The sequence below is a fragment of the Flavobacterium lotistagni genome (assembly GCF_011392125.1).
GTDB lineage: Bacteria > Bacteroidota > Bacteroidia > Flavobacteriales > Flavobacteriaceae > Flavobacterium > Flavobacterium lotistagni.
The window spans coordinates 115,344-173,014 of sequence record NZ_JAAJBU010000003.1 but is presented as its reverse complement, the minus strand read 5'-3'; the positions used below and the strand labels follow the sequence as shown (position 1 = coordinate 173,014).

General features: G+C 43.8%; 49 protein-coding genes and 1 tRNA gene (2 of these 50 cut by a window edge). 30 read left to right on the top strand and 20 right to left on the bottom strand.

Features of this window, described 5'->3' with window-relative positions; genetic code table 11:
- Both G4D82_RS05525 and G4D82_RS05520 read left to right on the top strand, forming a co-directional pair.
- On the top strand, positions 1–613 hold the 3' portion of the coding sequence (locus G4D82_RS05525; RefSeq protein ID WP_166335383.1) for a DUF4271 domain-containing protein. 53 nt of this gene lie to the left of the window's left edge; only the last 613 of its 666 coding nucleotides appear in the window; its start codon lies beyond the left edge, outside the window; its stop codon occupies positions 611–613.
- 19 nt (positions 614–632) lie between these two features.
- Complete coding sequence (locus G4D82_RS05520) at positions 633–1,382, top strand: uroporphyrinogen-III synthase (RefSeq protein WP_166335613.1); 750 nt, start codon at positions 633–635, stop codon at positions 1,380–1,382.
- Between the two features lie 96 nt (positions 1,383–1,478).
- On the opposite strand, the gene G4D82_RS05515 is transcribed toward G4D82_RS05520, so the two are convergent.
- The 7 genes from G4D82_RS05515 to G4D82_RS05485 all read right to left on the bottom strand — a co-directional run bounded on the left by G4D82_RS05515 (position 1,479) and on the right by G4D82_RS05485 (position 12,994).
- Positions 1,479–2,393, bottom strand: coding sequence for a TolB-like translocation protein (locus G4D82_RS05515; protein ID WP_166335381.1), 915 nt, complete (start codon positions 2,391–2,393; stop codon positions 1,479–1,481).
- A 138-nt stretch (positions 2,394–2,531) separates the two neighbouring features.
- The gene (locus tag G4D82_RS05510; RefSeq protein WP_166335379.1) at positions 2,532–4,133 is read right to left on the bottom strand and encodes a T9SS type A sorting domain-containing protein; all 1,602 of its coding nucleotides are present in this window, start codon (positions 4,131–4,133) and stop codon (positions 2,532–2,534) included.
- 22 nt (positions 4,134–4,155) lie between these two features.
- Positions 4,156–6,609: an RCC1 domain-containing protein gene (locus G4D82_RS05505; protein WP_166335377.1), complete on the bottom strand. Its 2,454-nt coding sequence runs from the start codon at positions 6,607–6,609 to the stop codon at positions 4,156–4,158.
- A gap of 4 nt (positions 6,610–6,613) precedes the next feature.
- Positions 6,614–9,136: an RCC1 domain-containing protein gene (locus G4D82_RS05500; protein ID WP_166335374.1), complete on the bottom strand. Its 2,523-nt coding sequence runs from the start codon at positions 9,134–9,136 to the stop codon at positions 6,614–6,616.
- Positions 9,137–9,439: 303 nt separating this feature from the next.
- Positions 9,440–10,189: a LytR/AlgR family response regulator transcription factor gene (locus tag G4D82_RS05495; RefSeq protein ID WP_166335372.1), complete on the bottom strand. Its 750-nt coding sequence runs from the start codon at positions 10,187–10,189 to the stop codon at positions 9,440–9,442.
- Positions 10,190–10,194: 5 nt separating this feature from the next.
- Positions 10,195–12,159, bottom strand: coding sequence for a histidine kinase (locus G4D82_RS05490; protein ID WP_166335369.1), 1,965 nt, complete (start codon positions 12,157–12,159; stop codon positions 10,195–10,197).
- Between the two features lie 115 nt (positions 12,160–12,274).
- Positions 12,275–12,994 (bottom strand): hypothetical protein, encoded by a 720-nt coding sequence (locus G4D82_RS05485; protein ID WP_166335367.1) that lies wholly within the window; start codon positions 12,992–12,994, stop codon positions 12,275–12,277.
- Positions 12,995–13,197: 203 nt separating this feature from the next.
- On the opposite strand from G4D82_RS05485, the gene G4D82_RS05480 reads away from it, so the two are divergent.
- The 4 genes from G4D82_RS05480 (at position 13,198) to G4D82_RS05465 (ending at position 17,211) form a co-directional block, all read left to right on the top strand.
- A complete protein-coding gene (locus G4D82_RS05480; RefSeq protein ID WP_166335365.1) occupies positions 13,198–15,429 on the top strand; it encodes a TonB-dependent receptor family protein in 2,232 nt (743 codons plus the stop codon).
- Positions 15,430–15,693: 264 nt separating this feature from the next.
- The gene (locus tag G4D82_RS05475; RefSeq protein ID WP_166335363.1) at positions 15,694–16,194 is read left to right on the top strand and encodes a helix-turn-helix domain-containing protein; all 501 of its coding nucleotides are present in this window, start codon (positions 15,694–15,696) and stop codon (positions 16,192–16,194) included.
- 49 nt (positions 16,195–16,243) lie between these two features.
- Complete coding sequence (locus G4D82_RS05470; protein WP_166335361.1) at positions 16,244–17,014, top strand: DpnI domain-containing protein; 771 nt, start codon at positions 16,244–16,246, stop codon at positions 17,012–17,014.
- Entirely contained in the window at positions 17,011–17,211 is a 201-nt protein-coding gene (locus G4D82_RS05465; RefSeq protein WP_166335359.1) for a hypothetical protein, read from the top strand. Before G4D82_RS05470 ends, G4D82_RS05465 begins: the two co-directional genes overlap by 4 nt.
- Before the next feature lie 2 nt (positions 17,212–17,213).
- Here G4D82_RS05465 and G4D82_RS05460 read toward each other — a convergent pair whose 3' ends face one another.
- The 5 genes from G4D82_RS05460 to G4D82_RS05440 all read right to left on the bottom strand — a co-directional run bounded on the left by G4D82_RS05460 (position 17,214) and on the right by G4D82_RS05440 (position 21,364).
- Positions 17,214–17,693: a DNA N-6-adenine-methyltransferase gene (locus tag G4D82_RS05460; protein WP_166335357.1), complete on the bottom strand. Its 480-nt coding sequence runs from the start codon at positions 17,691–17,693 to the stop codon at positions 17,214–17,216.
- Positions 17,694–18,231: 538 nt separating this feature from the next.
- A tRNA-Ser gene (locus tag G4D82_RS05455) sits at positions 18,232–18,318 on the bottom strand.
- A gap of 61 nt (positions 18,319–18,379) precedes the next feature.
- On the bottom strand, positions 18,380–19,405 hold the full coding sequence (locus tag G4D82_RS05450) for an asparaginase (protein WP_166335354.1): 1,026 nt from the start codon (positions 19,403–19,405) through the stop codon (positions 18,380–18,382).
- Positions 19,395–20,531 (bottom strand): 1-acyl-sn-glycerol-3-phosphate acyltransferase, encoded by a 1,137-nt coding sequence (locus G4D82_RS05445; RefSeq protein WP_166335352.1) that lies wholly within the window; start codon positions 20,529–20,531, stop codon positions 19,395–19,397. Before G4D82_RS05445 ends, G4D82_RS05450 begins: the two co-directional genes overlap by 11 nt.
- Before the next feature lie 65 nt (positions 20,532–20,596).
- The gene (locus tag G4D82_RS05440; RefSeq protein WP_166335350.1) at positions 20,597–21,364 is read right to left on the bottom strand and encodes a TatD family hydrolase; all 768 of its coding nucleotides are present in this window, start codon (positions 21,362–21,364) and stop codon (positions 20,597–20,599) included.
- A 195-nt stretch (positions 21,365–21,559) separates the two neighbouring features.
- Here G4D82_RS05440 and G4D82_RS05435 point away from each other — a divergent pair, with 195 nt between their 5' ends.
- From G4D82_RS05435 to G4D82_RS05420, 4 genes are all read left to right on the top strand, one after another.
- Positions 21,560–21,997 (top strand): retropepsin-like aspartic protease, encoded by a 438-nt coding sequence (locus G4D82_RS05435; protein WP_166335348.1) that lies wholly within the window; start codon positions 21,560–21,562, stop codon positions 21,995–21,997.
- 91 nt (positions 21,998–22,088) lie between these two features.
- Positions 22,089–24,683 carry a DUF7619 domain-containing protein gene (locus tag G4D82_RS05430; protein WP_166335346.1) on the top strand — a complete coding sequence of 865 codons (2,595 nt, stop codon included), beginning with the start codon at positions 22,089–22,091 and terminating at the stop codon, positions 24,681–24,683.
- 3 nt (positions 24,684–24,686) lie between these two features.
- Positions 24,687–27,530 (top strand): T9SS type A sorting domain-containing protein, encoded by a 2,844-nt coding sequence (locus tag G4D82_RS05425; RefSeq protein ID WP_166335344.1) that lies wholly within the window; start codon positions 24,687–24,689, stop codon positions 27,528–27,530.
- Between the two features lie 204 nt (positions 27,531–27,734).
- Complete coding sequence (locus G4D82_RS05420; protein ID WP_166335342.1) at positions 27,735–28,688, top strand: DUF4476 domain-containing protein; 954 nt, start codon at positions 27,735–27,737, stop codon at positions 28,686–28,688.
- A 65-nt stretch (positions 28,689–28,753) separates the two neighbouring features.
- Here the strand turns inward: G4D82_RS05420 and G4D82_RS05415 are convergent, their stop codons facing one another.
- The 3 genes from G4D82_RS05415 to G4D82_RS05405 form a co-directional block, all read right to left on the bottom strand.
- A complete protein-coding gene (locus G4D82_RS05415) occupies positions 28,754–29,962 on the bottom strand; it encodes a TCR/Tet family MFS transporter (RefSeq protein WP_166335340.1) in 1,209 nt (402 codons plus the stop codon).
- Positions 29,963–30,238: 276 nt separating this feature from the next.
- The gene (odhB, locus tag G4D82_RS05410) at positions 30,239–31,477 is read right to left on the bottom strand and encodes a 2-oxoglutarate dehydrogenase complex dihydrolipoyllysine-residue succinyltransferase (RefSeq protein WP_166335611.1); all 1,239 of its coding nucleotides are present in this window, start codon (positions 31,475–31,477) and stop codon (positions 30,239–30,241) included.
- Between the two features lie 144 nt (positions 31,478–31,621).
- Positions 31,622–34,393 (bottom strand): 2-oxoglutarate dehydrogenase E1 component, encoded by a 2,772-nt coding sequence (locus G4D82_RS05405; protein WP_166335338.1) that lies wholly within the window; start codon positions 34,391–34,393, stop codon positions 31,622–31,624.
- 108 nt (positions 34,394–34,501) lie between these two features.
- Between G4D82_RS05405 and G4D82_RS05400 the strand changes: the two genes are divergently transcribed.
- Positions 34,502–35,050, top strand: a complete 549-nt coding sequence (locus G4D82_RS05400) for a hypothetical protein (protein ID WP_235924308.1) — start codon at positions 34,502–34,504, stop codon at positions 35,048–35,050.
- Here G4D82_RS05400 and G4D82_RS05395 read toward each other — a convergent pair.
- From G4D82_RS05395 to G4D82_RS05385, 3 genes are read right to left on the bottom strand one after another with little or no spacing between them, the layout of a single operon-like run.
- Positions 35,034–35,387, bottom strand: coding sequence for a hypothetical protein (locus G4D82_RS05395; RefSeq protein ID WP_166335336.1), 354 nt, complete (start codon positions 35,385–35,387; stop codon positions 35,034–35,036). The two genes, G4D82_RS05400 and G4D82_RS05395, sit on opposite strands and share 17 nt — an antisense overlap.
- Positions 35,387–36,115, bottom strand: coding sequence for a hypothetical protein (locus G4D82_RS05390; RefSeq protein WP_166335334.1), 729 nt, complete (start codon positions 36,113–36,115; stop codon positions 35,387–35,389). The genes G4D82_RS05395 and G4D82_RS05390 overlap by 1 nt, the downstream gene beginning before the upstream one ends.
- A gap of 12 nt (positions 36,116–36,127) precedes the next feature.
- Positions 36,128–37,102 carry a polyprenyl synthetase family protein gene (locus tag G4D82_RS05385; RefSeq protein WP_166335332.1) on the bottom strand — a complete coding sequence of 325 codons (975 nt, stop codon included), beginning with the start codon at positions 37,100–37,102 and terminating at the stop codon, positions 36,128–36,130.
- A gap of 146 nt (positions 37,103–37,248) precedes the next feature.
- On the opposite strand from G4D82_RS05385, the gene G4D82_RS05380 reads away from it, so the two are divergent.
- From G4D82_RS05380 to G4D82_RS05365, 4 genes are all read left to right on the top strand, one after another.
- Positions 37,249–37,857 (top strand): TetR/AcrR family transcriptional regulator, encoded by a 609-nt coding sequence (locus tag G4D82_RS05380; RefSeq protein WP_166335329.1) that lies wholly within the window; start codon positions 37,249–37,251, stop codon positions 37,855–37,857.
- Positions 37,854–39,206, top strand: a complete 1,353-nt coding sequence (locus tag G4D82_RS05375) for a TolC family protein (RefSeq protein WP_166335327.1) — start codon at positions 37,854–37,856, stop codon at positions 39,204–39,206. The genes G4D82_RS05380 and G4D82_RS05375 overlap by 4 nt, the downstream gene beginning before the upstream one ends.
- Positions 39,207–39,216: 10 nt before the next feature.
- Positions 39,217–40,353, top strand: coding sequence for an efflux RND transporter periplasmic adaptor subunit (locus G4D82_RS05370; RefSeq protein WP_166335325.1), 1,137 nt, complete (start codon positions 39,217–39,219; stop codon positions 40,351–40,353).
- A 72-nt stretch (positions 40,354–40,425) separates the two neighbouring features.
- Positions 40,426–43,896, top strand: a complete 3,471-nt coding sequence (locus G4D82_RS05365) for an efflux RND transporter permease subunit (RefSeq protein ID WP_166335323.1) — start codon at positions 40,426–40,428, stop codon at positions 43,894–43,896.
- Between the two features lie 176 nt (positions 43,897–44,072).
- Here the strand turns inward: G4D82_RS05365 and G4D82_RS05360 are convergent, their stop codons facing one another.
- Both G4D82_RS05360 and G4D82_RS05355 read right to left on the bottom strand, forming a co-directional pair.
- Positions 44,073–44,390, bottom strand: coding sequence for a toxin-antitoxin system YwqK family antitoxin (locus G4D82_RS05360; RefSeq protein WP_166335321.1), 318 nt, complete (start codon positions 44,388–44,390; stop codon positions 44,073–44,075).
- A gap of 213 nt (positions 44,391–44,603) precedes the next feature.
- Complete coding sequence (locus tag G4D82_RS05355; RefSeq protein ID WP_166335319.1) at positions 44,604–45,158, bottom strand: hypothetical protein; 555 nt, start codon at positions 45,156–45,158, stop codon at positions 44,604–44,606.
- 281 nt (positions 45,159–45,439) lie between these two features.
- On the opposite strand from G4D82_RS05355, the gene aspS reads away from it, so the two are divergent.
- The 15 genes from aspS to nuoL form a co-directional block, all read left to right on the top strand.
- Complete coding sequence (aspS, locus tag G4D82_RS05350; RefSeq protein ID WP_166335317.1) at positions 45,440–47,191, top strand: aspartate--tRNA ligase; 1,752 nt, start codon at positions 45,440–45,442, stop codon at positions 47,189–47,191.
- Between the two features lie 206 nt (positions 47,192–47,397).
- Positions 47,398–47,595 carry a cold-shock protein gene (locus G4D82_RS05345; protein ID WP_166335314.1) on the top strand — a complete coding sequence of 66 codons (198 nt, stop codon included), beginning with the start codon at positions 47,398–47,400 and terminating at the stop codon, positions 47,593–47,595.
- Between the two features lie 215 nt (positions 47,596–47,810).
- Positions 47,811–48,176: an NADH-quinone oxidoreductase subunit A gene (locus G4D82_RS05340; RefSeq protein ID WP_166335312.1), complete on the top strand. Its 366-nt coding sequence runs from the start codon at positions 47,811–47,813 to the stop codon at positions 48,174–48,176.
- A 77-nt stretch (positions 48,177–48,253) separates the two neighbouring features.
- A complete protein-coding gene (locus G4D82_RS05335; protein ID WP_166335310.1) occupies positions 48,254–48,802 on the top strand; it encodes an NADH-quinone oxidoreductase subunit B in 549 nt (182 codons plus the stop codon).
- A gap of 4 nt (positions 48,803–48,806) precedes the next feature.
- Positions 48,807–49,331: an NADH-quinone oxidoreductase subunit C gene (locus tag G4D82_RS05330; RefSeq protein WP_166335308.1), complete on the top strand. Its 525-nt coding sequence runs from the start codon at positions 48,807–48,809 to the stop codon at positions 49,329–49,331.
- Between the two features lie 16 nt (positions 49,332–49,347).
- Positions 49,348–50,583, top strand: coding sequence for an NADH-quinone oxidoreductase subunit D (locus tag G4D82_RS05325; RefSeq protein ID WP_166335306.1), 1,236 nt, complete (start codon positions 49,348–49,350; stop codon positions 50,581–50,583).
- Positions 50,584–50,595: 12 nt separating this feature from the next.
- The gene (locus G4D82_RS05320) at positions 50,596–51,126 is read left to right on the top strand and encodes a complex I 24 kDa subunit family protein (RefSeq protein WP_166335304.1); all 531 of its coding nucleotides are present in this window, start codon (positions 50,596–50,598) and stop codon (positions 51,124–51,126) included.
- Between the two features lies 1 nt (position 51,127).
- Positions 51,128–52,495 carry an NADH-quinone oxidoreductase subunit NuoF gene (nuoF, locus tag G4D82_RS05315; RefSeq protein WP_166335301.1) on the top strand — a complete coding sequence of 456 codons (1,368 nt, stop codon included), beginning with the start codon at positions 51,128–51,130 and terminating at the stop codon, positions 52,493–52,495.
- Positions 52,496–52,574: 79 nt separating this feature from the next.
- On the top strand, positions 52,575–53,624 hold the full coding sequence (locus tag G4D82_RS05310) for a 2Fe-2S iron-sulfur cluster-binding protein (protein ID WP_166335299.1): 1,050 nt from the start codon (positions 52,575–52,577) through the stop codon (positions 53,622–53,624).
- Positions 53,617–54,669, top strand: a complete 1,053-nt coding sequence (gene nuoH / locus G4D82_RS05305) for an NADH-quinone oxidoreductase subunit NuoH (protein WP_166335296.1) — start codon at positions 53,617–53,619, stop codon at positions 54,667–54,669. The genes G4D82_RS05310 and nuoH overlap by 8 nt, the downstream gene beginning before the upstream one ends.
- A 62-nt stretch (positions 54,670–54,731) precedes the next feature.
- Positions 54,732–55,253: an ORF6N domain-containing protein gene (locus G4D82_RS05300; protein WP_166335294.1), complete on the top strand. Its 522-nt coding sequence runs from the start codon at positions 54,732–54,734 to the stop codon at positions 55,251–55,253.
- 115 nt (positions 55,254–55,368) lie between these two features.
- Positions 55,369–55,914, top strand: coding sequence for an NADH-quinone oxidoreductase subunit NuoI (nuoI, locus tag G4D82_RS05295; RefSeq protein WP_166335291.1), 546 nt, complete (start codon positions 55,369–55,371; stop codon positions 55,912–55,914).
- Positions 55,914–56,426: an NADH-quinone oxidoreductase subunit J family protein gene (locus tag G4D82_RS05290; protein ID WP_207788128.1), complete on the top strand. Its 513-nt coding sequence runs from the start codon at positions 55,914–55,916 to the stop codon at positions 56,424–56,426. Before nuoI ends, G4D82_RS05290 begins: the two co-directional genes overlap by 1 nt.
- 1 nt (position 56,427) lies before the next feature.
- Positions 56,428–56,748, top strand: coding sequence for an NADH-quinone oxidoreductase subunit NuoK (gene nuoK, locus G4D82_RS05285; protein ID WP_166335288.1), 321 nt, complete (start codon positions 56,428–56,430; stop codon positions 56,746–56,748).
- A 6-nt stretch (positions 56,749–56,754) separates the two neighbouring features.
- Positions 56,755–57,671 carry the start of an NADH-quinone oxidoreductase subunit L gene (nuoL, locus tag G4D82_RS05280; RefSeq protein ID WP_166335286.1) on the top strand. Its footprint extends 964 nt past the window's final position, so 917 of the gene's 1,881 nt are visible here — the first part of the coding sequence; it begins with the start codon at positions 56,755–56,757; the stop codon falls past the right edge of the window.

Below are 57,671 nucleotides of genomic sequence, written 5' to 3'. Positions count from 1 at the left end.
GATTCTCTTTGTGCTGATGTTCGCTACGGTCGCCATGGTAAAAACTGTTTTCGAAGGGCGTTTCCGCGATTTCATGAAACTGATTGTTTCAGACAAATACATCAAAATGTACCGCGACTCGATGTATTTGATGAGCGGGTTCACGATTTTTTTGTTTGTCGTGCAGCTTATCGCCCTTTCGTTTTTTGTACAGTTGGTGCTGCACCATTTTTTTCATACTTCCAAAACTGATGGGATTTTGTTCATCCGTATTTCGACTTTTGTAACCGTGTTTGTACTCGGGAAATTCCTGATTGAGAAGATTATCGCCACGGCTTTCAACATCGAAGAATTTGCCGATCAATTCAACCTACAGAAAGTAAGCTACCGCACCTATGCCGGACTGTTGCTATTGCCCATTGATACGGTGCTGTTTTACAATTCAGACTTGCCAAATTTCTTTATATACGCGATAATCATTGTGTTATTGCTAACAAATGTGTTAACATATATCATATCTTTAAAGAATTACCAAAACTTATTCCTGGGAAAGTTGTTTTATTTTATTTTATATCTTTGCGCACTTGAAATAGCGCCCTATTATTTCATTGGTTATTGGTTTACTAAAAGTTAGCATACAACATATGTCACATTTGAAAGTGAAAACGATCTTAGTGTCGCAGCCGGAACCCAAAGTTGAGAATTCTCCGTACTTTGAGTTGCAGCAAAAGCATAAGGTAAAAGTGGATTTCAGGCCTTTCATCCACGTTGAGGGCGTCAATGCAAAAGATGTTCGCCAACAGAAAATAGACCTGAACAACTATACCGCCATCATCCTAACCAGTAAGAATTCTGTTGATCACTTTTTCCGCGTAGCTGAAGAAATGCGCTACAAAGTGCCGGAAGGCCTCAAGTATTTTTGCCAATCGGAAGCCATTGCTTTTTACTTGCAAAAGTATGTCGTGTATAGAAAACGCAAGATATATGTCGGGCAGAAAGATTTCGCCGATTTGTCTCCGCTGATTAAAAAATACAAAGACGAGAAATTTCTATTACCTGCTTCAGACCAACTCAACGCCGACGCGCCGCAAACCCTGAACAACCTCAAGGTAAATTGGACACAAGCCACATTTTACAAAACCGTAATGAGCGATTTGTCTGATTTGGCCGATGTATATTACGATGTTTTGGCGTTTTTCAGCCCAACGGGTATCAAATCTCTGTTTAAGAATTTCCCCGATTTCAAGCAAAACAACACTCGTATTGCGGTTTTTGGAAGCACCACGCAAAAAGAGGCACTTGAACACGGATTGCGTATCGACATCTTAGCGCCAACTCCGGAAACACCCTCAATGACCATGGCGCTAGAGAAGTATATTGCTGAAGCGAACAAAGGAAAATAAATTATTACCTCATATCAAGTAGCCTCCGTTTGTGAGGCTATTTTTTTGATGTAGTTTTTCAAGTCTCACCGACAAACATCAGACTACTACTTAAAGTCATTCGATACGTTGGCGCGTCATCACTTGATAAACACCATTGACTTTTTTGTGATAATACATGACTTTGCCGTCTAAGGTCAAGCTCGGTGCTTCGATAAAATTGGTATCAGAAAATAAAATTCTAGGGGCAGCAAAAGCTTCACCAACGTTACTTCTTTCGGCCAAGCAAATTTCGAAAACAATAGCTTCGGGAGCGCTGCCTTTCAAATATCGCGTGAAATACAACTCTAGCCCATCACTGCTAATGCATGGCGCATAATTGATATAATTCGCATCATTAATTTTCTCGAGTAAGGTTTCAGAATTGGGCAATCGATTGAATTCAGAAGCCGAGACTCTCTGTGCCACGCCAATTTCAGTTTCACAAGGCCCAAAGCAATTGCCGGAATCAAAATGCGCATTGTTGAAATACAGCAACTGACCATCTGCGCTGATACCGTGATCCATGACGAGCCAACCCAAGGTATTCTTGTTGAAATTGCCCCGCACCCGTTCGATATCGGTGACGGTTCCTGCCTTGAAATGACCGTGAAAAAGATTGTTCAATTCGTCCGGATAATTTCGCGTCGAAGTCCAGTAGAAATCACCGCTAGCACTTAAATCAGGCACGGCATCTAATTGTGGCGGACTCGTTTGATTGGTTCCTATAAGCTCGCCCGCGAAAACAAAAGTATCATCGCTTGTTTTAGTGGCATAAAACAATTTGGTGTTTACCCCGTCATTGAGGTTATTAAAAAACAAATACTGTCCGTCGGGCGCAATAAAAGGCTCCATGGCGTGATCTGGATAATTCGCAATGACCACGGGCAGCTCAGGACCAAAAGACACTTTTGCATTGGTATTGCTGTCTTTGGAACAACTGCATAGAAAAAACATTACTGCGGTGCTTTTCAACAAGCTACTATTTTGCATCTGAAACCAGGTTTTCTCAAAACTTTCTCGGGTTGAATATAAAGGAAATATGCTTTCGATTAGAACACAAATCTTCTTTCAAAGAAAAAATCCCCAAGAAATATTCCTGAGGATTCTTTAAAATCAATTTTCAATACTTTATTTTTTGACCACTTTCGCGAACGAAACATCACCCGAAATAGGTTTGACTCTCAGCAAATAAAGCCCTTGAGGTAAATCTGAAACGTCGATGGCTTGTTGAAAATCAGTGGAGACAGTTTTGACCATCGCTCCTTTCAAATCATAAATATCAATGGCTTGAATGGCTTCCGGGTGGCTGATTTTGAAACTATCGGTAACCGGATTCGGGTAAACAACCACATCATTTCCGACCAATTCAAAAGTATTGTTAGCCAAACCAGACAAGGTATTGAGGTAGACTTTCCAATATTTTTGGCCACCGTTTAAAAACACATCGCTGATTTGCTCTGTAGACTGGTTTTCGGTATCGACAAAATCCGGAGTGCGGTCGCCGTTCATATCAATAACTACATGGTCATCATAAGACAATCGAAATTCATAAAAATCACTAACTGCCGGAATATTCCATTGCGTAGCCGTTGGGCTGAAACCTGAACCGGTATTGAGATACGCTTTCCAATATTTCTGGCTTCCGCTGAGAAACACATCGCTGGAGAATTCGGTCGCTTGGTTTTCCGTATCGATAAAATCTGGTTTCTTATCACCATTGAGGTCGATCACCACGTGGTCATCATACGACAATCGGAATTCATAAAAATCGCTCACTACAGGAATATTCCATTGCGTAGCTGTAGGATTGAAACCTGAACCGGTGTTGAGATACACTTTCCAGTATTTTTGGCCGCCGTTTAAAAACACATCGCTAGTTTGTTCGGTCGATTGGTTTTCGGTGTCGACAAAATCAGGTAAATCATCTCCATTGATATCGATCACCACATGATAGTCATACGACAATCGAAATTCATAAAAATCACTCACCGCCGGAATGTTCCATTGCGTGGCCGTTGGGCTAAAACCTGAACCGGTATTCAAATACACTTTCCAATATTTCTGGCTGCCGTTTACAAACACATCGCTGGTCGATTCGGTTGCTTGATTCTCGGTATCGACAAAATCGGGTTTGCCATCGCCATTCATATCAATCACCACATGTTCGTCATACGACAAACGGAACTCATAAAAATCGCTCACCGCAGGAATGTTCCATTGCGTAGCTGTTGGGCTGAAACCAGAACCGGTGTTGAGGTAGACTTTCCAGTATTTTTGACCGCCGTTTAAAAACACATCACTGACTTGTTCTGTGGCTTGGTTCTCGGTATCGACAAAATCAGGCAGATTGTCGCCGTTCATATCAATCACCATATGTTCGTTATATGACAAACGAAATTCGTAAAAATCACTCACCGCCGGAATGTTCCATTGCGTAGCCGTGGTGCTGAAACTTCCACCGACATTTAAGTATACTTTCCAGTATTTTTGGCTGCCGCTCACAAACACATCACTGACCGATTCGGTGGCTTGGTTTTCAGTATCAACCAAATCTGGTTTGCCATCGCCGTTCATGTCAATCACCACATGATCATCATACGACAAACGAAATTCATAGTAATCGGTCACGGCCGGGATATTCCATTGGGTAGCCGTTGGTGCAAAGCCTTGCGCATTTATCAAAAGATTTCCCATCCATAAAGTCGCAAGTGCTAATATTGTTTTTTTCATTCTTATCGTTATAAATCGTTGACTATTGTTTGATTACTTTTAAACCTTGGGTTTCACCACGCTTAGTGCTGACCTTTACAATGTATGTTCCGGCAGATAAATGCGAAACTTCAATCGCTGCTTGCTTGTCATTGATTTCTTTCACCAAAACCTGTTGCCCAAGTAAATTATAGATGGCAACCGACATGATTTCTTGGTTCAAAGCAATATTCAGAACACCGGATACTGGATTCGGGTATAGCTTCGCTTGGTTATCTTGTGCGAATTCAAAACTATCGTTACCCAAAACACTTGAGTAACAATCGACGTTGCCCAAAACATATTGAGTTGAAGTAGCACCGTTGCCCACTTCACCGTGAATGTTCGATCCCCAGCCCCAAAGTGATTGTTCGGTTTTAAGCCCCATGGTTCCATTGTAACCGGCTGCGACACTTTTCCAAGTGGTTAAAGTGCCCGCCTGCACCGGTGTGGTCGAGTCATTGCTACCTCCGGTACCGAGTTGCCCGTAATGGTTGTAGCCCCAACCCCAGAGTGTTCCATCGGTCTTAACCGCCGAAGTATGCGAATTTCCGGCGCTTGCCGTTTGCCAGTTAGTGGCCGTGCCGACTTGTCTCGGGGTATTCTGATCGGTGTAAGATCCAATGCCCAATTGCCCATAGGTATTGTAACCCCATGTCCAAAGGGTGCCGTCAGTTTTTTTAGCAACACTGTGATTATGACCTGCAGAGATGACCTGCCAGTTGGTGGCTGTACCTACTTGAACCGGAAAGTCTTGATTGGCCCCGGTTCCATCACCCAATTGACCATAAATGTTTCGCCCCCATGCCCAAAGCGTTCCGTCGGTTTTGATGGCCAAAGTGTGATAGTTACCCGCCTCGACGGTTTTCCAGTTGGTCGCAGTTCCGATTTGTAATGGCGTGGTTTCGCTAAAGTACGTCCCATTGCCCAATTGGTTGTAGTTATTTCGGCCCCAGCCCCATAGGGTTCCGTCGGTTTTGATGGCAAATGTAAAATCAGCACCAGCCGCCACACTGGCCCAGTTAGAGGCTGTTCCTATTTGTACCGGTATATTTCGGTTGGTGGTGGTACCATCACCCAATTGTCCGTAATTGTTATAGCCCCAAGTCCAGAGTGTTCCGTTGGCTTTGATGGCCACCACATGCGAAGCTCCTGCTGCAGCGCTTTGCCAAGCCGAAGTGCCAATCTGTATCGGTAAATTTGAAAACTCTTGAGCTGATCCAATACCTAACTGACCGTTAAAGTTATATCCCCAGGCCCAAAGCGAGCCATCGGTTTTTTTGCCAATCGTAAAATAATCGCCTTCTGAAACTGACTGCCAACACATGGCCGGAATAAAAATGCTGGCCGGACACAAAACAGAAATTAAAGTGTTTGAACTGTTGAAGGTATTGTTCCCGAATTGAAGATCGCTGTTGTCTCCGGCTACCCAAAGTTTGCCATCAGATTTTTTAAGAAATGTCACAAATGAACCAGCGCCTGCACCCTGCCAATCGGTGGCTGTACCAAGTTGGGTGGGCGTTGTTAAATCGGTTGTATTTCCGGTTCCTAATTGTCCTTCGTCATTTCGGCCCCAAGTAAAAAGCGTTCCGTTGGTTTTTGTAGCGATTGAATGCTCGCTGCCAGCAGCTAAATATTGCCAGTTGGTAGCGGTGCCAATTTGTGTTGGGGTTAATACATTGTTGGTGTTTCCGTTGCCTAATTGTCCGTTTAGGTTATATCCCCAAGTCCAAAGCGTGCCGTTGCTTTTTTTGGCAAGCACGTGACCGCCTCCAGCTACTATCGTGGTCCAATTGGTGGCCGTCCCTATTTGAACCGGGGTGTTTCGGTTGGTGGTAGTCCCGTCGCCCAACTGTCCGTTCAAATTGTATCCCCAAGCCCACAGAGTTCCGTTGGTTTTAATAGCAATTGTAAAACCATCGCCTGCCGCTATGCTTTGCCAATTGCTGGCTGTCCCGATTTGAACCGGTGCGTTGCGTTCTGTAGTCGTTCCATCGCCTAATTCACCGCTGCTGTTGTCGCCCCAGGCCCAAAGCGTTCCGTTGGTTTTAATGGCCAGAGCATGGTGGTAGCCAACCGCTATACTTTGCCAGTTGGTAGCCGTTCCGACTTGGGTGGGTGTATTTCGGTAAACACCTGTCCCATCACCTAATTCTCCGTAATAATTACTGCCCCAAGCCCAAAGCGTTCCATCTGACTTTTTGGCTACTGTAAAATGATAGCCTGCTCCTACTGTTTGCCAGTTGGTGGCGGTTCCTATTTGTGTTGGAGTGGTTGCAAAACCTACGGTAGTGCCGCTACCGAGTTGGTATTCGTCGTTTCGGCCCCAAGTCCAAAGGGTTCCGTTTTGCCCGATGCCGACGCTGTGGTCGTAACCGCCAACCACGGTTTGCCAGCATTGTTGCGCTGAGACTTTAAGACTGAATGTGATGAGTACAATAAGAAAAAATCTTTTCATGGTGTTATTGCTTAATAATTTTAAAAGTGTTGATTTGACTGCCTGAAGTACATTTCACCAGATAAGCTCCCACCGACAAATGAGCAACATTTACTTTAAAATCTTTTGAATTAGGTGACTGAGCATATACTTCTTGTCCTATCAAATTATAAATGACTACCAAATCAACTGCTGAATCAAATGATATGTTCAAAATATCAGTCACCGGATTTGGGTATGCTTTGATTTTGCTTTCGGCTGTGAAGTCGTCTGCAGCCAAAGGAGATTCTGGGCAAGCTATTTGTACCATCGTATTATGAATCACATTGGGGCCCAGACCCATTTGTCCTTGCGGGCTCCAGCCTGCTGTGTAGGCGTCACCGTTTGTTTTAAGATAGATGGCGTAACGGTCACCGCCGCCGGCATGCGTCCAGTCATTGGCAAACCCGAGGCGAACCGGTGTTGGACGGAAGTTACTGTCTCCGGTTCCCAATTGTCCTTGCGTATTATAGCCCCAAGCCCAAAGTGAACCATCGGTTCGGATTGCAGTGGTGAATCCGAGCCCAACTTCCATTTTAGACCAGATGTTAGATGAACCAAGCTGTGTTGGAGTGGTTACATTGGTCGTGGTACCAAGGCCCAAACGTCCGTCGGTATTGACGCCCCAAACCCAAAGTGTACCGTCGGTTTTAATGGCATGACTCACGCCCTGATTGGCTTCTACAGACTTCCATGAAGCCGTTCCGATTTGCACTGGCGTATAGATTACGGTTGTGCTCGAACCATTACCCACTGATCCGTTATTGTTCCATCCCCAAGCCCATAAAGTATTGTTGGTTCGGATGGCAAGCGTATGCTGACCTGCAGTTGACACTTCTTTGTAAGTTGCCGTACCGAGTTGTGTAGGTACGTATCGGTTGCTGAAATCGCCAAAACCCAAAACGGTTCCGCCCCATACCCATAGAGTTCCATCGGTTTTGATGGCCATAGAAGTACCTTGGGCAGCCGAAATTTTAGCCCAGTTATTGGCGGTCCCCACACGCGTCGGAGTGGATCTGTCGGTCGTGGTGTTGTCTCCCAATTCGCCATTCGAGTTAAGTCCCCATGCCCATAATGAACCGTCGGCTTTTATGGCAAGGCTATGAAATCCAGATGCTGCAACAGCTACCCAGTCTGTGTCGTTCCCGATGCGTGTGGGGAATTTTTTATCAACAGTGTCACCAACACCAATTTGATAATATCCGTTTTCGCCCCAACCCCAAAGCGATCCGTCTGATTTGATGGCCAGTGTGTGGTTGTCACTATTGGACATTTTCGCAAAACACGGCGGCGGAACCGGTGTATTGAAGAACCCACCATCAACCCACTGGCTTTGTGCGTTACCACAATCGGCAGCGAGCCACCAGTAGTAATCAGAATTCGGAGTCAAGCCGTCGATTGTGATTGAAGTTCCGTTGGTATAATATGGCGTTCCACCAAGAACCGGTAAATTGTTGATCATTATTGTATAACCATTAGGTGCTGGCGATGAAGCCGTCCAACTGAAAGAAGCCGTGGTAGACGTAGTTACTCCGACCGTTAAATTGGTGGGCGCACTACAAGGTTCTGAGCTCAATGTCATTTTCACTAGTCCCATTTCGTATGTCCCGACCCAAATGGTGTTGGAGTTAATAACCTCGAGACAGCTCGTATATTCAAAACTTGTTCCCGGAGCTGCTGGGAAATAAGCTTGGCAATCGGTAAAATTCTGCACACCGCCGCTTCTGCATTCGCGTGAGTAGCCAATCCAGACTTTGCCGTTCTGGTCTACATCCAATCCGCCCATTTGGCAATCGAGCATGCACGAAGTTTGGAAATCGACACCGGCCACCACGTCCTCGTTAGTATATTTAAGGTAACCGCCATAGCTTTCTACATACAAATCGTTGCCCACAACCCTAAGGATTTTGTTTGCCTGATCACCCACAATCGAAAAAGTATTCCCACTGCGTTTGCCTAGTATTCCGTTGTTGGTAAAATAAACCGTATTGGCACTGTTCACCGCCACAGAGTTGATCACATTACCACTGATTTGTGAGTTTGAAGTATTATAGGTGGTAAAAGTTGTTCCGTTGAATTGAACCAATCCTGAATTCGTGGCAAGCCAAACATTGTTAGAAGCATCTACCGCAACATCATTAATCACATTGGTGGGAAGCCCGGAGTTGTCCATGCGGTAATGTGACCAAGTGGTTCCATTGTACATGATCAAACCATTTTGCATCGTTGTTACCCACTTGCGGTTGAGCCCGTCGATGGCCAGTTTTTGTAAGACCGATAGCTCAACGCCTGTATTGTTTTGGGTATAATTGGTAAAAGTAGTTCCGTTGAACATGATTAAAGCATCAGAGGTAGCCAGCCACAAATTGCCATTGCCATCAGTTTTGATGTCGCTGATGTTGGCCGAGGCAATGCCGGAATTAGACGGATGATATAACGTGTAGTCGTAATTTTGACCCTGAACGGCTAAGCTTAATAGTGTAAGCAGTAAAAAGTAAATCTTCTTCATTTTTTGTAGTTTGTTAAATGGGTAATCAATTTTTAAATCCGCTCTTTTATAAATGAATTCTGTGAAAAATCTGCCTTTTAAAAACGGACTGCAAACTTAGGTTAATTGAATCCAACTGGCAGGCGAAAAACAAGAAAAACACTTTACCTTCTTTAATTTTAACAAGCAGTTGTTTTTGTGTTATTGAAATTCAACGCAATAATACTTCAAAACCAAATGACGATTTTAACCGATGAACCAACGTTCGATTTTGAAGCATGAACGTCGAAAATGAAAGGAGCATCGTTTTTAGAATTTTGCTATTTACAGGTGATCGAGTAAAATCAGGAACTCGTCTTTTTTGCGCACCGACAGCGGAATCGCAGTTTTGTTTTTCATAATGATTTTATTGCCGCCTTCAGATTTGATGAAATGATCAAAATACGCCATGTTGATCAAATGCGATTTGTGCGTTCTGAAAAAATTGTGTGGCGAGAGCATCATATCGTATTCTTTAAGGTTGGTCGACACGATGAGTTGCGGCGCATTGATGAAGTGAAATGTCGTATAGTTTTTATCTGACTCGCAATGTACAATGTCTTGAATGTTTACCGAATATATTTTGTCTGCGGTTTTGAGCACCAGCTTTTGCAGGTTTTTCGGACGTTCAAGATTTGCGAAAAGGTTGCTGAGTTTGAGTTCCAAAACTTCATTGTTTAACGACTGTTCGGCTTTCTGAACTGCTTCAACCAAATCGGTGGCTTTGACCGGTTTGAGCAAATAATCAATAGCTGAGAACCGAAACGCGCGGATGGCAAAATCTTCGTATCCGGTAATAAAAATCACTTTAAAATCAAACGGTTTGAGCTTTTGCAACAAATCAAAACCGTTGCCGTCGGGCATTTCCACATCCAGAAAAACCAAGTCGGGCGCAAGCTGTTTGATGATAGAAACTCCAGATTCTACCGAGTCGGCTTGCCCAATTACGGCTATATTGGGGCAATGATTTTTGAGTAGGGCAATATGGTCTTTTCGGATGGCTTCAATATCATCCACGACTATGGCTCGTAACATACTTTCTAATTTTCGTAAATATAAGGGATTTCAAAACGCACCTTGGCTCCGACTACCTTTTCGTCTTGGTCTTTTAAGTTATCGGCTTGGACAATGAAATCCTGATTTTTGGTGTAGCCAATCAAGCGCTCTTTGGTGATGGTCATCGCAAGTGATTTGTGATTCGAACTGCTTTTGGTGGCGTCAAACCCTTTTCCGTTATCGGTTACCTCGAAGAACAATTTTCCGGCATCCAAGAAAAAATGAATGTCTATTTTTCCGTTTTTTGACACAGCACTCAAACCGTGCTTGATGGCGTTTTCTATAAAAGGCTGCGTCAGCATCGGCGGTAGGAAAACAGATTCCGGATCAATATTGTCTTCTACGCGAATCGTGTAATCAAACTTGTGGTTGTAGAGCAATTGCTGGATGCTCAGATAATTTTCAGTCATCGCCACTTCTTCTTCCAAAGCAATATAATTCTCGTTGGAATTTTCCAGAATTTGCCGCGTGAGTACCGAAAACTGGTCGAGGTATTTCACCGCATCCACGTTCTTGTGATTGTCAATCAGGTTGCGGATGTTTTGTACCGAATTGAATATAAAGTGCGGATTCATTTGCGTGATGAGCAGCTTTTGCTTGATTTGATTTTTCTCCAACGTGGCGATGGATTGCTTCTGACGGCTGTTACGGTAGTAGAAAACGCCGCCCAAGATAAGCAACAACAGTAAGCCAGAGAGCGCAATGAGCCAGTTGTTTTTCTTCTCGGCTTCGAGTTTTAAATTCAACTCTTTCTTTTCATAATTGTATTGGAGCAGTTGTTGGGCCAAGGCATTTTTAGCAGAGAGTATTCTGCTTGAATCAGTCATGGTTTGAATTTGCTTATAAGCATCGAGCGCTTTTTGATAGTTTTGGGTGGCCAGACTCACATCATACAGTAGGCGTACCATCTTTAATTTGAGGTTTATATCTGCGGTTTTGTGGTACATGGCATAGGCTTTATCCGCATACACTTGGGCTAGCGCAACATTTTGTTTTCTGTAATACAACTGACCCAAACCCACCATAGAGGTCAATATAGCCGTATCGTCATTAGCCATTGATAAGGTTTTCATGTCCAAAACCTCTTGAAACAGTTTTTGCGCCAGGTCGTAATGCGCCAAACTCATTTGCGCTGTTGCCTCTTTAGACAAAGCCAAACCCACTATGGTAAAAGCTTCCACTTTGCGCGCTAGCTCAGTAGTTTTTTGACAGTAACTGATGGTTTGGTGGTATTTTTTGAGTTGCCAATAACATTCCGCTATATGGATTAAATCGAGTGCTTTGAGATACAACGTATGATTCACCGGATTCTCTGCGTAGTAAACATCGTTGTAATGAGCCGACTGTTGGCTGTATTGAATGGCCTTAATATATTGCTTTTGCTCTGAATAAACATGCGCCAACATCGAATTGACATAAGCGAGCTGTTGGCTGTTCTTTTGCGGATTTTTCTCAAAATGCTTGAGCGAAGCAAAAATCAGTGGAATCGCCAAATTACTTTTCTTGATTCTGATACAAATCGAGGCCTTGACCAAATAAACCACGTACATTTCGTCATACGACTTAATTTGCCTCAGAACAGCTATGGCTTTGTCGTGATAGGCGAGCGCTTTTTGTTGCTGGTTGCTGTGAAAACACTGCGCGGCCAAATTGCAATAATACGAACTCAACCATTCTGTATATACTTTATGCAGCGACGAATGATTCTTTTTGGAATAATGTTTCAAGACAATTTTCCCAAGCAAATTATTGAGGTAATAATAGTTTTTTTCAGCGTCGGTGTAATACATATCCATCACTTCTCCGATGTAGGCCAAACGCGTAGTATCGTGAAGCTTTGGGTTTTTAAGTACCAATTCAAGCGAATCCGTTCGGCGATCTTGCGCCTGTGAAGTCGAAAATAGGAAAATCAGAAAAAAAAGTAGGATGTAGCTTGGGGCTAGGCGCATAGAAAAAAGTGGTTTAAATTTTCGAGCCCAAAGGTATAGAATAAAAAAAGGATTTTAAGTCCAGAGCTTGCTACTTAAAACAGCTGATCTTGTTATAAGCATGCTTTGTCAGACACTACTTCATCCACTCGGCAATTTTCAACTGCTCTTTCTCTCTGGCTTCACGGTAGGGTTTCCTGAGTCTTTCAGGCATAGCATTAATTCGAGCTTCGATGAGTTTTTGGGTAAGTCTTTGGGCAGTGTCCAGGTATTTTTTCAGTACGTCAGAGGGTTGGAAATAAAAAATATGTTGCCTAGGGTTGCTTGGCAATTCTTTATAAAACACCTTCGAGCAAGCCAATTGTTTCAACAGGCGGTAAACATAGTCGTGCTTTGGAGAATTGGCCAGTTGGATTTGATAACAATCGTTGTTGATTTTCTCTCCATTACGCAAATACACCCCAAGTATAAACGAGAATTTCTTTTGCTGCTGATTAATCAAACTCTCGTCAATAGCATCACCACTATAGAGCGAATCCATTTTTCGGGACAGCTTCTCAGAAATGAATGCGCTTCTCTCCACGGCAAACTGCAACTTGAACTCTTTTTGTGCCAAACTGTCTACAAAGGCCATGAGCGGTTTTTCATAATCGTAATAGCGGTCAAATTGGTTCGGACGGGCGCCATAATTGTGTTTAATATAATCATTGAGCGTTCCGAGCAGCAAAAAAGTGGGATTGATTTTTACTGTAGTAGTGTCTCTTTGCGCGGCCGTAATAGAAACTCCTGAACCTTGAGCGAAAGCACCACAACCCAATAGAACAAAACAAACGATAAAGGTAAATTTACTAACCATAGTGTGCCAATGAAGTAGTGTCGAAGATAGTCAAATAATGCCTCATCCCCTTTTATTTTTTTTATTCTGCTGAAAATTAACTACTCACACAATTGTTCTTTTATGTTGCCTGAGCCAACAAATGTTAAAAGAGAAAATATTGTTATTTATAATTTGTCTAAATAAAAACAGATTGTATTTTTGCACGAAAATTAATCCATCTCATGACAAAATATTTACTCCCCGCAATTTTTTTGAGCCTGTTTGTTAAAAGTTACGCCCAAACCCCAATTCAGAAAAAAGATTCTATTGTAGTGCTCCATACGGTGAATATCACTGCCAAAGAACAAAGCCCTGAACGCCTGCCAGAGGTGAAAAACAATGTCTTATTTTCGGGCAAAAAAAACGAAGTCATCCAACTCGATAATATCAACGGAAATTTTGCCACCAACAACGCCCGTGAAATTTTCTCCAGAGTGCCCGGAGTTACCGTTTGGGAAAACGAAGGCTCAGGAATTCAGGTTAATATAGCGGTTCGCGGACTCAGCCCCAACCGAAGCTGGGAATTCAATACGCGCCAAAACGGTTATGACATTTCATCGGATGTTTTTGGGTATCCGGAAGCTTACTACAATCCGCCGATGGAAGCGGTAGAAAGCCTTCAGATTGTTCGCGGAGGTGCTTCGCTACAATTCGGGCCTCAGTTTGGCGGCATGCTCAATTATGTTTTGAAAAGAGAGCACACCAAAAAGTTCTCGTTTGAAACCCAAACCACTGTGGGCAGTTACGATATGATAAGTTCCTACAACGCGATTGGCGGGAATTACAAAAAATGGTCGTATTACCTTTATAATGATATACGCAGTGGCAACGGCTGGAGAAAAAACAACCGATACAACGTGCGCAACACCCATGCTTTTGTAGCCTACCGATTCACCGAAAAAACCAAGCTTTCTGCCGAATACACCAACATGGACTACAAAATGCAGCAACCCGGCGGACTCACCGATGCGCAGTTTGAAGACAACCCGCGTCAGTCGCTGAGAGAGCGCAATTGGTTTGGAACGCCTTGGAACGTTTTTGCTTTGCAACTAGACACCCAACTCAGCGATCATTTGACCTGGAACACCAAATTCTTCGGACTCGTGAGCCAGCGCAATAGTGTAGGTTTTACTAGTGCTGCCAATACCCCCGATGCGATTAATCCGGCTACAGATTCCTATGCCAACCGCCGTGTAGACCGCGATCATTATGAGAACTTCGGCCTCGAAACTCGCAGTATTTACAAGTTCAACTTGGGTAAAATAAAAAACAACCTCGCTTTTGGGGTGCGCGCTTACCAAGCTAAAACCCAACGCCAACAAGAAGGCAAAGGCACCACAGGCTCTGGTTATGACTTAAGTATTGAAGGGGATTTTGCACGTGATTTAGATTTTAAAACTCAAAACTTGGCTTTCTTTGCCGAGAACCAATTCAAAGTCACCGAAAAACTGAGCATCACCCCGGGCTTGCGCTATGAGAACATCCGCTCAGAAGCCAGTGGTCAGTTTGGGGTGAATGCCGGAAATCCGGTATGGCTTGCACCTACTTCCTTAAAAAGAAGCCAACCCTTATTTGGTCTTGGACTCGAATACAAACTCAGAACCACAAACTTCTACACCAATATTTCGCAGGCCTACCGCCCGGTTTTATTCTCTGATTTGACCCCGCCGGCAGTGACCGATGTCATCGACCCCAATTTAAAAGATGCCGATGGATTTAATGCCGATTTGGGCTACCGCGGCACCTATAAAAAAATCCTCAACTTCGATTTGGGCGTATTTTACCTGAGCTACAACAACCGAATTGGCGGTGTGCGTCAGTTTGTGAACAACGATCCCACACAAGGCACTTACTTGTACCGAACCAACTTAGGAGAAACCATCAGCAAAGGCATCGAGAGTTTTGTCAATGTCAATATTACCGAACTGTTCGGTGTGAAAAAAGCCTACGGTAACCTTGACGCCTTCGCTTCGATGAGTTTTATCGACGCACGTTACACCGATTTTAAAACCTACACCACCAGCGGAACTGCTCCCGACATTTCCATTCAAGAAAGCAACCTTTCAGGCAATCGTGTAGAAAACGCCCCGAGGTACATTCACAGCTTCGGGCTTTCTTGGGGCACTAAAGCTTTCTCAACAACGCTGCAATACCGACTTTCGGGTAAAATTTATACCGATGCCAATAACACAGAGAATCCTTCGGCCAACGGCACCACCGGACTACTTGACGGCTACCGCTTGTTGGATTGGTCGGCCGAATACCAATTCTTGAACTTCTACAACATTAAAGCAGGCATCAACAACCTGAGCAATGAATCCTACGCCACGCGCCGTTCGGGAGGTTATCCCGGCCCGGGAATTCTGCCTGGCGATGCGCGCACCTTTTACCTTTCTTTAGGGATGAAGCTATAATACCTGAGAAAGTAATGACCAACCACCAACGAACCCGGCCTTTGTGTCGGGTTTATTTTTTGGGCAGATTTCCTTTGTCTGGTTAATCAAAGTCTGGGCTGAAGTGTTGCAATTTTTCGGCGCCTATTCATTTTGCAACAAAAGTGTTGCAATTTTTGAGCTTGATTTCAAATTGCAACAACAGTTGTTGCAAATTTCTTTTGACCTGAAAATTGCAACAGTTGGCAACATTCTTGTTCGCGCCAAAAGCAAAAGAAAAACGTCATGAAAAAAAAGGAATCCCTCAGTGCCCTACTCGGATTAAGCCAACAAGACATGGCCTTGCTATTGGGCGTCACCCGAGGCCAGTTCTCGATGTTTGAAATCGGCAAACGCTCGCTACCTACCGCTGCCCTAGGAAAACTAGCCGCAATCCTATCGCACCTCAAAGAGCGGGAAGCCCACGCCAAGAAACATCCGGAGCCCATCAACGAAAAATTGCTCAACGAATGCCTCATGGCCTACGAGCGCGAGAAAGAACTCGAACGCCTGCGTCGGCAACGTCGATTGGAAAAATTAGAACAAAAAAGGGCCGCCGCGCAAAAGCTGCAATGGTTGGCAGACTATCTAAGCCAAGGCAAGACAGCCGATGCGCATGGAGCAAAGCAAATCATCGCTTATAAGGCAAAAAAAGGGTTTAGTGAGAAAGAAGAAAGGGAGTTGTGGGGGTTGAGGGTGAGAGAGAGTGGAGTTTATGATGGGGATGGAAGGTTATCAACTAAATAATTCCATCTATTGAAATAATAATTCCCTTTTTTATATTTACTACCAGAATATGAATTTATCTTTTGACACACAAATTGCAAAGGGTTACCAAAGTAATTCTCAAATTGCCCGTCTCTTAACTGAGCATTGGGTTTTGAATAATTCTTATTGCCCTAGTTGTGGAGACAATCAGCTTGTAGAATTTGAAAACAATAGACCCGTAGCAGATTTTTATTGTAAACAATGTCGCGAGGAATTCGAACTTAAAAGTAAAAGTGGTAAACTAACAAATACTATTTCTGATGGTGCTTACAATACCATGATTGAACGAATCAATTCAGATAACAATCCCAATTTTTTCTTTTTAACTTACACCAAACAATGGCAGGTAGATAACTTCATGATTGTTCCTAAACAATTCTTTACGCCAGAAATTATTATCAAACGTAACCCTTTAAAAGATACCGCTAAAAGAGCGGGTTGGACCGGATGCAACATCGATATTTCAAAAGTAGCTGATAGCGGAAAGGTATTTTTGGTGAAAGAATCTAAAATTATTCAACAAGAAATCGTTAGAGAAACTTATCAGAAAACTCTTTTTTTAAGAGATAAAAGCAAAGAAGCTAAGGGTTGGATATTGGATATTCTAGATTGTGTACAACAAATTAAAAAAGAAAGTTTTACACTAGATGAAATCTATAAATTTGAAGAACAATTAAAATCAAAACACCCTGAAAATCGATTCATAAAAGATAAAATCAGACAACAATTACAAGTATTACGTGACAAAGGACTCATTGATTTTATGGGTCGAGGTAACTACAAAAAAATCATACCATGAAAAAGTTCATTTTTATTTCACCCGAGGGAAACACACTTTCTCCAAATGGACAAGAGTTTGAAAACCTTCAAGTGATTGGAATTGTCGAAAAAGTGAATACTGAAGATGAGGCTTTAAAAATTCTCCTAAAAGAAAATTCATGGATTTTTGACGGTGAATATAACGTTGCCGAATTTATATGCTACGAAATAATTTGATACTAACGTAATCGCAATAGTTTACCAGCAATACCAGAATTTTCAAGAGCCAAAATATTTTCTACTCCATAAGCTATAAAAACACTTGGCGCACCCGGTGTTCCTGCTTGTACTCCGCTAACATGATAGAACTTTATTCTACCTTTAACAAATAAAACTCCATCAGCATCGTTCCAAACATGTTCAAAAAAACACTTTGTTTCGGTTCTAGCAAATATCAAAGCAATACCATTACCGTGTAATTTGAGTTTCTCCATCCATAGCTCCATTCCTTTGCCATAGGGAGGATTCATATAAACCCTACCAAACCATTCTTTAGATAATCCGTCATCTTGAATCGTAAAATAATGCTTTGCGTGGTAAAATGGCGCATTAACTGGACTACATGGGTCTAAATCAAAATCCCCCAACATTTTTACTAACTCAGGAGGAGTCAACCATTCTACTTTGGTTTGTTCGCAACGTTCAAAAGATGTATTCATACAAAATCATTTGGCAGCAAATATTAGATCAATATTTAGATCATACAAATTATAATATGATCATTTTCAACAATTTATAAACACGTTGAAAATTAAAACCGAATTCCTAAACATCAGCAAAAACAGAAAACTTGAAATAGAGCAACCCGATTTAGCCGCCGACTACCGAAAAAAAATAAGCGGCTTTAACCACAAAACCGAACTTGAAAACTTCTTGCTCAGTGAACCAAACGGTGAATATAGCTTGGATATATCTTTTGGAAAGAGCAAATGACACATCCCTAACAGGTTTCGATGGTCAAGACAAAACCGCAGCTTTGGAAAAGCTGCTCTATTTTTTTATTTCCAAAATTGCTTACGAAAGCGAGCTTCGGGATTACCTGCGGTGATCCGCAAAAGGGCTCAGTGGTCAAGACAAAACCGCAGCTTTGGAAAAGCTGCTCTATTTTTTTATTTCCAAAATTGCTTACGAAAGCGAGCTTTCGACGCACTTTTGGAAATAAAAAAACCGAAGCTACCCGCTTCGGTTTTTGTCTCGCAGAGAGGAAGGGATTCGAACCCTCGATGCAGTTGCCCACATACAAACTTTCCAGGCTTGCTCCTTCAACCACTCGGACACCTCTCTAGTTTTCGGCTGCAAATAACCGTATTTTTTTTGAGTTTCTGAAATTAAAAAACTTAATTTTTTAGGAAAGTTCGCCGCGCAACGAGGTTTCAAAAATGGTCTTGAAAACACTTGGCGAAACCTCTTGACCCAGTAAGTACATGAGTTTGGTAATGGCTGCTTCGGTGGTGCTGTCTTTTCCAGAGATTACTCCTATTTTTTTTAGACCGGTGCTGGTTTCGTATTGGCCCATGTTCACGCTACCGCCCGCGCATTGGGTGACGTTAACAATGTGCAGTCCGTTTTTGATAGCCTTTTTGAGTGCCGATAAAAACCAGGCTTCACTAGGTGCGTTGCCCGAGCCGTAAGTTTCTAGTACGATGCCTTTGAGGTTCGGGATTTCTAGAATAGCTGTGAGTACGGTTGGGTTAATTCCGGGGAAGATTTTGAGCACAACTACCTGATCGTCGAGTTCTTTGTGGACGATGAGTTTTTTGTGGTGGCGCGGCAGTATCGATTCTGGGTTCACTCTCAGGTGTACGCCCGATTCGGCTAGTGGCGCGTAGTTGGGCGAAGCGAAGGCGTTGAAATGCTCGGCGTTGATTTTGGTGGTGCGGTTGCCCCGGTAGAGCTTGTACTCGAAATAGAGGCAGACTTCGCCAATCACTGGTTTTCCTTTGTGCTGCAACGACGCAATTTGGATGGCGGTAATCAGGTTTTCTTTGGCGTCGGTGCGCAAATCGCCGATGGGCAACTGAGAGCCGGTGAACACTACCGGTTTGGATAAATTCTCTAGCATGAAACTCAGCGCAGAAGCCGAGTAAGACATCGTATCAGAACCGTGCAGTACTACAAAACCATCGAACTTGGCGTAATTTTCTTCGATGATGGTGGCAATTTTCACCCAGAGTTTCGGGCTCATGTTCGAGGAATCAATCGGCTCGGCGAACGAAATGGTCTCGATCTGGCAATCGAGTTGTTGCAGTTCCGGGATTTTTTGCAGCAATTTTTTGAAGTTGAAAGCCTTGAGCGCTCCGGTAGCGAAATCTTTCATCATCCCGATGGTGCCGCCGGTATAAATCAGCAGTATGTTCGGTTTAGTGAGCATTCTGGTATTTCATTTTATTGACCACCGGATTGGCGTACATATTCAAGAAACCTTCGAAAGCCACCGGATTGTCTTGGTCAATCTTGATGTCGAGCCTTCTCTCGAAAAGCATTTTTTCGTTCTCGGTGTATTGGCCGGCATACAGGTTGGTTTTGTGCAGCAAATCGTAGGCGATGTAATTCGTAGGCCAAAGTTTGTAGCTGCTCAGGATAGCATCGTCAATAACTTGCGCCAGCGCTTGAATTTGCTTGTTCGCGTTGTCGTTCTCGGCGGCAATTTGGTCGAGTTCGGTATCGAGGATATCGCCCACATGCATGTGAATGCGTTTCTTTTGGCCCATGATACCGCTGAGCAAAGTCATGAAATCTTCGTTCTTTTCTTTGATGTAGATTTCGTTGTTGGCTTCTGCTAAAAGTTGCGGCATCTTTAGCGCGTCGGTCGGGTCGTATTCGTAGGATATGGAAACCGGAACCACTTTGAGCTTTTTGAAATAGCCCATCAGGTTCTCGTCATCGGCAGCCATGGCCAGCATTTTCAAAACGCCGGTATGTGTGGCATCGTTGCCATCTTTGGTGCGGCCTTCGCGTTGGGCAATCCAGACCGAACGGTTCTCGCGGCGCAAGAGTTGGTGGATGTATTCGGCCATGAGTTTTGAGCTTTGCAAAAGTTCTCTGGGTGGCAAACCGCGTAAGACCAAAAAGTTGCGATTGAGTTTGGAGAGCGTGAGTAAAAAAGATTTCTTGACCAAGTTATCGCCAATGGCCGAAGCAGTCATTACCAAGCCATGTTCGAACAAGGCAGCGTTCAGTAGCGAAGTGTCTAGAATGATATCGCGGTGGTTCGAGATGAACAGATAAGCGGTGTTTTTCTCTAACTTTTCAAAGCCTGAAGTGGTAAAACCGTCTGAGGTTTTTTGCAACACACGCTGCAAGGATTGGTAAATAAAATTGCATTGGAAATCGCGAATCGAATGGGTTTTGAGCAATTGCTCTTTCCAAACCTCTTCGGGCGTATCGGGAAAAGTGAAGCTCATCAGCGCTTTCATCATCGGGTGGTGGATCGAGGAACGGATTCCTTGATTGACCTCAGCGTCATAAAACGGGCGAATCGCATCAAATTTCTGCATTGTAATGATTCTTTTAAGTAGCGCAAATGAACGAAATTAATTGAGAACTTCGGCTACTTTTTGTATTAAATGCCAAAAACCTGCCTAGAATTTTCGGTAGTGATGCGGGCGATTTCTGCTGTAGGTATTTGATAAATTTCTGCCAGTTTGTTGGCTACACCAAGCAAATAACCACTTTCGTTTCGTTGGCCGCGATAAGGGTTTGGAGCCAAGTAAGGCGAATCAGTTTCGAGCACAATATGACGTAAATCGATTTGGTGCAAAAACTGGTCAATCTTGCCATTTTTAAACGTGACCACACCGCCGATGCCGAGTTTCATATTCAAGGAAATCGCTTTTAAAGCTTGCTCATAAGTGCCGGTAAAACAATGGAAAATACCGAAAAGTTCTGGCGATTGCTCGGCTTGGAGTACCTCGAAAATTTCGTCGAAAGCTTCGCGGCAATGGATGATGATGGGCAGTTTGTATTGCTTGGCCAACCGGATTTGGTGGCGAAAGGCTTGTTGTTGTTCACGCAAGTGCGTTTTGTCCCAATACAAATCAATGCCGATTTCACCGATGGCGTAGAATTTTCTTTTAGACAATTCCTGCTCTACGTGCTGTAGTTCTTCTTGGTAGTTGTCTTTAACGTAGGTCGGATGCAAACCCATCATCAGAAAAACGTTGTCCGGATAATTTTTTTCCAACTCATACATTGAAGCAGTACAACTAGAATCGATGGCGGGAACAAAAAAGCGGCTCACTCCGGCGGCTATGGCGCGTTGCATCATGGCGTTGCGGTCGGTGTCAAACTCATCACTATATAGGTGCGTGTGGGTATCGGTAAGAATCATAACCTGTTTTTGATTTGACCGCAAAAGTACAACTTTAACCGATTGCCCTAGCCCTGATGGAAGCGGTTATCCTTTTGTTCTGGGGTTCAGAACAAAAGATAGTAGCGCACAGCAGGTTCCCGGCTCCTGAAGAACAAAATAAATAATTCGAGCCGTTTGACAAAACTTTACGACCTTAGCGGCTTTGCCAGAAAAATGAAAGACCTGCACGAAATCCTGAAAAAAGGGAAATACAAAAAAATCGGTTTCAAAGTGACCAAAACGCAGCACTTGCTCCTCAAGGCGCGTATTAATGGCGTTCGTGGGAATTTTATTCTCGATACCGGTGCAAGCAACTCCTGTGTGGGTTTTGAAGGCATTGAATTGTTTGCCCTGACGGCTTCAAAATCAGCTACCAAAGCAGCAGGCGCAGGTGCTACAGGCATGTTTACCCAACTGGCCAAAGACAACGAGCTTCAAATCGGGCGGTGGAAATGCAGCGGATTTCATTTGGTGGTGTTCGACCTTTCGCATGTGAATGAAGCCCTGAGGCAACACAAGGCCAAACCGGTGCAAGGCATTATCGGAGCCGATATTCTGTTGCAAGGCAAAGGCATTATTGATTATTACAACCACTGTTTGTATTTGAAATAATCGAATTCTAAGTCAGGCGCGGCAAATTCTAAATCACCACCCTGAAGTTGAGGCTTTTATTGTTACATTTGAGGTTCTAAACTGAAATCTCATGAAAAACAATTACACGCTTTTAGGATTTTTATTGTTGTTTGTGCTGTTGAGCCCAGCGGCTTTTTCACAAATTGTAGCCAACCCAGACTATGGCACCACCATTAACAGCAATGGTACTAGCGTAGTTATTCAAGACCTTTTAGGCAATGATAGCTTGAACGGTTTTCCGGTAACGCTTTCCCAAGTAAGTATTTCCCAAGTATCGGGCACTACCAGTTATTTCTCGATTAACCCGACCAGTGGTGCTTTGATTTTCAACGGACCGGCGCCTCAAGGCAGTTATTATTTGGGATACGAGATTTGCGAGACCAGCAACTTGAGTAATTGTGCCCAAGCCGATGTTTTTGTGAGTGTGGTGCCCAATCAAATCCGCACCGTGAGCGATTATGCCAACACGCCGAACAGCACAACTCCTGTGGTAGTCATTCAGGATATTTTAGCCAACGACACGATGAACAACTTGCCTATTACCCTGAATCAGGTATCAATATCCCAGGTTTCTTCGACCAATAATTATTTGTCGATTTCAAATGGCTCGGTGATTTTCTCTAACGGACCCGCGCCCTCGGGAACTTATACCATCAATTACGCGGTATGTGAAAACGCCCAACCCAACAACTGTACACCGGGCATGGCCGTGGTGAGTATTGGCTGCAGCGTCAACACGCCTATCGCTACCGTGACGCAACCGAGCTGCTTTAGCGGTTTGGGCAGCATTCAATTCTCGGGAATGCCCGCCGTGGGCACCTGGAGTTTGTATAGCAACGACACGGTAATCCGAACCAGTAGTGGCGTAACGACCAATATTACCGGTTTGGCACCCGGGGAATATACTTTCTCAGTGGTGAACAGCAGCGGTTGTTATTCAGCACCCATAATGATTCGAATAGGCTACTTGAGTGCGGCGCTCACCGGAACTTATGTAGATTACAACGGCGACGGAATAGCCAATGTGGGCGATGTTATTAATTATGATATTACAGTGAGTAACCTCAGCAGTTGTGGTTTGACCGATGTGGTAGCCAGCAGCACAGGCCTTAATGTAACGGGCAATCCTATTTCGTTGGCCGCCGGTGCAGCAGATACGACAACCTTTAGTGCTACTTATCCGTTGACGCAGAATGATATCAACAACGGTTTTGTGTATAAATCAATAACAGCAACCGGAACTGGTGGCGGAAGTGTGGGCACAGTAAGTGCTTCGGCCGCTACTACTACGGCATTAAATACTGCCGATGGTATAAAACTAGTGGCTTTCTTAGATGCCAACTCCAACGGTATTAAAGACGCTTCGGAACAAAACTTTACTTTGGGTGAGTTCCATTACGAAATCAATGCTAGCGGTAATGTAAACCACGTCGCTTCCAACGCAGACTACTATTTATACGAAAGCAATCCGGCTACTTCTTACAGTTTGAGTTATACTGTAAATAGTAATATTGCGGCGCAGTATACTGTAAGTCCGGCCAGTTATAACAACGTAACGGTTCCGGCAGGTTCGGGCATTACGACCTACAATTTTGCGGTAACTCAAATTCCGTTTAAAGATTTAGAGATTTTCATCTATCCTTATGGTGTTTCGCCAAGACCTGGTTTCACTTACTACAACCAAGTAATTTATCGCAATGCGGGTAATGTGGCTATTCCATCGGGAACCATTAGTTTTACCAAAGACAATTTGCTCAGCATTCTTTCAGTTTCTCAATCAGGTGTTGCAGCCAATGCTACTGGTTTTACTTTCAACTTTGCGAATCTGGCTCCGAATGAAACCAGGAGTTTTATTATCAATATGCAAGTACCGACCATCCCGACGGTGCAATTGGGGAATTTGCTGACCAACAGTGCTTCGATCACGATTCCGAATGGCGACATCAACCCCGATAACAACCAAAGCAGCTACTCACAGGTGATTATTGGTTCCTACGATCCTAATGACAAGAGCGAAAGCCATGGAGGCAAAGTGCTTCATTCGGGTTTCACCGCCAACGATTATCTGACCTACACCATCCGATTCGAAAATACCGGAACCGCCGAGGCCATCAATATTCGCGTGAATGATGTACTAGACAGCCAACTGGATGAAACCAGCGTGAGAATGGTCAAGTCTAGTCATCCGTATATTTTGGAAAGAATGGGCGCTAGCTTGACCTGGAAATTCAACGGAATTTTATTGCCGCCATCGGTAGAAGGAACCAACATTGGTCATGGTTATATTGTGTTTCAAGTGAAGCCAAAACCCGGGTTTGCTATAGGTGATATAATTCCGAACACGGCTGATATTTTCTTCGATTTCAATCCGGCCATCGTAACCAATACCTGGACTACTGAGTTTGTGCCTTTCTTGGGCAATACTGTGTTCGAGAACGGAAGTTTGAAATATTATCCGAATCCGGTGGTACACCAATTACACTTGAGTCATGATAGCGTGATTGATTCTGCAGCAGTAACCTCAGTGTTAGGACAAGTGCTTTTCACAAAAGAAATTCACGCCAAAGAAGCGGATTTAGATTTGACAGACTTGGCTAAGGGAATTTATTTTATATCTTTAAAATCTGAAAATCAGTACAAAACGATTAAAATCACGAAAGAATAACGCATGAAAAAAGTATTTTTAATGGCCTTGGCGCTTATCGGACTTCTAGGCCAAGCACAGAATCAGCCGTTGATAAATTATTGCGGCAATATGATATTCGATTTATCGCAAGCCAGTACGCAATTCGTCGGTAATCAAAACCCAGCCGATTTCAATATTAGCTATCACCTCACCCAATCAGACGCCGCTACTAATAGTAATGCGATTGAAAATATTACTACTTATTCGGTCACTTCCAGCCAGCAGCTTCTTTTTGTTCGAGTGGAAAACACAGTCAATTCAAACTTGACTATTTTTCCGTTGCAATTGATTGTCAATCCGAATCTGGAAGTAACACTCTCGGCGGTACTCAACACCCCAACTTCTACGGTAAGTGCTATTTTAGTTGGTGGGCAAGCTCCCTACACTTATATCTGGAGTATTAATGGTGGTGCCGCGGTTACCACTACTGAAGCTACTTTTAACTTTACTTCCCCTGTAGGAACCAACACCATTTCGGTTAACGTTACTGATGCCACAGGTTGTACCGGAAGTGCCGTAATTACGGTGACTAACCAACAAACCATTGTGGCCAATGATGATAGCTTCGCCTTCAGCAATCCCGTTGGAATTGAACCTCCGGGTTTGAATCCGGTGCTTTTTAATGACCGCCTCAATGGTTTACCGGCTACTTTGACCAACGTTACGATTACCGTTATTTCTGCTTCTGACCCGAATATCGGAATCGGATTTGAAGGTGGTGTCTATGCCAATCCTCAAACCCCAAGTGGTACGCACACTTTGATTTATCAAATCTGTGAAATCGGCAACCCGAACAATTGCGATACCGCTACGGTAACACTCAACGTTCAATATTGCCGAGCGAATACACCGGTAGTTCAAAGCATTGTTCAACCCTTGTGCGACAGCTCCGAAGGCGGAACGGTTGTACTTACCGGTTTGCCTGATATAGGGCAATGGATGTTAACGGTGCAACAAGGCACCGGAATAACCTATTACAACGGGCAGGGAACTACTTATACCTTAAGCAACTTACAAGCTGGTAACTACAGTGTTATGGTTCGCGGCGAAGATATTCTTTTGAGCAATTGCTACGATTCTTTCCCGGTTGCGTTTGTCATCAACCAAGACAACGGCATTTCTCTCGAGATGCAAGGCACTTACAACGATACCAATGCTAATGGCTTGACTGATTTAGGCGACACCATTGAGTACGGATTTGCAGTAACCAACCATGCTTGCATTGATGCTACAGATGCAAATGTAAGCAGCAATGAAGTCAGTGTGAGTGGAAATCCGTTCACTTTGCCGGCCGGCCAAACCAATAACACGGCTTATTCTGGGCTGCACATTCTGACCCAAGAAGACATCAATTCAGGTGTTGTTTTCAAGCGCGCTATGGCTTCGGCAAATTATGGCATTGACAATTATATTGCACGCGATTCAGTATCGGTGAATTTGAATGTTCCGAACGGCATTAAATTCAATGCTTTTCTTGACCACAATTCAAACGGAATTCAAGACAATGCAGAACCTAATTTTACAGCCGTTAGTTTTTACTATTTAATTAATGGCGGTCCGACCCATTTTGTATACAACACTACCGGAATTCATTACCTTTATGACAATAGCAGTACGAACTTTTACAATATCGGTTGTCATTTGTTAACCCAAAGCAGCGGCTGTCAGCAGAACTACACTTTGACCACCGTTGCTTATAACAATATCACCATCGCGCCGGGCTCTGGTTTGGTGACCTATAATTTCCCGATTACAATTGCATCAAATTGCAATGATTTGAGCATTTATATTTATTCTTCGAGTGGTTTGCCCCGACCGGGCTTCGTTTACCAAAACACGATTACTTACCGCAACAACAGCAGCCAAACCATCGCCTCAGGAACAGTAACATTTACCAAAGACGATGCACTGAGTATCATCAGTATCTCCGAAACAGGGACTACGCCAACATCTTCAGGGTTCACTTACGATTTCGCCAATTTGTTACCCAACGAAACCCGATTCATTACTGTAGCGATGCAAGTGCCCACGATTCCAACAATCAGTTTAGGTGATTTGCTGACCAATACCGCGAGTATTTCTCTTTTGCCCAATGAAATCAATGAGTACAACAACAGTTATACTTTGGCTCAAGTGGTTGTAGGTTCTTATGACCCCAATGACAAAACCGAAGCGCACGGCGGAAAAATTGTACATTCCGGTTTCACCGCCAACGATTACTTAACTTACACGATTCGTTTTGAGAATACCGGAACCGCTGAAGCCATCAATGTAAAAGTGGATGACGTGCTCGATGCCCAACTTGATGAAACTTCCGTTCAGATGATTAAAGCGAGCCACAATTACGTTTTGGATCGTGTGGGAAGTTCGCTAAGCTGGCGATTTGATGGAATTGGTTTACCTCCGTCGGTAGAAGGCGACGATGTTACAGGCCACGGTTATATTGTGTTTCAAGTAAAGCCCAAACCCGGCTTTGTCATCGGCGATGTGATTCCGAACTCGGCCGATATCTATTTCGATTTCAATCCGGCGATTGTCACCAACACTTGTACGACTGAGTTTGTGCCTTTCTTGGGTATCGATGCTTTCGAGAATGGAAGTTTTGATTGTTATCCGAACCCGACATCATCGGTGGTGACTTTTAGTTCGAAAGCAGCACCAATTGAAAGCCTTGAAATCACTGATGTTTCGGGAAAGACTTTAATCTCAAAGAGCATTCAAAACTCAGAAGCAACCATTGATCTATCGAATTTAAACCCCGGAATTTACTTTGCTAAACTCCGCTCAGGCACACAAGAGAAAACGGTCAAACTGATTCGGAAATAAATCCCAAAAGCATCCATTGAATCCCATCTGTTTATAATAGATGGGATTTTTTGTAGAGAACAGCCTGAAGAACCAGCAATTAAACGGATGTTATTTTTTTGAAAAGCATCAGGTTTTACTGTTAACGACATTGGTATAATTCGAATTAATTTCTATTTTTGGCGCTGAAATTCAATCATTGATAACCCGATAAATAGCTGAACTATGCGTTTAAGAATTACATTGACTTTATTGTTTGTTTCTTTTTTATCATTCGGACAACAATCCGTTGGGCATTTGACCATTTTCTCTGAAGACGGTGATAAATTTTTCCTGATCTTGAACGGAGAAAAAATCAACGACACACCCCAAACCAATCTTCGAGTGGAAGATTTGAACCAACCCTACTACAACGCCAAAGTTATTTTTGCCGACGCAGGCTTAGAAGCCGTCTCTAAAAACAATTTAATGTTGACAGATGTGGATGGTGTTTTCTCTGATGTAACCTACAAAATCAAAAGAGATAAAAACAAAGCAGGTAAAATGAAAATGAATTATTTCTCTTCGATTCCGGTGACCCCGAATTTTGTTCCAGCTTCTAATGTACACGTTATTCACTACGGACAACCTGTTCAGCAAGTCGTGGTGCAGCAACCTCAAACTACCGGAACCGTTCACCAAACCACGACAACCACCACCACTTCAGGAACTGGAACTGGCGTTAATGCAGGAATTAACGTGAACGGTGTAGGGGTGGGTATCAACCTAAACATCAACGATGGTATGGCCGGCACGGTAACGCAAACTACCACGACAACGACTTCCTCATCATCGTCATCGAGTCATACCAATCACAGCGAGCCAGAACCTGTAAGCTGCAGAGGCAAAATGGCCATGAGCGGCGCCAACTTTTCAAAGGCATTGGAAACTCTGAAAAACCAAGGCTTTGATGATTCTCGTTTAAAAACCGCCAAGCAAATCTCGCAGTCAAATTGTTTGTCTACCCAACAGATTACTGAAATTTGCAACACTTTCGGCTTTGAAGAAAACAAGTTGGCATTCGCAAAATTCGCCTATGATGGCTGTACCGATCCGAAAAACTATTACAACATCAACAACATCTTTGCCTTTTCATCAAGTTCAGATGAGTTAAATGATTACGTTTCAAGCCGTCAATAAGATTAAGGTTTGAGTAATATATTACTGTATTAAAAAATCCCGCCTTAAGCAAGACGGGATTTTTTTTATTTCTTAAACGAAAAATAAGCAATCACTGCGCTGGCGAGCATCATGAGCCCGCCCAAGATAAACGGTGCTCCAGGAAACTGAACCGGCGCTTGATCGTGTGTGAAGTAATAAAATATCGTCGACATCATCGGCGGTCCGACAATCGCAGAAGCACTCATCAAACTCGTGAGCGTTCCCTGAATTTCACCTTGTTCGGTTGGCGGCACATCGCCTGAAATGACTGCCTGTAAAGCCGGACCGGCAATTCCGCCCAAACAATACGGCACCAGAAACGCAAACATCATCCAGCTCTGAGTGGCAAACGCAAACAAGAACATTCCAATCGCGTAAAGGGCAAAACCAACATAAATGCTCTTCTCATTGCCCAATTTCGGATTCACCCAACGAATCAATCCGCCTTGTACTATCGCCACTAAAACCCCGATCACACCCAACGAAATCCCGACCATGGTTTCATCCCAATTTAATTTATACATCGTGTAGTAACTCCAGTTTCCCTGCACAGCATGCGAGGCGACATACAAAATAAAAATCGCTGAAATGAGCCCAATGACTTGCGGATATTTTCTCAAATTCAACAAGGCGCCCACAGGATTAGCACGCCTCCAATCGAATTCCCGTCGGTTGCTTTTATCGAGCGATTCGGGCAAAATAAACAGGCCGTAAATAAAGTTCAGCATACACAAAACGGCCGCAGCATAAAACGGAACGCGCGAACCATACTGCCCTAGCAAACCGCCAATAACCGGCCCAATGATAAACCCAAGCCCAAAAGCCGCCCCGACCATCCCGAAATTTTTGGCGCGGTTCTCCGGTGTGCTCACATCGGCAATATAAGCAGAGGCTGTAGTAATGCTGGCTCCGGTTACTCCGGCAATGATTCTCCCGACAAACAACCAACCAATGGTAGGCGCCATTGATAGGAACAAATAATCAATCGAAAAGCCGAACAACGAAATTAATATCACGGGCCGTCTTCCAAACTTGTCGCTCAAATTTCCAATCAGCGGCGCGCAAACAAACTGCGTGATGGCATAGGCAAAGGTAAGCCAACCGCCAATTTTAGCGGCTTCACTGATATCGCCATGAATCAGTTCTTCAATCAGTTTTGGAATTACCGGAATAATAATGCCCCAACCGGTAATGTCGATGAGCATCGTAATAAAAATAAATCCAATCGCGGCTTGCTTCTGGTTCTTTCTCATGGTAAAAAGTAGTTTGATTGTTCTTGGGGCGTGCCCCTGCGGGTCAGGCTGTACGCAGTACACGGTACTTGCTCCCATCCTTCACGCGAACTCCGTAAAACCACCACTGTAGTTTTTAGGGTTGTACTCCGTGCGTCACAAATAAACAAAAAATCCCGTCAGTACAAACCAACGGGATTTTGAAATTATTGCGATACTAATGATCATTTCAAATACTGATCATCATCAATCCGAAACCAATTAAAATCTGTGCTAATCTGTGTAATCTGTGTTTGTTTACAATTCCAACGCTTTTTTCGCATCACCGTTCATCAGCAATTCGAGCGGATTTTCAAGGGCTTCTTTCACTGCTACCAAGAAACCAACCGATTCGCGTCCGTCAATGATGCGGTGGTCGTATGACAAAGCCACGTACATCATCGGGTGAATTTCGACTTGGCCATTTACGGCAATCGGGCGTTCGATGATGTTGTGCATGCCCAAAATACCTGATTGCGGTGGGTTGATGATTGGCGTTGAAAGCATACTTCCGAAAACCCCACCGTTGGAAATGGTGAAAGTTCCTCCGGTCATGTCGTCAACAGTGATTTGCCCATCGCGTGCGCGGATGGCCAAACGTTTAATCTCGGCTTCTACGCCGCGGAAAGTTAAGTTCTCTGCATTTCTGACCACCGGTACCATTAAACCTTTCGGGCCAGATACCGCCACGGAAATGTCACAGAAATCGTAAGAGATTTTCTGGTCGCCATCAATCATTGAGTTTACGTCCGGATACAACTGCAAAGCCCGCGTAACCGCTTTAGTGAAGAACGACATATAACCCAAACTCAAGCCGCCGTGTTTGGCCTTGAAGGCATCTTTATATTCGTTGCGGATGATGTTGATTGGTGTCATGTTGACTTCGTTGAAAGTCGTGAGCATCGCCGTTTCGTTTTTCGCCGCTACGAGTCTTTCGGCTACTTTTCTGCGCAACATCGAAAGTTTGGTACTGCTGGAAGAACGGTTGCCTCCGGTTGGTGTTCCCATTGACGCTACGGCGTTGGCATTCATCGCATCTTCTTTGGTAATGCGACCGCCTTTTCCGGTTCCTACGACATCTATAGGTTGGATATTTTTCTCATCTAATATTTTTCTAGCGGCTGGCGAAGGTGTGTTCGCTGCATAAGAAGCTGGTGCCGGTGCTGCCTTTGGGGCTTCCGCTTTTGGGGCTTCCGCTTTTGGAGCTGCTGCTACTGCTTTCGGAGCTTCGGCTGCTGGTGCCGCTGCTGAGGGTTTTGCCGCGCTGGTATCAATCAGGCAAACTACTGCGCCCACGGCTACAGCATCGCCTTCTTCGGCTTTTAGGGTAATGATTCCGCTGGCTTCGGCTGGCAATTCTAAAGTGGCTTTGTCTGAATCTACCTCAGCAATGGCTTGGTCTTTTTCTACATAGTCGCCGTCTTTTACCAGCCAGGTTGCGATTTCAACTTCTTTGATGGATTCTCCCGGAGAAGGGACTTTCATTTCTAAAATCATGGTAGTATATTTTAGTTTATTGTTTTCTTTGGTTATCGTTTCGAGCACTGAAGCTCCGGTTTAAACTATTCTTATGGGTTTCCCGGATGCCCTAGCCCCGATGGGAGCAAGCTACCGTGTAGCGCGGACAGCGGGAAACAGCTCCTAACGAAATAAATTCTTGTCGAACACCATCCGGATGGCATCGGCGTGGCGTCTTCTGTCGCGCGTGTGGCTACCTGCTGCCGGTGCTGCATAGGCTTTAAGCGATGCCAATCGCCATGGCACCAAATCGAAATTCATGAGCATGAAACTGTAAGCGCCCATGTTTTTCGGCTCTTCTTGCGCCCAAACGTAGTCGTCGGCGTTCGGATAACTTTTGATAACGGCTTGCAATTGCTCCACTGGCAACGGGAACAACTGTTCGATACGCACCAAAGCCACATCATCGCGCTTGAGGTTTTCTCTTTCTGCCTTGATGTCGTAATAGAATTTTCCGGTGCAGAACACGACCGTTTTTACTTTTTTCTTATCAACCGTGTTGTCGTCAATCACTTCTTGGAAGCTGCCGTTGTAGAGTTCTTCGCGTGTGGAAACGCAATCCGGATGGCGCAGCAAACTCTTTGGAGAAAATACCACAAGCGGCTTGCGGAACTTGGTTTTCATCTGACGTCGCAACAGGTGGAAGAAATTAGCCGGTGTGGTACAATCAGCTACGTACATATTGTGGCGGGCACAAAGTTGCAGGTAACGCTCCATACGCGCTGAAGAATGCTCTGCACCTTGGCCTTCGTAACCATGTGGCAATAGCAGCACAATTCCGTTTTGGTTGTTCCATTTGTCTTCGCCACAGGAAATATACTGATCGATCATGATTTGCGCGCCGTTGGAGAAATCCCCAAACTGGGCTTCCCAAATCGTGAGGGCATTCGGATTGGTTAAGGCATAGCCGTAATCAAAACCTAAAACGCCATATTCAGAAAGGAAGGAGTTGAAAATATTGAACTTCCCTTTTTTGTCTTTCAAGGCGTTAAGCAAAATGACTTCTTCTTCGCTGTCTTCTACTTTAACCACGGCATGACGGTGCGAGAAAGTACCGCGCTCGACATCTTGTCCTGAAATACGCACGTCGTAACCTTCCGTAAGTAAAGAGCCGTAAGCTAAGGTTTCTGCCGTTCCCCAATCGATGGTGTTGTTGTCGTACATCGTTTTGCGGTCGGTGACAATTTTGGTAATCTTACTGATGAATTTCTTATCGGACGGCAAAGTGGAAATGGTTTCGAGAATGCTGTCTAGTTTTTTCTGGTTGAATTTGGTATCGACTTTCTTGAGCATTTCATCGTCTGATACTTGAACAAAGCCTTTCCACTCGTCTTGCAAAAACGGCTTGATGATGGTTTTGTCTTTCTTGCGCGATTCCTGCAAATTCTCATCCAGTTTCGCCTTGTAATCGTTTTCGATTTTGGTCAGATAAGCTGCATCGACAATACCTGCCGTGATGAGCTTTTCAGCGTAAATTTCTCTTGGGTTTTTATGGCGTGCAATGATTTTATACAACACAGGTTGGGTAAAACGCGGTTCGTCGCCTTCGTTGTGCCCGTATTTTCTGTAACCCAACAAATCGATAAAGACGTCGCGACCGAATTCCATACGGAAATCAAGTGCAAACAGCATCGCGTGAACTACGGCTTCAGTATCGTCAGCATTGACGTGAAGTACCGGCGAGAGCGTTACTTTGGCAATATCGGTACAATAAGTTGAGGAACGTGCGTCGAGGTAGTTCGTGGTAAAACCCACTTGGTTGTTGATGACGATATGAATGGTTCCTCCGGTTTTGTAGCCGTCAAGTTGCGCCATTTGGATGATCTCGTATACAATGCCTTGACCGGCCACCGCTGCATCTCCGTGAACGGCAATCGGCAGTACTTTAGAGAAATCGTCTGGGAAATATTTGTCTTGTTTGGCGCGTGTGATGCCTTCGATTACTGCACCAACAGTTTCAAGGTGCGATGGGTTTGGCGCCAAATTGACGTTGATTTTCTTACCCGACTTGGATTGTCGTTCCGAGGTAAGCCCTAAGTGGTATTTCACATCGCCGTCGAAGTATTCTTTGTCGTAGTCTTTTCCGTCGAATTCTGAGAAAATATCCTGAGTGGCTTTGCCGAAGATGTTGGCCAAAGTATTCAAACGGCCACGGTGTGCCATTCCCATGACGAAATGCTCCACACCTTTTTCGGCTGCGGCTTCAATGACAGCATCTAGCGCGGGAATCAAACTTTCGCCACCTTCGAGTGAGAAACGTTTCTGGCCGACATATTTGGTGTGTAGGAAATTCTCGAATGAAACGGCTTCATTGAGCTTTCCTAAAATGTGTTTTTTCTGCTCTGGAGTGAAATCCGGCTGGTTGTCGTTGCGGTTGATGCGCTCTTGCACCCAATTCACAAAAATCGGGTTTTCCATGTGCATGTACTCAATCCCGATATGTTGGCAGTAGATTTTTTGCAAATGCGTCAAGATTTGGCTCAAGGTGGAAGGTTGTTTGCCCAAGATTTTGGCCGCATCAAAAACGGTGTTCAAATCGGCTTGCGAAAGACCAAAATGTTCAATATCTAGATTTGGGAAATACTCACGGCGATCGCGTACCGGATTGGTTTTGGTAAACAAATGCCCGCGCGTGCGGTAGCCATCAATGAGTTTCAGGACGTTGAATTCTTTGAGGATTTTCTCTGACACTTGACCGCTTTGAACGTTGTCTGTGGCGATTTGACCCATTTGAGCCAAGGCTTGTTCTTCGTTGTAAGTGGTCATCCCAAAATCGAAACCTTGGAAAAAACTTCTCCAACTGGGTTCTACGCTGTCTGGGTTTTGGGTATATTGCTCGTATAAATCGGCGAAAAATTGGGTGTGTGCTGCGTTCAAAAAGGAAAACCTATCCATAGCTTTAGTTGATGTCCTGATTTTTAAAAATGTTACGCAAAAGTACAATAAATGCCATACAATTTTAATTATTTTAAATACTTTTATCTTTTTAAAAACAAACCCCTTATGCTGCTAAAAAATAAGCTTTTCACGTCCGCTTTCAGAAATATCTTCGCCCTTATTTTCCTGTGTTTTTCAATCGCTGGTGCTGCCCAAAAAAAGAATAGTGATTTCTGGGAGCATGTACAATTCGGTGGTGGCTTTGGCCTTAGTGTGGGCAATGATTATACAGATATTAGCCTAGCTCCGAGCGCCATTTATAATTTCAATCAATATTTTGCGGCCGGTGTTGGTTTGCAAGGCAGCTTTATTAAAGTAAAAACCCGCGAACCGTATTTGGAAGGTTATAAATCGTATTTGTACGGAGGAAGTTTAATTGGGCTGATTACTCCTATTGAAGAAATCCAAATCTCAGCCGAACTGGAGCAATTGCGTGTGAATCAGGAATTCAATGTTATTGATTACAGCCGCAACTTTTGGAATACCGCCTTGAATATTGGTTTGGGCTACCATTCAGATAATGTGACCGTTGGCGTGCGTTATAACGTTTTGTACAGCGAAGATGATTTGGTTTACAGCGATGCGTTTATGCCGTTTGTTAGAATTTATTTCTAAACCAAACTTTTATCCATTCTCTTTTTAAAATCAGGAAGGCGACTTGTTCCGATAAAGCAACTAGGTCTGTGCCGTCTAGTTTTTTGACTTGGTCTTCGGGCACATCGATAATGTAAAGCAAGTTGAGATATTCCGCGAATTTATAATTGATCATGCGGTAGATTTTCTCGTGCAATTGTACTTTGAGTTCTTCAGGCTTGGTGCTCAGCGGAAAATCGATGCCTTCATTGGCCAAATTAAAATCTTTGTTGAGCTGCTCGATAAGTTTCAAGTAAAGGTTTTCGGTTTCGGCTTGACTAAGCAAAACATCGGTAGATTCTGGTGCGATAAAATTCATTATGCGATTGTTTTAGTGTTCCGTTTTTCCCAAACCGAGATGATTTTTACCAATAGTACATCGCCGCCGGCATAAAAAAATACTGCTCCCATCGGCGGATTGGCGGCTGGAATGACGCCGAAAGTTTTATCGGCCCAAGCCCAACAACCGAAATACGTACCGACAAGTTCAATAAAGATAACACAAAGCGCAATACAACTGTAGAGGTTCTGCCATTGTTTTCGTCTGAGCAGCACAAAAAACAAAGCGCCAAAAATCAGCGAGAAATAATCTTTAAGAAAAATTCCGACTCCTAAAAACAACGTGATAAAAAAAATCGCAAATCCCTTTTGTAACAACTTTTCTTGTCGAATTACCCAGTTGGTATGCGCGAAAATATAACCCGAGGCGTAAACAATCGCGTGACCAAAAGGCACATAAAGCGGAATCATTGGCGTGCGATAATCGTACATTCCCAATAGTTTACAGAAAATCAACTCACCGATATAAGACAAAAAAACCATCACCAGCATCAGTTTGCGCAAAGGCAAATCCGCAGTAAAAAAAATGCCGCTGAAATAAATAATGGCCGCCAAATTGACCAGCATTCTAGCATCGAAATAACGTTCAGTAAAATAAACCGAGTCGAACCCAAGTGCAAAAACAGTAAAAACTGTAAACAAAAACGCCAAAAACAATTGGGTTTTAGGCCGATAATGATTTTCGTTGAAAAATAAACTGTTTGACATTTTGAACGACCGCTAAACTTTTCTTGCCATCAAACCTTCACCAAATTGGCGCAAAATGGCCTTTTTTTCTGGCGCAATACTCAGTGCTTCCAAAGTTAAAAAAGCGCGTTGGGTATAGTCTTCAATCGCTGCCTTTGTAGCAGTTACCGCTCCGGTTTGGTTGAAAATTAGTTTGACCGAATTGATTTTATCGGTGTTGTCTTCAGGCCGAATTGAATACAGATGCAACAATTGCTCGCGGTCTTTCGGTGAAGCAAATTCAAGGGCTTTGAGGTACAAATAGGTTTTTTTGTTCTCGATGATATCGCCGCCGACTTGTTTGCCAAAAGTTTCTGGATCTCCGAACGCATCCAAATAATCGTCTTGCAACTGAAAAGCCAACCCGAGATGACGACCAAAATCATAAATCAAAGCTGCGTTTTGCTCAGTAGTTTCGGCGATGATGGCGCCCATTTTCATAGCCGCAGCCACTAAAACCGCGGTTTTGTATTCAATCATTTTTAGATATTGTTCTTGGGAAACATCGTCTCGGTTTTCGAAATCGACATCCCATTGTTGGCCTTCACAAACTTCAAGTGCCGTTTTGCTGAACAATTGGGCAAGCTCTTTAAAAACTGCCGGCTGGTAGCGTTCGAAATATTGGTAAGCGAGAATCAGCATGGCATCGCCTGAGAGAATTCCGGTGTTCACATTCCATTTCTCGTGCACGGTTTCATGACCGCGTCGCAGTGGCGCATCGTCCATAATGTCGTCGTGAATCAATGAAAAATTATGAAAAACCTCGACTGCTAAAGCCGCCGGTAAAGCTTTTTGATAATTCGCCCCAAAGATTTCAGCGGTCATCAGCGTGAGCACCGGACGAATTCGTTTGCCGCCCAAACCTAAAATGTAATGAATCGGTTCGTATAGATTTCTGGGCTCTTTAAGCTCGAGTTCGGCCTGAAGAAAATCGGCAATGAATTGCTGGTATTGCGCTATTGGATGCATGGAAAATTTTCGGGCTAAGGTAAATGATTCTCTTGGCATGACAAAAAATGGGCTTTAACCCAATGTTAAAAAAATGTGAATACTTAGGAAACTATTTTGGTGTTTAAAGTTTCCGTTCTACTTTTGTCCGCGAAATTCAAACAAAAATGAAAGATAAGATTATCAAAAAAGCCACGGATATGTTCCTGAAACTGGGTTTCAAGAGCGTGACCATGGACGATATCGCGTGTGAGATGTGCATTTCAAAAAAAACCATCTACAAATATTTCAGCAACAAAGAAATGCTTATCGAGGAAGGCACAGAAGTAGTCCACCAAAAAATCCATGCACTCATGGACGAAGTCATGGCCCAAAACCACAATGCCATCGAAGAGAATTTTAAAATGCGCGAAATGTTCAAGGAAATGTTCAAGTCATTTGACCACTCGCCGGCTTACCAACTTAAAAAACACTATCCGGAAATTTACGAGAAAATGATGGCCAACGAAATCGAAGACTGCTCGAACGTGTTCCGTCAGAATATTGTAAAAGGAATTGCCCAAGGTTTGTACCGCCCGGAAACCGACATTGAAGCGGCAGTGAAATTTTACTACACGCTGATTTTTTCGATCAATGAAAATACGCTGCTAGAAAAAGACGCCTACGAAATGGAATTTAAAGCACTCGAATACCACACCCGAGCCATTGCCACAACGCAGGGCATCGCTGAACTTGAGAAACATCTTAACAATCCTCTATACAACAATCATCTATGAAAAAATCCTTACTAATCACGCTGTTGTTTTTTGCCTCAGTTGCAAATTCGCAGAACGCCAAACAGAGCAGTTATTCGTTCTCTTTGGAGCAGGCCATCAGCCACGCATTGGCGAACAATTACCAAGCGATCAACGCCACTCGCGACATCGAATCGGCCCGTCAGAAAAAATGGGAAACTACCGCTGCGGGTTTGCCTCAAATCAATGCTTCGGTAGGCTATCAGAACAACTTCGAATTGCAAAAGCAGCTTATTCCTGCTCAATTTTTTGGCGGAGAACCTGGAGAATTTGCCGAAGTCGCTTTTGGAACCAAACACACTATGGCCGCTAGTGCTACTTTAAGCCAACTGATTTTCGACGGTTCTTATATTGTGGCTTTGCAAGCTTCGAAAACTTACCTTAAATATTACCAAAACGCCAAGCAGAAAACCGATACCGAAGTGCGCGAAATGGTCGTGAACGCCTACGGTAACGTACTTTTAGCCGAAGAAAGCATTGCGATTTTGGAGAAAAACAAAACCACGCTTTCCAAGACGTTGTTTGATACCGAACAGACTTTCAAGAACGGCTTAATCGAAGAAGAGAATGTCGAACAATTGCAGATTACTTTGGCCTCAGTGAACAGCAATTTAAAAAACACCCAACGTTTGCGCGACATCGCCTACAAAATGCTTAAAATATCTTTAGGAATTGACCTCGGCGCTGATTTGAAACTTACCGACAAGCTCGATAGTTTGTCTGCGGCTAATCTGGCGGCGACTTTTTCACAACAAGGTTTCAATGTAGGCAACAACATCGATTATCAGATGGCTAAAAATTTCGAGGAGCAAAGAACATTAGAACTCAAGTTAGCCCGCAGTAAAGCCTTGCCTAGTCTTGCCGCGAATCTTAATTTCGGATATAATGCGTTCAACGACCAGTTTGCTTTTTTTACTCAAAACCAGAAATGGCTCAACTATTCGAATTTAGGAATAGGCTTGAATGTACCGATTTTCAGTAGCTTCGGCCGTCATGCCAAAACCCAGCAAGCCAAAATTGCTTTGGAGCAAGCCAAAACACAGCTCACACAAACTGAACAGAGCCTAAAACTTCAGTACGAAAGTGCCAAAAGCGAGTACGATTTCAGCGTCGAGGAATATGCCACTGCCAAAAGCAACTTAAACCTGGCCGAACGAATTGAACGCAAACAACAAATTAAATTCACCGAAGGGCTTTCTTCGAGTTTCGATTTCAGCGAAGCCCAACGCCAGTTATATACTGCTCAACAGAGTTACTTGCAATCGATGGTGAACATCATCAACAAGAAAGCTGCACTCGAAAAAATCACCAATTCAAACCCAAAGAACTAACACAATCATCATGAAAAAAATCTTCCTTCTATCCGTATTTACTTTACTCGCGGCTTGTTCGCAGAAAGAAAATAATGCCAGTATCGAGAGCATTTTAGCCTCAAAAGACTTAGCAAAAATTCAAGCGAAAAAATCAGAATTGCAAGCCCAAATGGCGCAAATCGATGAAGTTTTGAAAGTGCTTGACACTGCTAAAGCCGAAGCCTTGGTTTCAATTGAAACCGTGAAAGATACCGTGTTCAATCACTATCTGGAAATCCAAGGAAATGTAGACACTAAAGAGAATATTTTGGTGCAACCTGAAGTTCCCGGAGTTTTGGTTTCCTTAAACGTGAAGGCCGGACAACGCGTGAGCAAAGGACAAATCCTTGGTCGTGTGGACGACGGCGGTGGCAGCCAACAACTCGCGAGTTTGGAAAACCAATACAACTTGGCGAAAACCACTTTTGAAAGACAGAAAAACCTTTGGAACCAAAAAATCGGCTCTGAAATCCAGTTCCTCAACGCACAAACTCAAATGGTCAGCGCACAAAAAGCAGTGGCCCAAGCCAAAGCACAATTGGCCAAAACACTCATCAGAGCACCATTTTCAGGAACCATCGACGAAGTTTTTGTAGAAAGAGGCGAAGTTGTGGCTGCCAGCCCGCAAGGTTTGATGCGCATTGTGAACCTCGGCAATATGTATGTGTCGACGTCGGTACCTGAAACCTATATCGGCAAGTTCAAAGTAGGTACTGAAGTAAGCGTAGAACTCGGTTCGATTGGAAAAACTTATACCGGAAAAGTGCGCCAAATTGCCAGCAGCATCAACCCGAACAATAGAACCTTTGCCATTGAAGTAGCGGTTCCGAACAAAGACAACTTGTTGCGTCCGAATCAGGTGGCCAAACTAAAAATAACCGATTACACCAGTAAAAATGCAATTGTAGTTCCTACCAATGTGATTCAGGAAGACGGACAAAAGAACCAATTTGTTTATGTGGCAGACCAAGTGAAAGGCAAAACTGCCGTAGCCAAGAAAGTAGTAGTGAAAGCCGGACAATCGGCGGGCAATGTAACGGAAATTCTCAGCGGGCTTTCGACTGACGACCAAATTGTGACCGAAGGCGCGAACACCATTTCTGAAGGAATGAAACTCAACTTCTAAAAACAGTTGATGGTTGTTAGTTGATTGATTCGACTGCGCCTGAAACCAGTAACTCTCAATAAATTCAACATTATGAGTCATAAAAAACACGAATTCGGCATATCGAGCTGGGCCGTCGACAACCGCGTCACGGTATATATATTCACGATACTGATTGTCATCACCGGGCTTATTGCCTACATTACGATGCCACGCGAGGATTTCCCGGAAGTCATCGAAAACAAAATTTATATCTCGTCGGTTTTCCCGGGAAACTCGGCTGAAGATGTAGAGAAACTGATTGTCAAACCGCTCGAGAAAGAACTCAAGAACATCAGCGGTGTGAATAAAATTACTTCGTCATCGCTTCAAGATTACGGAATGATTGTCGTAGAATTTGACGACGATGTCACCATCGAACAAGCCAAAGAGAAAACCAAAGACAAAGTCGATTTGGTCAAAGCCGATACCGACTGGCCAAACTTAGACAACGGCGGAAAAGTAGAACCGAGCGTATTCGATTTGAACATTTCCGAAGAAGTGCCGATTTTGAACATCAACCTGCAAGGAAACTACACCACGCAGCAACTCAAAGATTACGGCAAACTCATCGAAGACGACCTGGAAGAAATCTCAGAGGTTAAAGACGTAGTGATTTTAGGTGTCGATGACAAAGAAGTCGAAATCGCCGTCGATATCATGAAAATGACCGCCGCACAAGTATCGTTCGACGAAATCCAGAACGCGGTGAAATACGAGAACATGACACTTTCGGGCGGAAACCTCATCTCGCAAGGTTCTAGAAACAACATCCGGATTACCGGTGAAATCAAAGATCCAAAAGAACTTGAAAATGTAATTGTGAAATCGTTTGGCGGAACGGTTTATCTGAAAGACATCGCCAAGGTGAGTTTCAAAGAAAAAGAAAAAACCACTTACGCTCGTGAAAGCGGCAAAGAAGTCGTGATGCTCAATGTCAAGAAACGTTCGAACACCAACATGATTTCGGCAATCGAGCAAGTGAAAGAACGACTTGAAAAAGCGAAAGAATCGTACTTGCCCGCAGACTTGCAAATCAAACTCACCAACGACCAATCTTCACGCGTAGAGCACCAAGTAGACGAACTCTCGAACCACATTATTTTCGGGATTATTCTGGTAATGATTGTGCTGATGTTCACCATGGGATTGCGCAACTCGTTGTTTGTGGGTGCTGCGATTCCGCTCTCGATGATGATTGCCTTCAGTATTCTTTCCGCTTCAGGATTGACGCTTAATACTATGGTGTTGTTCGGACTGGTCATGGGACTCGGAATGCTCGTTGACGACGGTATTGTGGTGGTAGACAACGTATTTGCCAACATGAAAAAAGGCATGGACCGTTACCACGCGTCGAAAATCGGTATTGGCGAGATTGCTTGGCCGGTAATTTCATCGACAGCAACCACGCTGATGGCTTTTCTCCCATTTTTATTGTGGCCGGGAACGATGGGTAAATTCATGCGCTATTTCCCGATCACTCTAACGGTAACTTTAACTGGTTCGTTGTTCGTGGCGATGGTCATCAACGCAGCGATGACAGGCGGCTCAATGGATATTGAAGACAAAAATGTGAGTAAGAAATCGGCCAAACGTTACTCGATTATCTTTACCATTATCGCAGTAATTTTCGTGGTGTTGGGCAATATGTATGATTCGAAACTCATGCGTGCCATTGGGCATATCGCCATTATTTCGTTTGCGCTGATGTGGGCGTATCGCCTAAAAATTTATCAGTGGACTCAGGATTTCCAGCACAGTTTCTTCCCGAGAATGGAACAGAAATACATGCGCTTTTTGTCAAACATACTCGAAGGCAGAAAAGCTTGGATGGCGCTAGTTGGTATTATTGTAATGTTGTTCCTTTCTGTGGTTCTTGTAGGTATTTTCCCGAGGAAAGTATTGTTCTTCCCAGAGAATATCCCGAACCAAGTGATTGCGTACATCGAATATCCGCAAGGAACCGATATCGAGAAAACCAACAAGGCGACGCTGTTCATGGAGAAACAGATTATCGATATCATGAAGAAATATGTCGATCCGAAAACCAAGGAAAATTACTTGGCCGAAAGTATCGTTTCGCAAGTGGGCGTCGGTGCCGGAAACCCTAATGTCGATGCCGGTTCGCAAGCCGAAACACCTTATAAAGGAAAAGTAACTGTCAATTTCTCGGAGTTCAAATTCCGTCGCGGTATCAACACGGCTGATATTTTGGAGGAAATCCGCGGTAAAGTCAAAGGAATTCCGGGCGCACTAGTAACCGTTGAAAAAGATGCCGCCGGGCCGCCTTCAGGTTATCCGATCAGTGTGCAATTAACCGGCCTTGATTATGAGAAAATGCTCAAGGAAGCCGATAAAATGATCGCTTATCTGAACTCGAAAAACATTCCGGGTATTGAGCGTTTGCAAGTTGATGTGAACAAGGAAAGCCCAGAACTTGAAGTAAAAGTTGATCGTGTGAATGCCGGAAGCCTCGGGGTTTCTACCGGACAACTGGGTTTCAATTTGCGTCGTTCGGTTTATGGTCAGGAAATTTCAACTTATAAAGAAGGTGATGACGATTACAACATAGTGATGCGAATGCAGGAAGACCAGCGCAAGAACGAAAGCATTTTATTCAACCAGTCGCTTACTTTCCGCAACCAGAATAACGGGCAAATTGTTCAGGTGCCGATTTCCGGAGTTTCCAGCACTGAGAAAACCAACACCTACAACATGATCAAGCGCAAGAATCAGAAGCGCGTGATGACGATTTACTCGAATGTACTTACCGGCTATAATGCCGACGCAATCTCCAAACAAATTGCTTCCGACTTGGCCAGTTACCAAATGCCGAAAGACATTACTTATTCGTTCTCGGGCGAGCAAGAAGAACAGGGCAAAAACCAGAGTTTCTTGATGTATGCGTTGTTCTTGGCACTGGCCGGAATCATGATTATCATCGTGTTGCAGTTCAACTCGGTGTCGAAAACGATTGTGATTTTATTCACGGTACTGCTGAGTTTCTCTGGAGTATTCTACGGATACGTCATCGCCAACATGGATTTCGTAATCCTGATGACCATGATGGGAATTATCTCGCTGGCGGGAATCGTAGTGAAGAACGGAATCGTTTTGATGGACTTCTTCGTACTCTTGCTCGATGAGAAAGTACATGCGAAAGATGTGAAGTCTCACGACGACCTGACTCTAGAGGAAATCAAAGAAGTGATTATCGAATCTGGGAAATCGCGACTGCGCCCGGTATTGCTGACGGCTTTAACGGCTGTGTTAGGTTTGATTCCGCTCGCAATTGGTTTGAACTTTGACTTCTTCTCACTAATCACCGATTTGAACCCACACATTTTCTTGGGTGGAGACAACGTGATTTTCTGGGGGCCACTCGCCTGGACCATCATCTTCGGATTGACTTACGCCACCGTGCTCACTTTGATCATGGTTCCGGTAATGTTCTATTTGGTGAAACGCGTGAAATATTGGTTGCGCGACAGAAGGCTCAGAAATGCTGTTGTTGATGAGGAATAAAATCAAACACGAATGGCGCGAATTAACACGAATGAAATAATGTTAATTAGTGCCATTCATTTTGAAACCAATAAGTTAAACACGAATTAGTGAAAATTAGTGCCATTCGTGTTACACCAAAAAAAGAACCCGCTCGAAATGAAGCGGGTTCTTTCTTATTATTAACTTATTCTATTCTAATTGTTGCTAACTAGTGCAATTTGATTGTTGGTATATTCTACCTGACTGGTTTTGTTGTCGTTCCAGAAGATCCATCTTCCGGTTTTTTCGCCTTTGGTATATTCGCCAACTGATTTTTTGTTGCCGTTCATATCATAAGCGACCCATTTCCCGTCTGGTTTGCCGTCTGTGAAGAAACCTTGTTGTTGGATTTGGCCGTTATCGTAATAGTAAGTAGCTTTTACTTGGTTGCCCACGACTTCAAGTTGTGGTTCTTTTTGGGCGAAAGTCACTGCAGAAATCAGTAAAGCGCCGAGGATCATCATCTTTTTCATAATTGTAGGTTTTTGTGGTTCAACATTCTTCACCAAAATTAGCGATTTATTTACATTGAGCAAACTTTCGCTTAACAATTTGGTAACATTGACTAAAAACTTAACATTGGAAATTTTGAAAAACCTCGGGAAGGCTTTACAGGAAAGCGATACGAAGCTTTGACTAAAAGTGACAAAATTTATTATTTCATTTGAAAAACCCCTGATTTGCTTCTATTTTCTAGGGTATTGTCTTAAATACAACTGATATTGTTTTCTATTCCAGAGGTAAACAATAACGATACAGCCCAATAACAATATAGAATATATGAGCGCGGCTGAATGAATGTGTTTGTAAGCATCGCTATGATGGATCAACAGCCACATCACCGTAGAAACCATTCCGGCATAAACCAAACAAAGGCTAAATACTTGACCCATATATTGATGAAACCGACTCCATTTTATGGGCAAACGGTATAATACAGCATACCACGGTTGCCTTTCTCCGAGATAAGTGTAAGCGGCCAGATTACCGAATGTGTAACCCGCGCTTTGGGGCAACAAATTTTCAGGCCGAAAGACCGATTGGTGAAAAGCCCATAAAACATAAAGTGTCAGCAGTCCGATAACCAGCAGCAAAGCCGGCCAGTTCAGGCCCAAAACACTAACCAATGGATTGGCTTCATGGCTTAAATCGGGCGTTAGTAAATAGGTACAGTAAGCATCGTAAATCCTGCTGCCCAAAATCCAGAGCGAAGTGAGTGCGAATTGAATGTGTTTGTTCATGTCGTTTTTGTTTTTTTACGGCCAGAAAGTATCCGAGATTATCCAAACGTTACAACGCTGCGGTAAAAACTATTTCAGGAACCAAAAAATACTTCATCCCATAGCGATTCGCCGATTTGAGACCAACGCGTTAAGGATGGCAGCGGCATCCTGCGACAAACTTGGCGCAGATAGAGCGAACAGCCTGACCCGTAGGGAAACGCCCAAAAGAAAAATATGTTCCCGATTGGAGTAATATATATGGTGACAGTTTGCTAAATTTGCACACTAAAATTTCTCACATGTACAGAAGTCATACTTGCGGCGAACTCAGCGCGAAAAACATTGGTAACGAAGTCACACTAGCGGGCTGGGTGCAAAAATCAAGGGATAAAGGTTTTATGAATTGGGTTGATTTGCGCGATCGCTACGGCATTACGCAATTGGTTTTTGACGAAAGCCGCACCGAGAAAACCGTTTTTGAAAAAGCCAAAACGTTGGGCCGCGAATTCGTAATTCAGATCAAAGGCACCGTGATTGAACGCGAGTCGAAAAACCCGAATATGGCTACCGGTGAAATTGAGATTTTAGTAACTGAACTGAATATTCTCAATGCAGCGATTACTCCGCCATTTACGATTGAAGATGAAACCGACGGCGGAGAAGACATCCGGATGAAATACCGCTACTTGGATATCCGTAGAAATCCTGTAAAAAACAGTTTGTTGTTCCGTCACCAAGTTGCAATGGAAGTGCGCAAATACCTTTCTGAGCAAGGTTTCTGTGAAGTGGAAACACCTTATTTGATTAAATCGACTCCGGAAGGCGCTCGTGATTTCGTGGTGCCGAGCCGCATGAACCCAGGACAATTTTATGCTTTGCCGCAATCGCCACAAACCTTCAAACAATTGTTGATGGTAGGCGGTATGGACAAATATTTCCAGATTGTGAAGTGTTTCCGCGACGAAGATTTGCGCGCTGACCGTCAGCCGGAATTTACCCAAATCGATTGCGAGATGGCTTTTGTGGAGCAAGAAGACATTCTGAATGTTTTTGAAGGATTGACACGTCATTTACTCAAAGAACTCAAAGGCATTGAAGTGGATAAATTCCCGAGAATGACCTACGAGCACGCGATGAAAACCTACGGCAACGACAAACCGGACATCCGTTTCGGGATGGAATTCGGCGAACTCAACGCTGTGGCGCAACATAAAGATTTCGGCGTGTTCAATTCGGCCGAACTTGTGGTCGGAATTGCCGCTTCGGGCTGCGGTGAAATGACCCGAAAAGAAATCGACGCCTTGATTGATTGGGTGAAACGACCGCAGATTGGCGCTTCAGGAATGGTGTATGTGAAATGCAACGAAGACGGCAGTTATAAATCATCGGTCGATAAATTCTACGACCAAGACGATTTGAAAAAATGGGCCGAAGCTACAGGTGCAAAATCAGGCGATATGATTTTCGTGCTTTCCGGCGGCGCTGATAAAACCAGAACGCAACTTTCCGCTTTGAGAATGGAACTGGCTACAAGATTAGGCTTAAGAAAACCGCATGAATTTGCTCCGCTGTGGGTAGTGGATTTCCCGCTGTTGGAAAAAGATGAAGAGAGCAACCGTTGGCACGCAATGCACCATCCGTTCACTTCGCCGAAACCTGAAGACATGAAACTGCTCGAAACCGATCCAGGGAAAGTTCGCGCGAATGCTTATGATATGGTTTTAAACGGAAATGAAATCGGCGGAGGTTCGATTAGAATTCACGACAAAGAAACCCAACAGTTGATGTTCAGATATTTAGGTTTTTCTGAAGAAGAAGCGAAAAATCAGTTCGGCTTTTTGATGGATGCGTTCCAGTTTGGTGCGCCGCCACATGGTGGATTGGCTTTCGGACTCGATCGTTTGGTGGCAATTCTCGGTGGGCAGGAAACCATTCGTGATTTTATTGCTTTCCCGAAAAACAACTCCGGCCGCGATGTGATGATCGATGCGCCTTCGGTGATTGATAACGCCCAATTGGATGAACTTCACATAAGATTAAACTTGCAATAAACATCAAAATAGCCGCGAAATCAGAGCCTTGGGCCGACAATAATTTAGAAAAAAATCATTTTCGGAATAGCAAATCTTTAAAATCCGTTTTGGAAACTTTCAAAATACTGTAAATCAATAATTTTTACGAAAAATTAATACCTGACTGATTTTCGTATACATTTAAAGATTACATTTGTCGCATTATCAATTTTATTACAAATACAATGCGTACAGGTACAGTTAAATTTTTCAATGAATCAAAAGGATACGGATTCATTACAGACGAAGAAACAGGAAAAGACATCTTCGTCCATGCTTCAGGAATCAAAGCGGAAGAACTTCGCGAAGGAGACCGAGTAAGCTATGAAGAAGAAGAAGGAAGAAAAGGTAAAGTAGCTGCCCAAGTGGTAACTATCGACTAAAGATATATTATTTTTTGTTGCCTGAATGGTGTACGCTCCAATTGATTTTGGGGCGTTTTTTTATTTATACCGGAACCATTTACAATCCTTATTTATAATCAATAAAAATTAGAAGTTGCTTTTGGCTATTTTGCCACGAATTTTGATTTTTTCGTTGCTATTTAATTCCTGACAGTTATCTTTGTGCTGGAAAATTTTAAACCCGTTTGAGCAGTATGCAATCCAATCAATTAGACTATTTCCCGATCCTGATGCAGATGCTTTTGGCAGTTGGATTTGTAGTGGGAACCATTATCATTTCAGGCAAATTAGGCCCGAGAAGATCCTCAAAAGTGAAAGACGAAAATTTCGAGTGCGGAATCGAATCTGTTGGAAATGCCCGTATTCCGTTTTCGGTCAAATATTTCTTAGTGGCGATTCTTTTTGTGCTTTTTGATGTGGAGGTTATTTTCCTCTATCCTTGGGCAATTAATTTCAAAAGTTTAGGCATCGAAGGCATGATTAAGATGGTCGTGTTCATGATGCTTTTGCTGGTAGGGTTTTTCTACATCATCAAGAAAAAAGCGCTCGAGTGGGAATAACAAATGAATGTTAAAACAGAATTTAAAAGTGCCATTGGCGTTCTGTGTCCAACGTTTATCAATTCAAATTTAAAACAATGAGCAATTCAAAAATAAATATGGTTGAACCGCCCGAAGGCATTGTAGGTGAAGGATTCTTCGCTACCAAGCTCAACGATGTGGTGGGTTTGGCACGCGCTAATTCGCTTTGGCCTTTGCCTTTTGCCACTTCGTGCTGCGGTATTGAATTCATGGCGACGATGGCTTCGCATTATGACTTAGCGCGTTTCGGTTCCGAGCGCGTGAGTTTTTCGCCCAGACAGGCCGATATGTTGATGGTCATGGGAACGATTTCCAAGAAAATGGCCCCGATTCTCCGTCAAGTTTACGAGCAAATGTCCGAGCCAAGATGGGTAATTTCTGTCGGTGCTTGTGCTTGTTCTGGAGGAATTTTCGATACCTATTCCGTATTGCAAGGCATCGACAAAGTAATTCCGGTGGATGTTTACGTTCCGGGTTGCCCGCCAAGACCAGAGCAAATCGTAGACGGCGTGATGAAATTACAGGAACTCGTCAAATCAGAATCAGTCAGAAGAAGAAGTTCACCAGAATACCAAGAACTACTGGCTTCGTATAATATCAAATAGCAAAATGGCTTTAGAAAACAACGAGATTCAAAACAAACTGACCCAAACTTTTGGTGACAAAGTAAGGAATTTCCACCAGGAAAGAGATCTTTTTTCGTTTGAAATGGATGCCGAAATCAACACTGCAGTCATTTTGTTCTTAAAAAATGATGACGCATTACGGTTCAACTTTCTGACCTCGCTTTTCACCATTCATTTCCCAGATGATCCGGATGTGAACCGCCAATTCGCCGTTACTTACTTGATGCACAATTGGTACGAAAACAAACGCATCCGCATCCGCACTTTTATCAGTTCGGAAAAACCGGAAATCAAAACCATATCGAATATTTTTCCTGCCGCCAACTGGATGGAGCGCGAATCTTATGACTTTTTTGGCGTCGATTTCAAAGGCCATCAGCAACTCAAGCGCATCCTCAACATGGACGAGATGATCTCGCACCCGATGCGCAAGGAATTCCCAATGGAAGACAGTGGCCGCACCGACAAAGACGACCGTTTCTTCGGAAGAACCACGATCAATTTATAATTTATACGAGCTATAAATGTCAGAACTATTATTACCACCGGAGCACCGTTACGCTAAGATTATCAAGGAAAGACACAATGAAGACGGCAGTGAACTCTCGATCCTGAACCTAGGTCCGACGCACCCCGCTACCCACGGTATTTTCCAGAATATATTGCTCATGGACGGCGAGCGGATTTTAGAAGCTGAGCCTACTGTGGGTTACATTCACCGCGCGTTTGAAAAAATTGCTGAAAACCGACCCTTCTACCAAATCACGCCACTAACCGACCGCATGAACTATTGCTCGTCGCCGATTAACAATATGGGTTGGTGGATGACCATTGAGAAAATGCTCGGAGTGGAAGTACCTAAGCGCGCGCAATACCTGCGGGTGATTGTAATGGAACTTGCCAGAATCACCGACCATTTGATCTGCAACTCGATTTTGGGTGTAGATACCGGAGCTTATACCGGATTCCTTTATGTGTTCCAGTTCCGCGAGAAAGTTTATGAAATCTACGAAGAAATCTGCGGGGCACGTTTGACGACGAACATGGGAAGAATTGGAGGTTTCGAAAGAGATTGGTCTGAGGAAGCTTTCAGAAAACTCAACGTTTTTCTAGAAGAATTCCCGGTAGCTTGGAAAGAATTTGAAAACCTTTTCGAAAGAAATAGAATTTTTATTGATAGAACGGTAAACGTAGGCGCTATTTCAGCAGAACAAGCGATGGCTTACGGTTTTACAGGCCCGAACCTGCGCGCAGCCGGAGTCGATTATGACGTTCGTGTGGCGCATCCTTATTCGTCTTATGAAGATTTTGAATTCTCTGTTCCGGTAGGAAAATCAGGCGATACTTATGACCGTTTCTGTGTGCGCAACGCCGAGGTTTGGGAAAGTATCAGCATCATCAAACAAGCTTTGGCGAAATTGCCTGAAGGCCCTTACCATGCAGATGTTCCTGATTATTACTTGCCTCCGAAAGAAGACGTTTATACCACTATGGAATCTTTGATTTACCACTTCAAAATTGTTATGGGCGAAGTGCCTGTTCCGGTGGCTGAAGTGTATCACTCCGTGGAAGGTGGCAACGGCGAGCTGGGATTTTATTTAGTAACTGACGGAAGCCGAACCCCATACCGTTTGCATTTCCGCCGCCCTTGTTTTATCTATTATCAGGCCTATCCCGAAATGATCAAAGGCGCGATGTTATCCGATGCGATTGTTATCTTATCTAGTTTGAATGTGATTGCCGGAGAGCTGGATGCCTAATAAAAAATAGAGATGGAAAGAAAACACTACACGCAGCAAATCAATATCACCGACGCCTTAATGGCAAGAATCAACGAGCTTTTGAGCCATTATCCGTCAGACAAACGCAAGTCGGCTTTGCTTCCGATTCTGCACGAAGTTCAGGATGCGCATGACAACTGGCTTAGCATCGAGTTGCAGGACAAAGTCGCGGAAATCATTGGCATCAAACCAGTAGAAGTCTACGAGGTCGTTACTTTTTATACCATGTTCAACCAACGCCCAATCGGCAAATACATGTTCGAGTTCTGCCAAACTTCTCCGTGTTGTTTGAATGGCGTGGAGAATTTAATGGATTATACCTGCAACAAACTTGGTGTGAAAGTAGGCGAGCCAACAGCAGACGGTATGTTCGAAGTACGCGGTGTAGAATGTTTGGGCGCTTGTGGTTATGCCCCTATGATGCAGCTCGGCGATTTCTACCAAGAACATTTAACCGAAGAAAAAATCGACCAGCTCATTGCTGATTGCCGAGATAACAAAATCACGTTACACGATAAATAATATGTCACAGAAAATATTATTAGACAAGATTAACGTTCCGGGCATCAAGACCTACGAAGTGTACCGCAAAGAAGGTGGTTATACTTCCGTGGAAAAAGCCCTGAAAAAACTCACGCCAGACGAAGTAGTCGAAGAAGTGAAAACTTCCGGATTGCGCGGTCGTGGTGGCGCCGGTTTCCCTGCCGGAATGAAGTGGAGTTTCATCGACAAGAAATCAGGCAAACCCAGACATTTGGTTTGCAACGCCGATGAATCGGAACCGGGTACTTTCAAAGACCGTTTCCTGATGGAATACATTCCGCACTTGCTCATCGAAGGCATGATCGTTTCGAGTTATGCTTTGGGCGCGAATCTTTCCTATATATATATCCGCGGGGAATATATGTGGGTGTACAAAATTTTAGAAAGAGCCATCGCCGAAGCCAAAGCGGCCGGTTGGTTGGGAAAAAATATCTTAGGCTCCGGTTATGATTTGGATTTATACGTTCAAATCGGTGGCGGCGCTTACATTTGCGGAGAAGAAACGGCTCTGATTGAATCACTCGAAGGCAAAAGAGGAAACCCAAGAATCAAACCGCCATTTCCGGCAGTTTCAGGACTTTGGGCCAATCCGACGGTAGTGAATAACGTAGAAACGATTGCCGCCGTACCTTGGATTGTCAACAATTCAGGAGCCGATTACGCGAAAATTGGAATCGGGCGCTCTACCGGAACCAAGCTGATTTCTGCTTCAGGAAATATCAAAAAACCTGGCGTTTACGAAATTGATTTGGGCCTTAGCGTTTACGAGTTCATGAACTCTGACGAATATTTGGGCGGCATGAGCACCGACCGTCCACTCAAAGCTTTCGTTCCCGGAGGAAGTTCCGTGCCGATTTTACCTGCGCACTTAATTTACAAAACCGCAGCCGGTGAAGACCGTTTAATGACTTACGAATCCCTAAGCGACGGTGGTTTTGCTACCGGTTCGATGCTGGGTTCCGGCGGATTCATCGTTTATGACGACCGCGCCTGCATCGTGCGCAACACTTGGAATTTCTCCAGATTCTACCATCACGAAAGCTGTGGGCAATGTTCGCCTTGCCGCGAAGGAACCGGTTGGTTAGAGAAAGTTTTACACAGAATTGAAAACGGTCATGGCCGCGAAGAAGATATCGAATTGTTGTGGAGCATTCAGAGCAAGATTGAAGGCAACACCATTTGCCCTTTGGGTGATGCCGCTGCTTGGCCCGTAGCTGCTGCGATTCGACATTTCAAAGAAGAATTCGAATACCACATCCGTTTTCCGGAAAAAATCAAAAACAGAGACCACTTTGTGGCCGAGCCTTTCGAAAAGGTGCGCCACTTGGTTTCTAATGTAACAGTATAAAAAGTTGACTGTTGATGGTTGGTAGCTGATGGATTTCCGCAAACTAACAACCGACAACCAACAACCAACAACTATAAATATGAAAGTAACTATAGACGGTCAAAGTATCGAAGTCGAACCGGGAACCACCATCCTTCAGGCCGCGCGCATGATTGGTGGCGAAGTGGTACCGCCGGCGATGTGCTATTATTCAAAACTCAAAGGAAGCGGTGGAAAATGCCGTTGCTGCTTGGTGGAAGTTTCCAAAGGAAGTGAAGCCGACCCAAGACCGATGCCCAAACTAATGGCCTCGTGCGTCACTGGTTGCATGGACGGTATGGAAGTCAACAGCAAATCTTCGGAACGAGTTCAAGAAGCTAGAAAATCAGTAACAGAATTCCTGCTGATCAATCACCCGCTGGATTGCCCGATTTGCGACCAGGCCGGAGAATGTGATTTGCAGAATTTGAGCTTCGAACACGGAAAATCTAAGACTAGATTCATAGAAGAGAAAAGAACTTTCGAACCGGAAGATATCGGCCCGAACATTCAGCTTCACATGAACCGTTGCATTTTGTGCTACCGTTGCGTAATGGTGGCCGACCAATTGACTGACAACCGCGTACATGGTGTAATGGATCGCGGCGATCATTCGAACATTTCAACTTGCATCTCTAAAGCCATCGATAACGAGTTCTCCGGAAACATGATCGATGTTTGCCCAGTTGGCGCATTGACTGACAAGACTTTCCGATTCAAATCAAGAGTTTGGTTCAACAAGCCTTACAACGCACACCGAAACTGCGACAAATGCTGCGGAAAAACCACCGTCTGGATGTTCGGCGACGAAATTCAAAGAGTAACCGGCCGCAAAGATGAATATCACGAAGTAGAGGAATTTATCTGCAACGAGTGCCGTTTCGACCACAAAGACCCGAAAGACTGGGTGATTGAAGGCCCGCGCAAATTCGAAAAAGATTCGGTCATCAATCAAAACAATTACACCAGAAAACTCGACAAAGTAGAAATCGCTACTGAGAAAAATATTCTTTTAGGCCGCGAGGTCGACCGCAAGAAAATCAGTATGAAAACCACACCGCTGACCGAAGAAGACATTATCAATCAGAAAAATCTAGGAAACCATGGATAGTGCATTTGTGATTGAAAAGAGCGTCATTATTGTAGTGGTGTTTGCCATTACGATGCTCATGGCCATGTATTCTACTTTGGCAGAACGTAAAATCGCGGCTTGGCTGCAAGACCGTATTGGGCCTAATAGAGCCGGAATCGGTGGAATTTTGCAACCGCTTGCTGATGGTTTGAAATTGTTTTCTAAAGAAGAATTTTTCCCGAACACGCCTAACCGTTTTTTATTCGTTGTTGGGCCTGCCATTGCGATGAGCACTGCTTTGATGACTAGCGCGGTGATTCCGTGGGGCGACAAATTGCACCTTTTCGGAAAAGACATTATTCTGCAGGCGACCGATATCGATGTGGCTTTACTGTATGTTTTCGGAGTGATTTCCGTGGGCGTTTACGGCATCATGATCGGAGGCTGGGCATCGAACAATAAATTCTCCTTGATGGGCGCGGTTCGTGCGGCTTCGCAAATGGTTTCTTACGAAATAGCGATGGGACTTTCAGTCATTGCTCTATTGATGATGACCGGTTCGTTGAGCTTAAGGGAAATTTCTGCGCAGCAATCCGGTATGCACTGGAATGTATTTTACCAACCGTTGTCTTTCTTGATTTTCTTGATTTGCGCGTTTGCAGAAACCAACCGTACCCCTTTTGATTTGGCCGAGTGTGAATCGGAACTCATTGGTGGTTATCATACTGAATATTCGTCGATGAAAATGGGATTCTACCTGTTTGCTGAATATGCGAATATGTTTATCTCTTCGACGATTTTGGCTGTGTTGTTCTTCGGTGCGTATAATTATCCGGGAATGGCTTGGGCTGTGGAGCACTGGGGCGTGAACATCGCCAACGTGATTGGAATTGCGGTATTGTTTGCTAAGATTTGCTTCTTCATCTTTTTCTATATGTGGGTAAGATGGACGATTCCGAGATTCCGTTATGACCAATTGATGCATTTGGGCTGGAGGATTTTAATACCGCTTTCGATTGCCAATATTATCATCACCGGAATTGTGATTTTAAGACATGACATCGCCGCCTATTTGGGCATGTAAAATAGAAGTGTGGGGAAATACACATAAAAAAGTTTCCACTATCAACGCCAAACAGATTTTTTATGGAAAACGGAGTAATCCCAAAAGAAGTGATTACTGATAAAATTTATTTCATCAGGAATCAGAAAGTGATGTTAGACCGAGATTTAGCAACGCTTTACGGAGTAGAAACCAAAAGAGTGAACGAACAAATCAAGCGGAACAGCGCGCGATTTCCGGACAACTTTATGTTTCAGCTCACCGAAGAAGAATTTCAAAACTTGAAGTCGCAAAATGCGACTTCAAGTTGGGGCGGTTCCAGAAAGTTGCCTTATGCATTTACCGAACACGGGATTTTGCAACTGGCTAATGTGTTGAAAAGCGAACAGGCAACACAAATGAGCATCCGGATTATTGAAGTTTTTGTAAGTCTGCGGGATTACCTGCTGACCAACATAAACCTCAAAATCGAGCTTGAGGAAATAAAAAAGAAACTCGTGAACCACGACAAGAATATAGAATTGGTTTTTTCGTATCTCGATGAACTGATTCAAAAACAAGAAACGAAAACCGAGCGAACAAAAATAGGTTACAAACAAAACTGAATGACAGCACAGCAGCCCTAGCCCCGATAGCAGCGGCATCCTTTTGTGAAGCATAGCGGAACAAAAGATATAGCGGATAGCGGGACCAAGCTTCTGAAAAAATAAAAACAACAAAATGAGTATAGCATCTATATCATTATCGGGCCGGAAAAAGCAGGTTTCCAACAAGGAAATGTCTTTCTTGGAGCGACTTTACCTGGTAGCGATCATCAAAGGACTAATCATTACCATCAAGCATTTATTCTCGCGCAAAGTGACGATCCAATATCCGGAACAAGTGCGCCCGATGAGCCCGGTTTATCGCGGACAACACATGCTCAAACGCGACGAACAAGGCCGTGAGAACTGCACTGCCTGCGGATTGTGTGCCTTGTCTTGCCCAGCAGAAGCCATTACAATGACCGCTGCCGAAAGAAAGCCCGAGGAAAAACATTTGTACCGCGAAGAAAAATACGCTTCGGTCTACGAAATCAATATGTTGCGCTGCATCTTCTGCGGATTGTGTGAGGAAGCTTGCCCGAAAGACGCGATTTACCTGACCGAATCTAAAGTGCTCGTGCCTTCGAGCTACAAGCGCGAGGATTTCATCTTCGGCAAAGACAAATTGGTGATGCCGTTGGAAATGGCGATGAAAAATGCTCAATCTAAAACCGTTAACTAATGTCAATCATTACTATCCTTTTTTGCGTGTTATCGGCTATTACTTTGGCCACGGCGTTTTTGACCATTTTCACCAAAAACCCTATTCACTCTGCGATTTACCTGGTAATCTGTTTCTTCTCGATTGCCGGCCATTACCTTTTACTGAATTCACAGTTTTTGGCGATTGTGCATATTATCGTGTATTCCGGGGCGATCATGATTCTGTTCCTTTTTACAATTATGCTCATGAACCTCAACAAGGAAGACGAAGTACACAAACCGCGCGTGACCCGATGGGCGGCCGTGATTTTGTTTTGTTTGATGTGTTTGGTTTTGATTGGAATCTTCGTGAACTCGAAACCGATTGTGGGCGAATATACCTCCACCGGTGAAGATTACCAATCGATTAAAGTACTCGGAAAAGTGCTGCTCAACGAATATATGGTGCCGTTTGAATACGCGTCAATTTTGTTGTTGACCGCGATGATCGGAACCGTGTTATTGTCTAAAAAAGAAAAATCAGAGAAATAAGATGAATAATATCTTAAACCATATCGGTATAGAAAACTACATTTTCCTGAGCGTCATTTTGTTCTGCATTGGCGTGTTCGGAGTGTTGTACAGAAGAAACGCCATCATCGTGTTCATGTCAATCGAAATCATGCTCAACGCGGTGAATTTGTTGTTCGTGGCTTTCTCGACCTATCATCAGGATGCGCAAGGACAAGTGTTCGTGTTTTTCTCAATGGCAGTAGCAGCGGCAGAAGTAGCAGTCGGGCTGGCCATTCTGGTCTCGATTTTCAGGAATTTAGGCTCGATCGATATCGATAACCTCAAAAAACTAAAAGGATAATTTTCTATGGATACTACTTTAGCTTTAGTCTTGGTATTGGCTCCGTTTGCGGGTTTCTTAATCAATGTTTTCTTCGGGAAAACTTTGGGTAAATCCGTATCGGGAACCATCGGAACTTTATCCGTAGCGGTTTCTTTTGTGGTGTCGCTGATGCTTTTCATGCAGGTGAATGCAACGAAAACCCCAATTCAAATCGCGCTTTTTGATTGGATTCAAGTCGGGAATTTCAAAGTCGATTTCGGATTTTTATTAGACCAATTGTCATTGTTGTGGCTTTTGTTCGTAACAGGAATTGGTTCGTTGATCCACCTGTACTCAATCAGTTACATGCACGACGATGAGAAAATGCATACGTTTTTTGCTTACCTGAACCTGTTCGTTTTCTTTATGATCACGCTTGTGGTCGGAAGTAACTTGTTGATTATGTTCATCGGTTGGGAAGGCGTCGGACTCTGCTCCTATTTATTGATCGGTTTCTGGTACAAAAACCAAGAATACAACGATGCCGCTAAAAAAGCATTCATCATGAACCGTATCGGTGATCTAGGATTGTTGATCGGAATTTTCATCCTGGGCGCCGCATTTTCTACAGTCGATTTCGCTACATTGAAAACGGCACTAGAAACTTCTAACAGTGTGAATCCGAACTGGATTGTACTCGCGGCTTTGGCCTTGTTCATCGGCGCTTGCGGTAAATCGGCACAGATTCCTTTATATACTTGGCTTCCGGATGCGATGGCTGGCCCAACTCCGGTTTCGGCGTTGATCCACGCGGCAACGATGGTAACCGCCGGTATTTTCATGGTCACCAGAATGAACTTTTTGTTCTCCTTGACGCCAGAAGTACAAACAATTATTGCTGTCATAGGCGCTGCAACTGCTTTGGTAGCGGCCACGATTGCACTGGTTCAGAACGATATTAA

What these genes read in the sequence shown, in the direction of transcription:
- G4D82_RS05405 (WP_166335338.1), bottom strand. Translation starts at nt 34,393, where the DNA reads ATGGATAGGTTTTCCTTTTTGAACGCAGCACACACCCAATTTTTCGCC.
- G4D82_RS05500 (WP_166335374.1), bottom strand. Translation starts at nt 9,136, where the DNA reads ATGAAGAAGATTTACTTTTTACTGCTTACACTATTAAGCTTAGCCGTT.
- G4D82_RS05290 (WP_207788128.1), top strand. Translation starts at nt 55,914, where the DNA reads ATGTCAATCATTACTATCCTTTTTTGCGTGTTATCGGCTATTACTTTG.
- G4D82_RS05400 (WP_235924308.1), top strand. Translation starts at nt 34,502, where the DNA reads ATGCTGCTAAAAAATAAGCTTTTCACGTCCGCTTTCAGAAATATCTTC.
- G4D82_RS05365 (WP_166335323.1), top strand. Translation starts at nt 40,426, where the DNA reads ATGAGTCATAAAAAACACGAATTCGGCATATCGAGCTGGGCCGTCGAC.
- G4D82_RS05450 (WP_166335354.1), bottom strand. Translation starts at nt 19,405, where the DNA reads ATGCTCACTAAACCGAACATACTGCTGATTTATACCGGCGGCACCATC.
- G4D82_RS05440 (WP_166335350.1), bottom strand. Translation starts at nt 21,364, where the DNA reads ATGATTCTTACCGATACCCACACGCACCTATATAGTGATGAGTTTGAC.
- G4D82_RS05510 (WP_166335379.1), bottom strand. Translation starts at nt 4,133, where the DNA reads ATGAAAAAAACAATATTAGCACTTGCGACTTTATGGATGGGAAATCTT.
- G4D82_RS05490 (WP_166335369.1), bottom strand. Translation starts at nt 12,159, where the DNA reads ATGCGCCTAGCCCCAAGCTACATCCTACTTTTTTTTCTGATTTTCCTA.
- G4D82_RS05415 (WP_166335340.1), bottom strand. Translation starts at nt 29,962, where the DNA reads ATGAGAAAGAACCAGAAGCAAGCCGCGATTGGATTTATTTTTATTACG.
- G4D82_RS05420 (WP_166335342.1), top strand. Translation starts at nt 27,735, where the DNA reads ATGCGTTTAAGAATTACATTGACTTTATTGTTTGTTTCTTTTTTATCA.
- G4D82_RS05435 (WP_166335348.1), top strand. Translation starts at nt 21,560, where the DNA reads ATGAAAGACCTGCACGAAATCCTGAAAAAAGGGAAATACAAAAAAATC.
- nuoI (WP_166335291.1), top strand. Translation starts at nt 55,369, where the DNA reads ATGAGTATAGCATCTATATCATTATCGGGCCGGAAAAAGCAGGTTTCC.
- G4D82_RS05320 (WP_166335304.1), top strand. Translation starts at nt 50,596, where the DNA reads ATGGAAAGAAAACACTACACGCAGCAAATCAATATCACCGACGCCTTA.
- G4D82_RS05375 (WP_166335327.1), top strand. Translation starts at nt 37,854, where the DNA reads ATGAAAAAATCCTTACTAATCACGCTGTTGTTTTTTGCCTCAGTTGCA.
- G4D82_RS05465 (WP_166335359.1), top strand. Translation starts at nt 17,011, where the DNA reads ATGAAAAAGTTCATTTTTATTTCACCCGAGGGAAACACACTTTCTCCA.
- G4D82_RS05330 (WP_166335308.1), top strand. Translation starts at nt 48,807, where the DNA reads ATGGCTTTAGAAAACAACGAGATTCAAAACAAACTGACCCAAACTTTT.
- G4D82_RS05430 (WP_166335346.1), top strand. Translation starts at nt 22,089, where the DNA reads ATGAAAAACAATTACACGCTTTTAGGATTTTTATTGTTGTTTGTGCTG.
- G4D82_RS05425 (WP_166335344.1), top strand. Translation starts at nt 24,687, where the DNA reads ATGAAAAAAGTATTTTTAATGGCCTTGGCGCTTATCGGACTTCTAGGC.
- G4D82_RS05370 (WP_166335325.1), top strand. Translation starts at nt 39,217, where the DNA reads ATGAAAAAAATCTTCCTTCTATCCGTATTTACTTTACTCGCGGCTTGT.
- aspS (WP_166335317.1), top strand. Translation starts at nt 45,440, where the DNA reads ATGTACAGAAGTCATACTTGCGGCGAACTCAGCGCGAAAAACATTGGT.
- G4D82_RS05355 (WP_166335319.1), bottom strand. Translation starts at nt 45,158, where the DNA reads ATGAACAAACACATTCAATTCGCACTCACTTCGCTCTGGATTTTGGGC.
- G4D82_RS05380 (WP_166335329.1), top strand. Translation starts at nt 37,249, where the DNA reads ATGAAAGATAAGATTATCAAAAAAGCCACGGATATGTTCCTGAAACTG.
- G4D82_RS05300 (WP_166335294.1), top strand. Translation starts at nt 54,732, where the DNA reads ATGGAAAACGGAGTAATCCCAAAAGAAGTGATTACTGATAAAATTTAT.
- G4D82_RS05360 (WP_166335321.1), bottom strand. Translation starts at nt 44,390, where the DNA reads ATGAAAAAGATGATGATCCTCGGCGCTTTACTGATTTCTGCAGTGACT.
- G4D82_RS05470 (WP_166335361.1), top strand. Translation starts at nt 16,244, where the DNA reads ATGAATTTATCTTTTGACACACAAATTGCAAAGGGTTACCAAAGTAAT.
- nuoF (WP_166335301.1), top strand. Translation starts at nt 51,128, where the DNA reads ATGTCACAGAAAATATTATTAGACAAGATTAACGTTCCGGGCATCAAG.
- G4D82_RS05495 (WP_166335372.1), bottom strand. Translation starts at nt 10,189, where the DNA reads ATGTTACGAGCCATAGTCGTGGATGATATTGAAGCCATCCGAAAAGAC.
- G4D82_RS05395 (WP_166335336.1), bottom strand. Translation starts at nt 35,387, where the DNA reads ATGAATTTTATCGCACCAGAATCTACCGATGTTTTGCTTAGTCAAGCC.
- G4D82_RS05390 (WP_166335334.1), bottom strand. Translation starts at nt 36,115, where the DNA reads ATGTCAAACAGTTTATTTTTCAACGAAAATCATTATCGGCCTAAAACC.
- G4D82_RS05325 (WP_166335306.1), top strand. Translation starts at nt 49,348, where the DNA reads ATGTCAGAACTATTATTACCACCGGAGCACCGTTACGCTAAGATTATC.
- G4D82_RS05335 (WP_166335310.1), top strand. Translation starts at nt 48,254, where the DNA reads ATGAGCAATTCAAAAATAAATATGGTTGAACCGCCCGAAGGCATTGTA.
- G4D82_RS05340 (WP_166335312.1), top strand. Translation starts at nt 47,811, where the DNA reads ATGCAATCCAATCAATTAGACTATTTCCCGATCCTGATGCAGATGCTT.
- G4D82_RS05385 (WP_166335332.1), bottom strand. Translation starts at nt 37,102, where the DNA reads ATGCATCCAATAGCGCAATACCAGCAATTCATTGCCGATTTTCTTCAG.
- odhB (WP_166335611.1), bottom strand. Translation starts at nt 31,477, where the DNA reads ATGATTTTAGAAATGAAAGTCCCTTCTCCGGGAGAATCCATCAAAGAA.
- G4D82_RS05505 (WP_166335377.1), bottom strand. Translation starts at nt 6,609, where the DNA reads ATGAAAAGATTTTTTCTTATTGTACTCATCACATTCAGTCTTAAAGTC.
- G4D82_RS05475 (WP_166335363.1), top strand. Translation starts at nt 15,694, where the DNA reads ATGAAAAAAAAGGAATCCCTCAGTGCCCTACTCGGATTAAGCCAACAA.
- G4D82_RS05460 (WP_166335357.1), bottom strand. Translation starts at nt 17,693, where the DNA reads ATGAATACATCTTTTGAACGTTGCGAACAAACCAAAGTAGAATGGTTG.
- G4D82_RS05445 (WP_166335352.1), bottom strand. Translation starts at nt 20,531, where the DNA reads ATGCAGAAATTTGATGCGATTCGCCCGTTTTATGACGCTGAGGTCAAT.
- G4D82_RS05345 (WP_166335314.1), top strand. Translation starts at nt 47,398, where the DNA reads ATGCGTACAGGTACAGTTAAATTTTTCAATGAATCAAAAGGATACGGA.
- G4D82_RS05480 (WP_166335365.1), top strand. Translation starts at nt 13,198, where the DNA reads ATGACAAAATATTTACTCCCCGCAATTTTTTTGAGCCTGTTTGTTAAA.
- G4D82_RS05485 (WP_166335367.1), bottom strand. Translation starts at nt 12,994, where the DNA reads ATGGTTAGTAAATTTACCTTTATCGTTTGTTTTGTTCTATTGGGTTGT.
- nuoH (WP_166335296.1), top strand. Translation starts at nt 53,617, where the DNA reads ATGGATAGTGCATTTGTGATTGAAAAGAGCGTCATTATTGTAGTGGTG.
- G4D82_RS05515 (WP_166335381.1), bottom strand. Translation starts at nt 2,393, where the DNA reads ATGCAAAATAGTAGCTTGTTGAAAAGCACCGCAGTAATGTTTTTTCTA.
- nuoK (WP_166335288.1), top strand. Translation starts at nt 56,428, where the DNA reads ATGAATAATATCTTAAACCATATCGGTATAGAAAACTACATTTTCCTG.
- G4D82_RS05310 (WP_166335299.1), top strand. Translation starts at nt 52,575, where the DNA reads ATGAAAGTAACTATAGACGGTCAAAGTATCGAAGTCGAACCGGGAACC.